At 65.0% G+C, this 57,671-nt stretch carries 45 protein-coding genes and 1 pseudogene (1 of these 46 running past the window's edge); 26 read left to right on the plus strand and 20 right to left on the minus strand.

Annotated elements, in window-relative coordinates:
- The coding region (locus tag GVY39_RS28175; RefSeq protein ID WP_159929941.1) for a non-ribosomal peptide synthetase at positions 1 to 3,834 on the plus strand (3,834 nt) is incomplete at its 5' end.
- A 17-nt stretch (positions 3,835 to 3,851) separates the two neighbouring features.
- Positions 3,852 to 4,697: a methionyl-tRNA formyltransferase gene (locus GVY39_RS28180; protein ID WP_201295382.1), complete on the plus strand. Its 846-nt coding sequence runs from the start codon at positions 3,852 to 3,854 to the stop codon at positions 4,695 to 4,697.
- A 24-nt stretch (positions 4,698 to 4,721) separates the two neighbouring features.
- Here GVY39_RS28180 and GVY39_RS28185 read toward each other — a convergent pair whose 3' ends face one another.
- Positions 4,722 to 5,738, minus strand: coding sequence for an aspartyl/asparaginyl beta-hydroxylase domain-containing protein (locus tag GVY39_RS28185; RefSeq protein ID WP_159929939.1), 1,017 nt, complete (start codon positions 5,736 to 5,738; stop codon positions 4,722 to 4,724).
- A gap of 322 nt (positions 5,739 to 6,060) precedes the next feature.
- On the opposite strand from GVY39_RS28185, the gene GVY39_RS28190 reads away from it, so the two are divergent.
- The 3 genes from GVY39_RS28190 to GVY39_RS28200 are packed head-to-tail and all read left to right on the plus strand — an operon-like array spanning position 6,061 to position 10,021.
- The gene (locus GVY39_RS28190) at positions 6,061 to 7,512 is read left to right on the plus strand and encodes an FAD-binding oxidoreductase (RefSeq protein ID WP_201295381.1); all 1,452 of its coding nucleotides are present in this window, start codon (positions 6,061 to 6,063) and stop codon (positions 7,510 to 7,512) included.
- 29 nt (positions 7,513 to 7,541) lie between these two features.
- Entirely contained in the window at positions 7,542 to 8,600 is a 1,059-nt protein-coding gene (locus GVY39_RS28195) for an amino acid--tRNA ligase-related protein (RefSeq protein WP_159929937.1), read from the plus strand.
- 53 nt (positions 8,601 to 8,653) lie between these two features.
- A complete protein-coding gene (locus GVY39_RS28200) occupies positions 8,654 to 10,021 on the plus strand; it encodes a hypothetical protein (protein ID WP_159929935.1) in 1,368 nt (455 codons plus the stop codon).
- Positions 10,022 to 10,498: 477 nt separating this feature from the next.
- On the opposite strand, the gene GVY39_RS28205 is transcribed toward GVY39_RS28200, so the two are convergent.
- On the minus strand, positions 10,499 to 10,714 hold the full coding sequence (locus GVY39_RS28205) for a hypothetical protein (protein WP_159929933.1): 216 nt from the start codon (positions 10,712 to 10,714) through the stop codon (positions 10,499 to 10,501).
- A gap of 804 nt (positions 10,715 to 11,518) precedes the next feature.
- Here GVY39_RS28205 and GVY39_RS28210 point away from each other — a divergent pair.
- Entirely contained in the window at positions 11,519 to 13,183 is a 1,665-nt protein-coding gene (locus GVY39_RS28210; protein WP_159929931.1) for a hypothetical protein, read from the plus strand.
- A 497-nt stretch (positions 13,184 to 13,680) separates the two neighbouring features.
- Here GVY39_RS28210 and GVY39_RS28215 read toward each other — a convergent pair whose 3' ends face one another.
- Positions 13,681 to 14,577, minus strand: coding sequence for a helix-turn-helix domain-containing protein (locus tag GVY39_RS28215; RefSeq protein ID WP_159929929.1), 897 nt, complete (start codon positions 14,575 to 14,577; stop codon positions 13,681 to 13,683).
- A 1,339-nt stretch (positions 14,578 to 15,916) separates the two neighbouring features.
- Between GVY39_RS28215 and GVY39_RS28220 the strand changes: the two genes are divergently transcribed.
- The gene (locus GVY39_RS28220) at positions 15,917 to 17,449 is read left to right on the plus strand and encodes an amino acid permease (protein ID WP_159929927.1); all 1,533 of its coding nucleotides are present in this window, start codon (positions 15,917 to 15,919) and stop codon (positions 17,447 to 17,449) included.
- A 76-nt stretch (positions 17,450 to 17,525) separates the two neighbouring features.
- Entirely contained in the window at positions 17,526 to 18,863 is a 1,338-nt protein-coding gene (locus GVY39_RS28225) for an FAD-binding oxidoreductase (protein ID WP_159929953.1), read from the plus strand.
- A 17-nt stretch (positions 18,864 to 18,880) separates the two neighbouring features.
- Here the strand turns inward: GVY39_RS28225 and GVY39_RS28230 are convergent, their stop codons facing one another.
- Together GVY39_RS28230 and GVY39_RS28235 are read right to left on the minus strand one after the other, a co-directional pair.
- Positions 18,881 to 19,138 carry a hypothetical protein gene (locus GVY39_RS28230; RefSeq protein WP_159929925.1) on the minus strand — a complete coding sequence of 86 codons (258 nt, stop codon included), beginning with the start codon at positions 19,136 to 19,138 and terminating at the stop codon, positions 18,881 to 18,883.
- Positions 19,135 to 19,596 carry a hypothetical protein gene (locus GVY39_RS28235; RefSeq protein WP_159929923.1) on the minus strand — a complete coding sequence of 154 codons (462 nt, stop codon included), beginning with the start codon at positions 19,594 to 19,596 and terminating at the stop codon, positions 19,135 to 19,137. Before GVY39_RS28235 ends, GVY39_RS28230 begins: the two co-directional genes overlap by 4 nt.
- A 750-nt stretch (positions 19,597 to 20,346) precedes the next feature.
- Here GVY39_RS28235 and GVY39_RS28240 point away from each other — a divergent pair.
- The 3 genes from GVY39_RS28240 (at position 20,347) to GVY39_RS28250 (ending at position 24,713) form a co-directional block, all read left to right on the plus strand.
- Positions 20,347 to 21,393, plus strand: coding sequence for an alpha/beta hydrolase family protein (locus GVY39_RS28240; RefSeq protein WP_159929921.1), 1,047 nt, complete (start codon positions 20,347 to 20,349; stop codon positions 21,391 to 21,393).
- 388 nt (positions 21,394 to 21,781) lie between these two features.
- The gene (locus tag GVY39_RS28245) at positions 21,782 to 23,239 is read left to right on the plus strand and encodes an aminotransferase class V-fold PLP-dependent enzyme (protein ID WP_159929919.1); all 1,458 of its coding nucleotides are present in this window, start codon (positions 21,782 to 21,784) and stop codon (positions 23,237 to 23,239) included.
- 376 nt (positions 23,240 to 23,615) lie between these two features.
- Complete coding sequence (locus GVY39_RS28250) at positions 23,616 to 24,713, plus strand: hypothetical protein (RefSeq protein WP_159929917.1); 1,098 nt, start codon at positions 23,616 to 23,618, stop codon at positions 24,711 to 24,713.
- Between the two features lie 485 nt (positions 24,714 to 25,198).
- Here GVY39_RS28250 and GVY39_RS28255 read toward each other — a convergent pair whose 3' ends face one another.
- Positions 25,199 to 25,402, minus strand: a complete 204-nt coding sequence (locus GVY39_RS28255) for a hypothetical protein (RefSeq protein ID WP_159929915.1) — start codon at positions 25,400 to 25,402, stop codon at positions 25,199 to 25,201.
- Positions 25,403 to 26,217: 815 nt separating this feature from the next.
- On the opposite strand from GVY39_RS28255, the gene GVY39_RS28260 reads away from it, so the two are divergent.
- A complete protein-coding gene (locus GVY39_RS28260) occupies positions 26,218 to 26,607 on the plus strand; it encodes a hypothetical protein (RefSeq protein WP_159929913.1) in 390 nt (129 codons plus the stop codon).
- Positions 26,608 to 26,729: 122 nt separating this feature from the next.
- Positions 26,730 to 27,143, plus strand: coding sequence for a hypothetical protein (locus GVY39_RS28265; protein ID WP_159929911.1), 414 nt, complete (start codon positions 26,730 to 26,732; stop codon positions 27,141 to 27,143).
- Between the two features lie 261 nt (positions 27,144 to 27,404).
- Here GVY39_RS28265 and GVY39_RS28270 read toward each other — a convergent pair whose 3' ends face one another.
- Complete coding sequence (locus GVY39_RS28270; protein WP_236565719.1) at positions 27,405 to 28,079, minus strand: enoyl-CoA hydratase/isomerase family protein; 675 nt, start codon at positions 28,077 to 28,079, stop codon at positions 27,405 to 27,407.
- Positions 28,080 to 28,360: 281 nt separating this feature from the next.
- Here GVY39_RS28270 and GVY39_RS28275 point away from each other — a divergent pair, with 281 nt between their 5' ends.
- Positions 28,361 to 29,431 carry a glycerophosphodiester phosphodiesterase family protein gene (locus tag GVY39_RS28275; RefSeq protein WP_236565718.1) on the plus strand — a complete coding sequence of 357 codons (1,071 nt, stop codon included), beginning with the start codon at positions 28,361 to 28,363 and terminating at the stop codon, positions 29,429 to 29,431.
- Positions 29,432 to 29,573: 142 nt separating this feature from the next.
- Here GVY39_RS28275 and GVY39_RS28280 read toward each other — a convergent pair whose 3' ends face one another.
- Positions 29,574 to 30,269, minus strand: coding sequence for a type 1 glutamine amidotransferase domain-containing protein (locus GVY39_RS28280; RefSeq protein ID WP_159929907.1), 696 nt, complete (start codon positions 30,267 to 30,269; stop codon positions 29,574 to 29,576).
- 406 nt (positions 30,270 to 30,675) lie between these two features.
- Between GVY39_RS28280 and GVY39_RS28285 the strand changes: the two genes are divergently transcribed.
- Positions 30,676 to 31,350 carry a PAS and ANTAR domain-containing protein gene (locus GVY39_RS28285; protein WP_159929949.1) on the plus strand — a complete coding sequence of 225 codons (675 nt, stop codon included), beginning with the start codon at positions 30,676 to 30,678 and terminating at the stop codon, positions 31,348 to 31,350.
- Here the strand turns inward: GVY39_RS28285 and GVY39_RS28290 are convergent.
- The gene (locus tag GVY39_RS28290) at positions 31,347 to 31,667 is read right to left on the minus strand and encodes a hypothetical protein (protein ID WP_236565717.1); all 321 of its coding nucleotides are present in this window, start codon (positions 31,665 to 31,667) and stop codon (positions 31,347 to 31,349) included. The two genes, GVY39_RS28285 and GVY39_RS28290, sit on opposite strands and share 4 nt — an antisense overlap.
- A gap of 235 nt (positions 31,668 to 31,902) precedes the next feature.
- Between GVY39_RS28290 and GVY39_RS34080 the strand changes: the two genes are divergently transcribed.
- A complete protein-coding gene (locus GVY39_RS34080) occupies positions 31,903 to 32,082 on the plus strand; it encodes a hypothetical protein (RefSeq protein ID WP_201295380.1) in 180 nt (59 codons plus the stop codon).
- Here the strand turns inward: GVY39_RS34080 and GVY39_RS28300 are convergent.
- The 6 genes and pseudogenes from GVY39_RS28300 to GVY39_RS28325 all read right to left on the minus strand — a co-directional run bounded on the left by GVY39_RS28300 (position 32,072) and on the right by GVY39_RS28325 (position 40,249).
- On the minus strand, positions 32,072 to 32,464 hold the full coding sequence (locus GVY39_RS28300; protein WP_159929905.1) for a DoxX family protein: 393 nt from the start codon (positions 32,462 to 32,464) through the stop codon (positions 32,072 to 32,074). The genes GVY39_RS34080 and GVY39_RS28300 overlap by 11 nt on opposite strands.
- Before the next feature lie 317 nt (positions 32,465 to 32,781).
- Positions 32,782 to 34,119 (minus strand): cytochrome P450, encoded by a 1,338-nt coding sequence (locus tag GVY39_RS28305; protein ID WP_159929903.1) that lies wholly within the window; start codon positions 34,117 to 34,119, stop codon positions 32,782 to 32,784.
- A complete protein-coding gene (locus tag GVY39_RS34740) occupies positions 34,119 to 35,150 on the minus strand; it encodes a terpene synthase family protein (RefSeq protein WP_240679479.1) in 1,032 nt (343 codons plus the stop codon). Before GVY39_RS34740 ends, GVY39_RS28305 begins: the two co-directional genes overlap by 1 nt.
- 798 nt (positions 35,151 to 35,948) lie before the next feature.
- Positions 35,949 to 37,415 carry an amino acid permease gene (locus GVY39_RS28315; RefSeq protein ID WP_159929899.1) on the minus strand — a complete coding sequence of 489 codons (1,467 nt, stop codon included), beginning with the start codon at positions 37,413 to 37,415 and terminating at the stop codon, positions 35,949 to 35,951.
- Between the two features lie 508 nt (positions 37,416 to 37,923).
- Positions 37,924 to 39,399: pseudogene (locus GVY39_RS28320) on the minus strand (phospholipase D-like domain-containing protein); the annotation flags it as partial.
- Positions 39,400 to 39,517: 118 nt separating this feature from the next.
- Entirely contained in the window at positions 39,518 to 40,249 is a 732-nt protein-coding gene (locus tag GVY39_RS28325; protein WP_159929895.1) for an alpha/beta hydrolase, read from the minus strand.
- A gap of 500 nt (positions 40,250 to 40,749) precedes the next feature.
- Here GVY39_RS28325 and GVY39_RS28335 point away from each other — a divergent pair, with 500 nt between their 5' ends.
- The 3 genes from GVY39_RS28335 (at position 40,750) to GVY39_RS28345 (ending at position 43,691) form a co-directional block, all read left to right on the plus strand.
- A complete protein-coding gene (locus tag GVY39_RS28335) occupies positions 40,750 to 41,763 on the plus strand; it encodes a BtrH N-terminal domain-containing protein (protein WP_159929891.1) in 1,014 nt (337 codons plus the stop codon).
- A 182-nt stretch (positions 41,764 to 41,945) separates the two neighbouring features.
- Positions 41,946 to 42,602 carry a triacylglycerol lipase gene (locus GVY39_RS28340; protein WP_159929947.1) on the plus strand — a complete coding sequence of 219 codons (657 nt, stop codon included), beginning with the start codon at positions 41,946 to 41,948 and terminating at the stop codon, positions 42,600 to 42,602.
- 585 nt (positions 42,603 to 43,187) lie between these two features.
- Positions 43,188 to 43,691 (plus strand): DinB family protein, encoded by a 504-nt coding sequence (locus GVY39_RS28345; RefSeq protein ID WP_159929889.1) that lies wholly within the window; start codon positions 43,188 to 43,190, stop codon positions 43,689 to 43,691.
- 175 nt (positions 43,692 to 43,866) lie between these two features.
- On the opposite strand, the gene GVY39_RS28350 is transcribed toward GVY39_RS28345, so the two are convergent.
- On the minus strand, positions 43,867 to 45,114 hold the full coding sequence (locus GVY39_RS28350) for an MFS transporter (protein WP_159929887.1): 1,248 nt from the start codon (positions 45,112 to 45,114) through the stop codon (positions 43,867 to 43,869).
- A gap of 344 nt (positions 45,115 to 45,458) precedes the next feature.
- Between GVY39_RS28350 and GVY39_RS28355 the strand changes: the two genes are divergently transcribed.
- On the plus strand, positions 45,459 to 45,734 hold the full coding sequence (locus GVY39_RS28355; RefSeq protein ID WP_159929945.1) for a GlsB/YeaQ/YmgE family stress response membrane protein: 276 nt from the start codon (positions 45,459 to 45,461) through the stop codon (positions 45,732 to 45,734).
- A gap of 517 nt (positions 45,735 to 46,251) precedes the next feature.
- On the plus strand, positions 46,252 to 46,677 hold the full coding sequence (locus tag GVY39_RS28360; protein WP_159929885.1) for a hypothetical protein: 426 nt from the start codon (positions 46,252 to 46,254) through the stop codon (positions 46,675 to 46,677).
- A gap of 209 nt (positions 46,678 to 46,886) precedes the next feature.
- Here GVY39_RS28360 and GVY39_RS28365 read toward each other — a convergent pair whose 3' ends face one another.
- The 3 genes from GVY39_RS28365 to GVY39_RS28375 form a co-directional block, all read right to left on the minus strand.
- Positions 46,887 to 47,216 (minus strand): hypothetical protein, encoded by a 330-nt coding sequence (locus GVY39_RS28365; protein ID WP_159929883.1) that lies wholly within the window; start codon positions 47,214 to 47,216, stop codon positions 46,887 to 46,889.
- A 507-nt stretch (positions 47,217 to 47,723) separates the two neighbouring features.
- Positions 47,724 to 48,248 (minus strand): hypothetical protein, encoded by a 525-nt coding sequence (locus tag GVY39_RS28370; RefSeq protein WP_159989369.1) that lies wholly within the window; start codon positions 48,246 to 48,248, stop codon positions 47,724 to 47,726.
- Between the two features lie 3 nt (positions 48,249 to 48,251).
- A complete protein-coding gene (locus GVY39_RS28375; RefSeq protein ID WP_236565716.1) occupies positions 48,252 to 49,448 on the minus strand; it encodes a phosphotransferase in 1,197 nt (398 codons plus the stop codon).
- Positions 49,449 to 49,639: 191 nt separating this feature from the next.
- Here GVY39_RS28375 and GVY39_RS28380 point away from each other — a divergent pair, with 191 nt between their 5' ends.
- Positions 49,640 to 52,447, plus strand: a complete 2,808-nt coding sequence (locus GVY39_RS28380; RefSeq protein WP_159929879.1) for an AAA family ATPase — start codon at positions 49,640 to 49,642, stop codon at positions 52,445 to 52,447.
- Positions 52,448 to 52,463: 16 nt separating this feature from the next.
- Here GVY39_RS28380 and GVY39_RS28385 read toward each other — a convergent pair whose 3' ends face one another.
- Complete coding sequence (locus GVY39_RS28385; protein WP_159929877.1) at positions 52,464 to 53,402, minus strand: NAD-dependent epimerase/dehydratase family protein; 939 nt, start codon at positions 53,400 to 53,402, stop codon at positions 52,464 to 52,466.
- A gap of 147 nt (positions 53,403 to 53,549) precedes the next feature.
- Here GVY39_RS28385 and GVY39_RS28390 point away from each other — a divergent pair, with 147 nt between their 5' ends.
- The 4 genes from GVY39_RS28390 to GVY39_RS28405 form a co-directional block, all read left to right on the plus strand.
- Positions 53,550 to 54,236, plus strand: coding sequence for a TetR/AcrR family transcriptional regulator (locus GVY39_RS28390; protein WP_159929875.1), 687 nt, complete (start codon positions 53,550 to 53,552; stop codon positions 54,234 to 54,236).
- 170 nt (positions 54,237 to 54,406) lie between these two features.
- Positions 54,407 to 56,071: a sulfatase-like hydrolase/transferase gene (locus GVY39_RS28395; RefSeq protein ID WP_159929873.1), complete on the plus strand. Its 1,665-nt coding sequence runs from the start codon at positions 54,407 to 54,409 to the stop codon at positions 56,069 to 56,071.
- A 213-nt stretch (positions 56,072 to 56,284) separates the two neighbouring features.
- Positions 56,285 to 57,334: an LLM class flavin-dependent oxidoreductase gene (locus tag GVY39_RS28400; RefSeq protein ID WP_159929871.1), complete on the plus strand. Its 1,050-nt coding sequence runs from the start codon at positions 56,285 to 56,287 to the stop codon at positions 57,332 to 57,334.
- Positions 57,335 to 57,353: 19 nt separating this feature from the next.
- Positions 57,354 to 57,671 carry the 5' end (the start) of an NtaA/DmoA family FMN-dependent monooxygenase gene (locus GVY39_RS28405; protein ID WP_159929869.1) on the plus strand. 1,047 nt of this gene lie beyond the right edge of the window, so the window shows 318 of its 1,365 coding nt (coding positions 1-318); it begins with the start codon at positions 57,354 to 57,356; its stop codon lies beyond the right edge, outside the window.

The raw sequence follows: 57,671 nt of genomic DNA on the forward strand, positions 1-57,671 counted from the left end.
CGGTTGTATCGGACGGGTGATCTGGTGCGGTGGAATCGTTCGGGGGAGTTGGAGTTTTGTGGCCGGGTCGATGATCAGGTGAAGATCCGGGGGTTCCGGGTCGAACCCGGCGAGGTCGAGGCGGTACTGGCCGCGTATCCGGCGGTGGTGCAGGCGGTGGTGGTGGCGCGCGTGGACGGGCCGGGGGAGCATCGGTTGGTCGGGTATGTCGTGCTCGATTCCGCGTCTGGTGGTGTCGATGTGGCCGCGGTGCGCCGGTTCGTGGCGCGACGGTTGCCGGGGTTCATGGTCCCGGCGGTGATCGTGGTGCTCGAGGCGATGCCGTTGACGGTGAACGGGAAAGTCGATCGGCAAGCGTTGCCGGCACCGGAGTATCGGTCCGAAGTGGAGTATCGAGCGCCGGAAACGATCCCGCAGGAGGTGCTGGCGGGATTGTTCGCGCACGTCCTGGGCCTCGACCGGGTCGGGGTCGATGACGACTTCTTCGAACTGGGCGGCCACTCACTGTCGGCGACCCGGCTGGTCAGCCGAATCCGATCGGTGATGAAGGCCGAGGTTCCCGTCCGGCAGGTATTCGACACACCAACCGTCGCCGGGCTGTCAGCCAGTATCGATGGGCGGCTGCGGCTGCGTCCACCCCTTACCGCAGCGCCGCGTCCGGCGGTGGTGCCGCTGTCGTTCGCGCAGACCCGGTTGTGGTTTCTGCATCGGCTGGAGGGGCCGTCGGCGACCTACAACATCCCGATGGTGTGGTCGCTCACCGGCGCACTGAATGTCGAGGCTTTGCGAGTCGCGGTGATGGATGTGCTTGCTCGCCACGAGTCGTTGCGGACGGTGTTTCCCGAGGTGGACGGAGTGCCGCGACAGCGGGTTCTCGATGCCGGGGCTGTCGATGTCGGGTGGCATGTGGTGGACGCGACCGGCTGGGCCACCGAGCAGCTCTCGAACGCGCTTCTGCCGCTGGCCCGATATGAGTTCGATCTAGCCGCTGAGGCCCCCGTACGGGCAAATGTATTGCGGCGCAGCGAGAACGAGCACATCCTGGTTCTGCTCGTGCACCATATCGCCGCTGACGGATGGTCCTCGGTGCCGTTTATGCGGGACTTGGCCCGCGCCTACCGGTCACGTGTCGACCACCAGGCTCCCCAGTGGGCACCGCTGCCGGTCCAGTACATCGACTACACCCTGTGGCAACTGGCGCTGTTGGGATCGGAGACGTGCCCCGACAGTGTGCTGTCGGAGCAGATCGCGTACTGGCGAACCGAGTTGGCCGGGGCGCCGCAATGCCTGAATCTGCCCACCGACCGACCGCGACCACGGGTCGTCTCCTATCGAGGGGACACGACGACCTTCGTGATCGACCCGGCGCTGCAAACCGCGATCAGGCAGCTTGCGCGCCGGGAAGAAGTGACGGTGTCGATGGTATTGCAGTCGGCGTTGGTGGCGCTGCTACATCTGCGGGGGGCCGGTGACGACATCGTGGTCGGCTCCCCCATCGCCGGTCGCACCGACGAGGCAGCCGATGACCTGGTCGGTTTCTTCGTCAACATGTGGACGCTCCGCGCTGAGGTCACATCGCGGATGCCGTTCAAAGAACTGCTGACCCAGGTCAAGCGGAAAGCATTGGCGGCCTACGACAATCAGGACGCTCCATTCGAAGTCGTGATCGAAAAACTCAACCCGATCCGCTCCACCGCCCACCACCCGCTGTTCCAGACCATCCTGGTCTTCCAGAACAACACAGCCGCCGACATCGACTTGCCCGGCGTGACGGCGACCCGGATGCCGGTGGCAACCGGGGTGGCCCGGCTGGACCTGACCTTCACCATCGAGGAAACCCTCGATCACTGCGGCTGGCCCGCGACCATCGAATATGCCGAGGACTTGTTCGACCGAGCCACCGTCGACGGTCTTGCGACACAATTCGTGCGCGTACTCGAAAGCCTGGTCGCCGATGCGAGCGGGCCGGTCGGCGACGTCGAACTACTCGATGAACTCGACAACCGTCGATTGGATGCGTTCGGCAGCGGTGGCAAGCTCACCACCGCAGGCGGTGCATCGATCCCGGAGCTGTTCTCCGCACAGGTAGCACGTACCCCGGACGCCCGTGCGGTCGTATTCGAGTCGCGCTCGTGGACGTACTCGCAGCTGGACAACGAGGCGGGCCGTTTGGCGACTCGCCTCGTAGCCGCGGGCGTCACCGCGGGGTCCCGGGTGGCGCTACTGCTGCCGCGGTCGGCGCACACGGTCATCGCGATCATGGCGGTGCTGAAACTCGGTGCGGCATACGTGCCGATTGATGTGGCGTATCCGCACCGACGAATCCGCTTCGTGCTTCACGACGCGACACCCTCGGCGGTGATCACCACCAGCGACCTGATCGGTCGCACAAAGACCCTGTTACAGGAGATCGGAGCCCCTATCCCCACAGTGGATGCGACGGATCCGGCCATCGATACCCTCCCCAGCACTCCCCATACGAAACTGCCAGCCGAGCAGGTCGCGTACGTCATATACACCTCCGGCACCACCGGTACCCCCAAAGGGGTCGCGGTCACCCACGCGAACATATGTAAACTGTTCACCGCCTTCAGCGGTCGCATGGACTTCGGGTCCGGCCAGGTATGGACGTCGACTCACTCCTATGCTTTCGACTTCTCGGTATGGGAATTCTGGGGACCGTTGCTCCACGGCGGACGGCTGGTCATAGTTCCGGATGCCGTCGTGAAGTCCCCGCACGACCTTCTCCGGTTGCTCACCGAGGAACGGGTGACCGTCCTGAGCCAGACTCCCTCCGCATTCGACGCGTTACGGTCGGCGGCCGGAGCCCTGAGCGAAACGCTCGGGACGATCGTTTTCGGGGGTGAGGCGTTGACACCGCACCGATTGCGATCGTGGCTGGCCGCGCATCCCGAGGTGCGATTGATCAATATGTACGGCACCACAGAAACAACCGTGCACGCCTCGTTCCGGGAGGTCGGCCCAACCGACACCGGCTCCTCGGCCAGCCTCATCGGCATGCCCCTGGCCGGGCTGACGTTCCAGGTACTCGACGCTCGGCTGCGTCGTGTGCCGGTCGGAGTCGCCGGTGAGCTGTACGTGGGCGGTGCGGGTGTCGCTCAGGGATATTGGGCACGCCCCGGCCTGACAGCGAGCAGATTCATCGCAGACCATTTCAGTGGCTCCGGAAGGAGACTGTATCGGACGGGCGACCTGGCCCGTTGGACCCATTCCGGTGAACTCGAGTTCTTGGGACGAAACGATGATCAAATCAAGATCCGCGGGTTCCGCATCGAACCGGCTGAACTGCGATCGGCGCTGGGCTCGCACCCGGAGGTGGCACACGCGGCGGTAACAGTCCGCGAAGACCGGCCCGGAGACCGGCGGCTCATCGGATACGTGGTCCCCGTCGACGCCGTCCGTGGAGTCGACGAGGCCGCGCTGCGTCAGCACGTGGCAAGCCATGTCCCGAAATTCATGGTGCCCGCGGCGATCGTGGTGCTCGATGCGATGCCGCTGACGTTGAACGGCAAGGTGGACCAGCAGGCACTGCCCGCGCCGAGGTATCGGTCCAGCACGGAGTACCGCGCACCCGAAACGGCAACGCAGAAGGCGGTGGCGGACTTGTACGCCGAATTGCTCGGGCTCGAACGGGTCGGTGCCGACGACGACTTCTTCGGCTTGGGCGGCCACTCGTTGTCGGTGATGCGATTGACGGCGGCCATCCGAAGATCACTCGGTGTCGAGATCGCGGTTCGGACGATATTCGAAGCGGCTACCGTAGCCGAGTTGGCCGACGCGATCGAGCGCACTTCGCAGGAAGTGATCGCGTGACGGATCGCCTGCGAATCGTGATCGCTGCCCGCGGCGCCAAGGAGTTCTCGACGCTGCACAACGTCTGCGAACAGGCTGGGCACCTGCCGGTCGCTTATGTGTACAGCCGCTCACGAAAGCCCGCGGCAGCACCGTCACCAGATGTCGTCGGAGCCGTAGGCGAGATGCTTCAGGCTGCCCCGCCAGGAATGGACTTCCTGCTTCCCGGAACCGCTTCGGGTCTAGCCGACATACTTACCGGCTATCGATCCGATCTTCTCCTGGTATGCGGCTTCAACTGGCGCATACCATCTTCGGTCCTGCGAATCCCGACGCACGGAGCTCTCAATATCCATCCTTCGATGCTGCCCAAGTACCGCGGACCGGAACCCATCCAGTGGGCGATCCGCCGCGGCGACACCGAATTCGGGATAACGCTGCACCGGATGGACGACGGCTTCGATACCGGCAACGTAATCGTACAACAAGACGGCATACCGATCGACGACGAACCGACCCCTGAGCTCCTGTGGCATCGGATGGAGCCGGTGATACGGGAACTGCTGCCGCAGGGCCTCGATCGAGTGGCGGGCGGCGACCTCGGCGAACCCCAAGACGAGACCCGAGCGTCCTATGCCGGGCCTATGGAACCAGAGTTTCTACGCATCGACTGGGGGCGCAACGCGCGCGAGATACACAACCAGGTTCGAACGTTTCGGGCGATGCGGGCCGGGTCCGGCCCGATCGCTCAGGTGGGCGATCGCTGGCTGAAAGTACTACGCACGAGGACCACACCGGGCACCGGCATGCAAGTTCACTGCGCGGACGGACCGCTGTGGATCATCGAGCATGCAGCAGTCCCACCGCCGGGCAACGACGAATGATGCCTGCCGTGCCCTCATCGACGGTCAGTGGTCCGAATCGGCCTGATCGAAGATCCTCGACGTCCGCCGGTCATGGCCGAAACGGCTTTCCAAGACGATCGAACCATCGTCTACGACGACGGTTCGTTGATCACTCCAACCGGAAAACCGGAACCTGCTGTCCCCCACCGGGGTCATCGCGAGCACGGTGCCATTTACGGTCTTCATGTAGACGTTGCGATCGGAATAGTGCAGTTCGACAGACAACTTCGGCTCCGAAGTTCCCAGAGGCGCGTCGTCGGTGAAGTTGAGAAACGATCTGGGGATAGCAAACTTGCGCGGATGCGCCCATGGCCTGCAATCCGCGCAAGCCAAGCCGAAAGAGTTGAACAGCGCACCATGATCTTCGAACGACTGACGAAATCGGGCCGGAAACAGCTGAACCAGATCAGACGTCATGAGCGCATCGATGACGAGGTGCACACGCACTTCCGCACCTCTGTTCTCAACACGATGAAGCCGACTGAAATCGCCGTACCACAGTTCCCCGGGCGCCCAGCAGTAGCGAACACCGTCAAGGACAAGAATAGCGTCCGGGTTCGTCAGCACAGGAATGTGCAGCCGACAGAAGCCCCGGCGCACATCATATTTGGGGTCACAATGCTCATCCGAGGACGCGCCGGGGCCGAGAGCCATCAGTCGCACGGAATTGAATGGCACCGGAATGGCTGAGACGACCTCCCGCATACAGGGCAGTCGACTCCACCAAATCGTGGGCGCATATCCCTTGTCCTCCGGACCGCCTGGATCCGTACGATCTGCGTCCCCACCGATGCTCCAGAGCGGGAGTACCCTCCACTCGAGCTCGGTGGGTGGGCTCGTGGTGCCCAATTCACTTTCACCGTCGAGCCCGAGGACATGGGTTCGCTGTTTCTGCCAGGAGACAACAGAGACCGAGGAAAGCTCTTCCGCCAGTCGCGCCGCGTCCATACGGCAGGCAAGTTCGGCAGCGGCAGGCATTTGAGAAGAAGCTTCAGGATATGCCGAAGGAAGAGCAGTCATCGGGTAGCCTCGCAAAAAAGTGTGGCACAGCGGTGGCCAGCCCCGAGAGGGGGCTCCCGCTCTGTCCGGTCGAAGAATGAGCGTCGTACTACTGCCCGATCAGCATAACGGATTCCCACCGCATGGACAGTGTCACTTCAGCCTTCTCGGTCACTTCAGCCTTCCCGCCGTCGCTGCGGCGGCGAGATCCTCTCGTCAGGACGCGATTTCGGCGTCGCACTGTCACTCGATCTGCGACACTGAGCGATTCGAGTCTCGCTACAGTGCCGCTGCGCCACCCACGGTCAGCACCGACACTCCCACGGACTGGGAAGCTACGACTTTGACAGCGGCGCAGAATGAACGCGAGGATGACGGAAAGGCCAGTGCGCGAACGACGGGTGGATATTTGACGCACCAATCGGCATTGGATATGCCGGCGCTTCGATCACTGATGGGCGACCGGTTAATATCCCCCGACGACAGACAATACGACGCATTCCGTCGAGTATGGAATGGAATGCACGACCGCCATCCAGTGCTGATCGCGCGATGCCGCGACACGGCGGATGTGGCGGCTGTAATCCGGTTCGCTCGTGCGGCGGGCCATTCGGTGACCGTGCGCGGTGGTGGCCACAACGTTGCCGGTAGCGCGGTAGCCGATCATGCGGTCATGATCGACCTTTCGCTGATGACCGCGGTGACCGTCGATCCGGCCTCCCGAACAGCGACCGCGGCGGGCGGCTGCCTGCTGCGGGACGTGGACGCCGCGACCATTCCTCATGGGCTTGCCTGCCCGGCCGGCGTCGTATCGCACACCGGCTTGGCCGGGCTCGCGTTGGGTGGCGGCTACGGCTGGCTGGCTCGAAAATGGGGTCTGACCTGTGACCACATCCTGCGAGCCGAGGTCGTGCTCGCCGATGGATCGATTGTGGAAGCGGATGATGTCACACATCCCGACCTGCTGTGGGCACTTCGAGGCGGCGGCGGAAACTTCGGAATCGTCACCCGGTTCACTCTCCGGCTCCGCCGAGTCGGCCCAGTGGCGTATCGATCCGGTGTCCATGCGATGGACACCGCGAGTGCAGCGCTGGAGGCATACCGAGAGTTCGCTGAGCGGCAGCCGCCGGACCTCCACACGGTCGGCGCTTTGAAGATCGCGGGCACGCAAGATTGGCTGCCCCGAGAGCTACACGGAAAGCCGGCGTTGTTCCTCACCGCTATATGGCTCGGCGATTCGGCGCGAGCCGGCGAAATGATCGCCCCACTGTTCGCGGCCTCGTCGCCCTCCGCAGTTTTGAACCAGGTCTTGACACATGCGGAACTGCAAGCACTAGGCGACTACGGGGAACCTCACGGAAACCGGTACTTCACGAAGTCGTGCTATCTTTCCGAATTAACCTCAGCATCTGTGCACGAAGCCATCGAGGCCGCGGCGGAAATCACGTCGCCCCTGTCTTGCATAGACTTCGAATTCCTGCGCGGGGCAATACTCGACGTACCCGAGCAAACGTCCGCCTTTCCGGCACGGCAGGCGCCGTACATATTCACCGCCTCAGCTCAGTGGACCGACTCCCGTACGGACGAGGAGCACGTGGACTGGGCACGCCGGAGCATGGCGCGGCTTGCCCCCTGGAGCTCCGGCGGAGCCTACGTGAACTACCTACAGGATGAGGTCGGAATCAACGTTGCCGAACATTACGGAAGAGACCGATATCGGAAACTATCCGAAGTCAAGTCGCGCTACGACCCGGACAACATATTTCATCACAACCACAACATAGCCCCTGCATAGCCATCGGTTCGCGATAGAAAGGTAGTTCGGTGACCTCAACCGGCTCGGCGGCGATTACGGTCGCTCCCCCACCCGCTCGCGACAGCAACAATCCCGACACACTCATCGAATATCTGAGATCTCCTTGGTATCATCTGATCGCCGAGCTGCACGACATCATTTTCACCGAGACTGCCCGTTATGCAGGATCACAGGGACTCAAGAACTTGTTCCTGCCCATGACCACCCGAACGGTCACCTGCCCCTCCGCGTCGGGCAGCGACTCCGAGCCGGTTGCGGTGACGGTCGGCGGCGTCGACACATACTTGCCCGACTCCATACAATTCGCACTGGAATACGGCTGCCGACTCGCACCTGATGGCTGTTACACGATCTTGCCGTCGTTTCGTACCGAACAGCCGGACGAGACGCATCTCAGCCAATACACACATAGCGAGGCGGAACTACCCGGCGATCTGGACAGCCTTATTCGATACGTCACCGGCTATGCGAAGGCACTGGCGGCCGCCATCCTCGATCGAGTGGGAGACCGTTTGATCCAGGCACGAGGCGACGTCTCCCACCTGGTCAGGATGACCGACCGCGTCGAGGGCTTCGACCAGCTCACCTTCGATGAAGCGGCCGCGGTGGTCGCCGATGTACAGGGTGCTGTGAGCGGCAGCGAAGGTTCCCGAACCCTTACCCGCATCGGTGAGCGTCTACTGATGGAACGTGTATCCGAGTTCGTCTGGGTTCATCACTTCGACAGTTCGACGGTGCCCTTCTACCACGCCTTCGGTGATGAGAACGGCTCGACGGCCAAGTGCGCTGATCTCTATTTCGGAATGGGCGAAGTGTTCGGGTCGGGCGAACGGCATACCGAAGCTGAGGAGTTGCGCAAGTCCATGGCGCTACACAGCGTCAACGAAGCCGACTACGCATGGTACCTCCGCATGAAAGCGGAACTTCCGATGTTGACATCGGGATTCGGCATGGGGGTCGACCGGTTCCTCATGTGGGTGCTCAACCATCACGACATCCGCGATATGCCGTTGATCTCTCGCATCGATGAGCCGCAGTCCTGGCCATCGGCCATTGTCCGACCCTAGCCGCGTGCGAACACCGTTTCTGAACATCGGCTCATGTTGAATACGGAGAGTGCGTGGGTATCGTCAATGAATTGCAGGCCGAATGGGATCGGGCACTGCTGGGAACGCCTCGGGATCAGGAACGCAGCACACGCCAAGCGGCGGAATTGGACCTCGCGCTGGCATCCGGTGAGTATCGCTCACCTACGGGCCCTGTACCGTTGAGGCCGGTTCTCCTACCTTCGGCGAAGGTACATGAATTGACGAGCATGTCTCGTAGATTGCTCCGCCTGATCGAGTCTATTTGCACCGAGCGAGCGAAAACACCGACGGAGTTGGCCGAATTGCTCGGCTACCGACGCCCTCCAGCGTCGATGTTGACAGACGATCCGAAATGGAACGCGACCGCGCTGGATATGGCCCGGCCGGACATCATCATCAGCGGTGGCATCCCCCGCTTCGTCGAATACAACATCACGAGCGGCATCGCCGGACCGGAACAAATGACCAGACAGAACCGGTTCTTCATGAACAAACTCAAGGCTATGCGCCGCGACATTGCCGCAAAATTCGTTGTGCCCGATACATTCACGGCTCGCCGCGAAGTCGTCATGAAAGCCGCACGAGCGTACGACATATCGAATCCCCGGGTGTGCTTGCTCGGCTGGAGCGACGAAGGACTCGGTTCCAGGGACTATTTCTCGGAAACAATCGACGATTTCAACGGTCATGGCATATCCTGCGGTTTCGCCATTCCCGACCAGCTGGACTCCTCCCCTACCGCGCTTACGCATCGGGGTCAGCGGATAGATATCGCTTATCGCACTTTCGCGTACACACACGAAGGCGCGAAGCAAGTGAAATGGGACATCGGTCCGCTGCGCCACGCCATGGAGGCCGGTACTGCGGTCACCCTGGCACCAGAGTTGGCGGATCTGTACTCCAGTAAGAAGATCTTGGCATGGCTGAGCGAATCTGCGGACTCGCTGCCCACAGCAGACCGCGTGTTCGTAGAGACGCATATTCCATGGACTCGAGTGGTCGCGGACCTGAACGTATCCTGGCGCGGCCGCTCTCTCGATCTACTTTCTCTGCTCACCAGCGAGCAAGACAGGTTCATACTGAAACCGCATGATCAACTCGGCGGACGAGGGGTAGTCGTAGGGCAAGCGACTACTGCCGCCGAATGGCACGATGCGGTGACCTCGGCGGCAACCCACGGAGGGTATGTCGTGCAGGAGTTCTGGTCACCCGACCCTATCGAGATACCAGTACACAGGCCATCCACCGGGAGCACAGAGCTGGTGCGCGCGGCGTCTGTCGTCAGTCCGATCCTGTTCGGCGGGAATCTTGGGGGTTTACTCGTGCGACATACCGATTCACCGGCGACCTCGATCGTGAATATCGCTACCGGAGTGGACAATACAGCTTGGTATGCCTAGCGTTCACGACGTGTAGTGCGCTCCGAACCGCGACATTCGCAGGGCTGGTCGAATCTCTCGTCGCTGCCCGAACGAAGCTTCCGTACCGATGCGGGGCTACGCCGCCGAAGATTCGGTCGACGGCAGGACCACGAAGGGTCTCGCGTTCAGTCAGGTACGTCTCGGTGAAGCGAAACCCCGAGAAGGTCGAGGAACTCGTTGAGGTGGTCGATCAGGTGGTCTTCGCCTACGAAGAACGACCCGCCGGTGGGGTTGTCTTCGGGAACGAAGCTTGAACACGACCGCCCCCGAGGCCTGGGTGCGCGGGCGGAACGAACTTCGGTGAACACTTCGACGAGCCGGATTCGTCCGGTGGCGCGAGGATGCGATTCGTTGTGCGCTCAGCTTTCGCTCGGCTGGTTCGGCAGTGGAAGCGCCACTGCCGAACTCGGCGCCGGTTGCACGCGGCCTATTCGGCTGAGCCGGCTTCACGGCTGCTCATCGAACGGCCGTGCCGCCTCCGCCTGACAGGCTGCTGATCGCGCAGACCAGCGCCACGAACGGGTCGGTGATACCACCACAGCTCCCTGCGACCGACACGGCCGGTGTGGGCGCCTGCGGTTCGAGCGGCAACGGCGCCGCGGCGGCCGCCCCAGCACCGGTCAGGGTTGCGGCACCGATCACGGCGGCGGCAAATCCACGTACTGCGAACATTCCAACTCCTCGTGTATCGGGTAGACGGCCGAACCTGATCGGCAAGCCCTCACCACGCATGACCCGAATTGTGTTGCCCTCGAATCGGGGGTCCCTATGGTTTTGGTCGAGCTGTATCGGTCGTCGTTGGTCGCGCCGTCGTGGCGTTCGGTCGCCCCGAGCCGCATCCCAGACGGTCAGGTCGTCGTAATCGCACGGAACCTCGGTCGGCCCGCGCTACCCCGACGGGCCCTAGTTCAAATCTGTTCTATACATCGATCGGGAATACTGATAATCACTATTGTTCAGATCGATAAGTATTCGAGCTCTGGGTCGTCGTGAATCAGCTTGCTGAGGGTGCCCGGATAGCCGCGCTCTCTTCGAAGAGTGTCCGCGGCTATGCGCAGGGCATTTGCTTCGGCACCGACAACTGCCCTGGGGGCTGATTTTTGTGGGACCTGCAGTGCTGGTAGGTCCTCCGCGGGAGGAGAGGAGGTGTGTAGTGCAGTTCCGGGCATGCTGTCCGGCGACCATCACTCGGCAGGTCGTGAAACCCCGAGGTTGTGCCGCTCGTTGGCGGCATCTTCGATACTGCACTCGAGAGACATTCTCGGGGCCGAACGCGCTATGGGACGGATCAGCCTGCTGAGCTGATTCGACCAGGACCCAGGTCGCCGGCGGGGCGATCCGTACCGTGCGCGCAAGTGCGTGGCATACATTCGTCCGGCTGCCATGTGAGACCGCCGACCATTACTTGGACGAGCCGGATCAGGAGTCCGTAAGTCCACTCCGCGTGTGTCCCATTGATCTCGGAAAGGTGCCACATTGGCTATCGAGATACCGAGCGAGGTCGCATTCTTCCTCAATCTGATCGGTATTCCCTATCCGGATGTCAATGAGGACGATGTTCGCGCGCTCGGCCGCCATGTGCTCGACTTCGCAGAAAGTGTGCGGTCCACACATGAGTCGGCAACCGGAGTTATCACTGATATGGGTTCAGTCTATTCCGGTGATTCCTACGAGGCGCTGGTCGCGTCGTGGGGCCGGATGAGCGCCTCGCATATGGCCGACCTCGATGCGGCGTGCAAGGTGGTGGCCGGTGCGCTGGACATCGCGGCCGATGTGATCACGGCGGTGAAGGTCGTGGTGCTGGCTGAATTAGCCGCGCTCGCGGCGAGTTACGCGTTCGTTTTGGCCACCCCGGGCGCAGCGGCGTTCAGCATCGCGATTCGGGATGTCGCTCGCAGGCTGTGCAACGGCCTGGAAGAGATGTTGATTGCCTACCTCGCCGCGGAAGTGATCGACAAGGCTATCGAGCCTCTGGAAGACACCATCGACCGATTGCTCAAGAGAACGGTACGCGACGTTCTGGATGTGCCTGCACCACCGAGCAGTTCAGCTGTCCAGCCGTTGTACATCGAACCCGACGAGGTGTCGCGCTTCGCCGACATCCTCGACAAGCACGCCGACGACATCCTGCGACATGCGACAGACTTCGCCGGTAAGGTGGCGACGTTGGATTTCACCGTAGCCGGCGGCCCACCGGACAATGCTGACGATCTCACCCTCTCCCCGCAGCGGGATACCGTGACGGCGCCTGCGGGACCGTATCAGCCTGGTGCCGGTCCCGACATGCATTCGTTCCCCAGGTCGGCGGATTCACCGCGAGCGACGAACGACCCTCCACCAGTAGCTGTTTCGGGGTCAGGCGCGGATCGAGATCGACCGGTAGCGGCCGGATCGGCCGACCGACCGCCGTCTATCAGCGGGGAAATGGGATCAGCGGCTACATCGGCAGGGGGCGCCCACGAACGGGGCCAAGCGATCGCCCAGGATGTCCCCGCAGCGGCACAGCCGAGCGTGACCACCGCGGGCGAAGTCGGCGCGAACCGCACTGACACAATCGACAACTCCGCCCGGAACGGGAACGGGCGAATGCCCGAGGCAGCCGAGGCGTCGGTTGCGGATTCCGGTCCACGTATCCAGCCCGCAGAAGCGGACCGCGAGCACGCGGCAACGCCCACCCCTGCCCCGTCGGATAGTCGGCAGCACAGTGGCCATCCTGCGCCACCCGACATGCAAGGCGGGCCGCATCCGTCGTCACCATTCAGGGCCGACAACAACGTCGCAGCGTCGAGCACCCCGTGGATGCGTGCTCCCGCTCAGGCGCCGATGCAGCCCGCAGCTCCCTCGGGTACACCAGCACGGAAAGCGGCACCCACAACTGTTGCCGGTCCGGCCACCAGAGGCAAGGCCGGCGAAACACCGTGGTCGAAGAAGGCGAGCAAGACCGGAGCAGGCAAACGAGATGCGATGAAGAAAGTGGTCGCACCGACGCTGGGACCGCCCCCGGTACGGCGTCCCGACAAGGCGACCGCAAAGAATGAGGAAAAGGGCGTGGACACCGTCGGTGAGACCGGGATCGCGCTTTCCGATTCGGTTCTCCCCGCAGGCAAGAACATCGTTACTCCACCCACCCGGAATCCATAGCGGCCGATCAACACGTCTGCCGCCGCCCAACGCTCGTCGCTCGCGCCCTGCCTGCTCAGGGAGTGACCGCGCTCGCAGGAAAACGGTTACTCTTCCCTCGGCGACCGCGGCGCGTGGGGTCCTGTTCGGGGCGCCCTCACCCGCGCCTCCGGTAAGAAGATCATCACGCCACTCGATCGCACACATCACATGCCCGGTAGTACGGGTGGTGTCACTTCGGTATGAGGCGTGGTCGTGCCGAACAGTTCGCCGATGTCGATGATGGCGTGTTCGACATTGGTGTGCATGCGCCGCAACAGCTCGGTCGGACTCCTCGCCTGGGAAGACCGCGTCGCTACCAACCCCAGCCTCGAGTACACCCCCCGCACTCTCCGACAGCCGCGCGAAGCGCCATCCGTCTCGGCGCGCAGCCCGAATCGACGGCCTCGTCAGACTATCCGAGTGCTATCCGTGCCCGGAGACCTCTTCGGCAGCAGGGTGCCATGCGGCTACCTGGTTCAGCACCGAGTGGGAAACTCGTACCTCTCGATACTCCTAGGAGCGCTTCCCTGCTCAGATGAACGCGCTGGCCTTCTGAATTCGTTTTGGAAGTGCATCAGGTACGCGGACGGTGTGATTCCGAAAAATTCGCGGAAATCGCGGGTAAGGTGAGATTGATCCGCGTAACCACAATCAGCGGCGATCTCGTGAAGCGGAGAGAGCGGATTTTCACGGAGTAGATGACGAGCTCGATCGAAGCGAATGATGCGCGCAGCCGTTTTAGGTGACAGACCTACTTGTTGAGCGAATCGCGTGATCAGATGTTTGTGACTCCAGCCCACTTCTTTGGCAATCCGTCCGATCGGCATCGCCCCTCCGCTGTCCACCAGCATTGCCCATGCTCTGCCCACCCCCGGTAAGAATTCCGGACCGTGCTCCGCGCGGTCGAGCAGGAATTTGTCGAGGATGTCGAAGCGTGCGGCCCAGGTCTGCTCTCCGCGAATTCTGTCCGCCAATTCTCGGCCTCGTGATCCGACGAGATCATAAAGGTCGACTATACATTCCCTCGATGCGGCGCCGACGTCAGGGCCTAGCAGCGAATAAGCACCCGAAGGGTTCAGCCACAGTTCCAGATAGGACGAAGCGCAGAAAAGGTCGAGTAGAAGAGGTGCGGCCTTCGGGCCCCTCAAAAAACTACATGGGCGGCAGTCTGTCTCATCCAACCTGATCACGATCTGCACTGCTGTGGTGGCGGGCAGGAGGATGGGGAACTTGTGAGATTTTCCGCTTCCGGAGTGACCTGCGTACTTACGGCTGATCATCGTGGTCAACCGGGGATGCGGCGTACTTACGGCCTGAGGAATGCGGAACTCCTCCGGTTCGCCCCGATGCAGGGCCTTCGTTTTCGAAGTCACCAGACACATGTCACGCCGGCCTCGGCGCGTACGCGAGCCACATCGAGGCCGGGCTCGCGGCAGAGCCGGAACGAATGACATCGCCGCACGTCTGGATGATCACCATGTCCGATCCGACAGTCCCTGTAATGCGGACCGACGGCAAGATATTCACCTGATTCGCGCACTTTCGCCGAACGCGGCCGACATTGACACTTCTCCGAATCGGACTCAATAACCCATTCCTGCGTAACCGGTATTGCCACAATTGAGAACAGCGGATCAATCGACATGACCTCGCTCATGAATGCTCACAGCTACCCGCCGGTAGCGCTAGGATTATTTTCACCAGTTCGAGAGAGTAGAACAAATTTAACCATACTGGATGATATGGTTCGAGCTGGACCAGCTCGGCTGACCGACACGCTTTCGCGTCGATGTAGCCGCGGGGTGCCGAATTTCGAACTACAACTCGATCGCGAGTGCGTTCTTCGTCTTCAGCGCTCTGCCGAAAGTAGAAAAAGATTCGAATCGTGTGGCGTACGTCACTACCCCAATCGGCGGCCCACGATCCACTCGTACATCTGTCGCTTGACGCATACATCTCAGCTCCTGTGCGATGGGAGGTCTCGGCCCCAGTACCTCCGGCCTTACGCGATTCACAATCGTCGTATAGGTAGCCCGTCGTCATAGGGAGTCGATATCCGTCTACCTAGAAGCAGCGCCGACTTGTCCACCCACTGCCCTGACGGCGTGCGCCCGCGAAGTCTCCTGGCTACTCCGGGCCGAATCCGCCGTCCGCGGTGCACACTGCACGCTCTCGCCCGAGAGGAGGGGCGGATCACTCGAGCGACAATGCCGCAACCCGCCCGAAGGCTGTGCGGTTGGTTGCAGACCATCGCGACGACTACGCCGGTGGAGGGCGGCGATCAGGGCGGTTTCGTCGCCGATTCGGGAATGACGCAGGAACACTGCGCAGGTGGATCCGGCAATCGGCCGTCGAGGGGTAGAACTGAGGAACTTCGGCCGAGGCAGAGCGGATCATCCGGTAAAACGCAAGATCGCCGACCTCAGCGGATGATCGAGAACTTCTCGGCGGCAACAGTTTTCGTTAAAGTCCTGCCGCGGTCGATGCCCGCCAGGCTCGTCGCCGGTAGCCGGCCCGATAGTTTGTGGTCGCATCTTTCGGCGCTGATCGCAGCGGTGGGTGCGCGGGCAGCGGCAAGGTGTGTGGCGCGAGTCCCAGGCATCACGTGGCGACAGGGACGATTCGGGCGTTTCATGCGCCGTGCTGAGTGTACCGTTGTGCGACGGTACATTGACTAGCGGAATCACTGCCAAAACTGTGGAGAGGCTCTTTATGGCGACGACTCGGCTCGGCGTAGCGGGCCCTGCGGATGCGCTGCAAGCGGAGGACGTCGGCTACCACAAGACGTTGCGTCCCCGTCAGCTGCAGATGATCGCCATCGGTGGTGCCATCGGTACCGGTCTGTTCCTCGGGTCGGCCGGTCGGCTGCACACGGCCGGGCCCGGATTGTTCCTGGTGTACGCGGTCTGCGGGGTATTCGTATTCTTCATCCTGCGGGCACTCGGCGAACTCGTGCTCCATCGTCCTTCCTCAGGGTCGTTCGTCTCCTACGCCCGCGAGTTCTATGGCGAGAAGCTTGCCTTCGGCGTCGGCTGGATGTACTTCTTCCACTGGTGCATGAGCGGGATCGTCGACATCACTGCCATCGCGACCTACGTGCACTATTGGGGTGTATTCGAGGTCATCCCGCAATGGTCGATCGCGCTGGTGGCGCTGGCGCTCGTGGTGAGCATCAATCTGGTTTCGGTGCGCTGGTTCGGTGAGCTGGAGTTCTGGGCGGCGATGATCAAGGTCGCGGCGTTGGCGATGTTCCTGATCATCGGCACGATTTTCCTCGCGAGCCGCTCATCCCTCCAGGGCCGGCCGACAGGTTTCGCAGTCATCGCCGATCACGGTGGGTTGTTCCCCACCGGACTGTTGCCGCTGGTGACAGTCACCACGGGCGTCGTGTTCGCGTACTCCGCAGTCGAATTGGTCGGCACGGCCGCAGGGGAAGCGGAGAACCCGGCCAAAATCATGCCGCGCGCGATCAACTCGGTCATCGCACGGATCGCCGTGTTCTATGTCGGCTCCCTCGTACTGCTGGGGCTCTTGCTGCCCTACACCGCCTTTGTGCCCGGAACGAGTCCGTTCGTCACCTTCTTCTCCAAGCTGGGTGTCCAAGGCGCGGATTCGATCATGAATCTGGTGGTGCTCACCGCGGCGTTCTCCAGTCTGAACGCCGGCCTCTATTCCACCGGGCGCATCCTGCGGTCGATGTCGGTGAACGGCAGTGCGCCGTCGGCGGCCTCGCGTATGTCCCGCGGCGGCGTGCCCTACGTCGGCATTCTCGCGACCGGAGCGATCGCGCTGATCGGTGTCGGGCTCAACGCGGCGGTGCCGGAGAAGGCCTACGAGATCGTGCTGAACATGTCGGCCCTCGGTACGCTGTCGTCTTGGGCGGCCATCGTGCTCTGCCAGTTGCGCCTGTGGTATTGGTGGCGGCAGGGGCGGGTCGAGCGCCCATCGTTCCGGTTGGTGGGTGCGCCGTACACGAGCATCGCGACGCTGCTGTTCCTCGTCACAGTAGTCGCGTTGATGGCCTTCAGTGAAGACGAGGTGCAGCGCGGAGCGGTGATCGCCGCCGGGCTGATCATGATTCCGGCGCTGATCTGCGGGTGGTTTCTGACCCGTGGGCGGGTGCTGCGCATCGCTCGGGAACGCGAGGGCGTCACCGGGCAGTTCCCGGTCCACGCCGAGCGGTCGTCGTACGTCTCCGCGGACAGTGACGCCGACCTCGTTCACGACGAATCCGAGAAGGAGTAATCCGGCATTGACCATAGATATCGTCGCCGAACTCGCCGAAATCGTCGGCCCAGCGCATGTTCTCACCGACCCCGACATGACGGCCCGCTACGTCACCGACTGGACGGGTCGCTGGAACGGCACGACCACGGCAGTGGTTCGACCTGCTGATACCGAGCAAGTTTCCCACGTGATACGGGTGTGCCGACGCGCAGGCATCGGAGTCGTCCCGCAGGGCGGCAACACCGGACTCGTAGGTGGTTCGATTCCGCTGCACGGGGAGATCGTCCTGAGCCTCGCTCGCCTGGACTCCATCACCGCGGTGGACCCCATCGGTCACACCATCGCCGCCGGTGCCGGGGTCACCGTCGCCCGGGCGCAAGCGGCCGCGCGCGAGGCGGGGCTCATCTTCGGCGTCGACCTCGCCTCGCGCGACTCGGCGACCCTGGGCGGGATCGTCGCGACGAACGCGGGCGGTGTGCGCGTGATCAAGTACGGCGATACCCGCGCCCAACTGCTCGGAATCGAAGCGGTGATCTCCGACGGCAGCGTGCTCACCCGGTGGAAGACCTTCACCAAGGACAACGTGGGCTATCACTTGCCGAGCCTGCTGGCGGGCTCGGAGGGAACGCTCGCGGTCGTCACCCGCGTGCTGATGAAATTGCGCGTGCCGCCACCCCATATCCAACTCGCGATGGCCGGAGTGCCGACCATCGGATCGGCGCTCGAGTTGCTGGATGCCCTGCGCCGCTCCGGCCTGACCGTCGAAGCCGCCGAGCTGATGACCGATGCCGGTATACGTCTGGTCCGCCGTCACCGCAACCTCCGCCCGCCCCTGGTAACCGATACGCCGTTTCTCTTGCTGGCCGAGGTGTCCGGACCGGCGGATGCCGAAACGATGATGCTCGAGACCTTCGAAGGTGCCGGTGATCTCATCATCGATGCCACCATCGAGCACGGGTCGCGCCTGTGGGGCTATCGGGAAGGCCACACGGAATCGATCAACGCTTCCTCGACGACACCGCCGGTCAAACTGGACATCACCACACCGCTCGCCGAGCTGGAATCCTTCGTCGCCGACCTCACCCGCGTCATCGCCTCGGAGTTCCCCGACGTGCGATTGATCTTCTTCGGCCACGTCGCCGATGGCAACGTGCACGTCAATCTCCTGGATGTCGATCCCGAGCGGACCCGGGAGATTACCGGCGTCGTCTTCGAACTGGTCGCCGCCCACGACGGAAGCATCAGCGCCGAGCACGGCATCGGCAGATCCAAAGCGGCATGGATGCACCTGGCCCGCTCCACCGTGGACGTCGAAGTGATGAAGGCCATCCGGCACAGTATCGACCCATCATTGATCCTCAATCCGCACATCCTGCCGGCAGCGCGACCGGCCGGCGCCAGTCGTGTAGCGGGCGATGCCACGCCCCGCTGACAACAGGGCTTGCTCGGTCAGCGTCGTCGATTGGGGGGCGGGTCCGGGAACATGGAGAGGTTCTCGTAGTCGATGGGTTTGTAGTCGATCGAGTCGTCGAGGGGCTCGCTGTGTTCCCAGCGTGTGATCTCTGCATTCCAGCTGGCGTATCTGGGGTCTTCAGGCCCTATGGCGACCGAGCCGTCGATCCTGGCGCCGTCGGGTTCTCGAGTGGAGTAGCGCAGCAGGATGCGTCCGTCGTCGAGGCGGCGGGCCAGAGGATGTCTGTCGCTCATGTCGAGATCCCTATCCGTGCTTCGAAGGCCTGGTAATAGTCCGTGAGGTGACGGCCTGCGGCGACCGAGTCGAAGAATCCTGGTTGCTCGGTGCTGTCGTGGAACCAGCCGAAACCGTGTGCGAACAGCTCCTCCTCCCCGACTCCCCCGGGTTGTGCGAAATAAGCGGCGGCCTCTGAGCTTTCGTGAGGTATGCGAGGAAGGACGTTGGCGTAGACCTCCGCGAACGCCGGCCCTTGGCTCGGCATGCCGAAGGCATGGTCCACTGCGTGACCGAACTCGTGCAGCGCGATATCACTCTCGTAGGGCTGGGCCGCGAGTAATGCCCGATGATCTACGTCGTACGCCCCACCCACATCGTTCCAGGTCGTGCCTTGCGGCCAACCTTCTGGCGTTCCACCACGCGTTGCCACGGACCATTCTGGATGCCCGAGCGTCAACAAGCTGCCATCACCCACCCAAATTCCACCGTGCGGTCTTTCTCTCATGTGGGCCGCAACAGTACGGTGCAACTTCTCCGGCACAGCTGTCAACGACCGCGCGTACGCCTGGGCCAGGACGGAACCGTTCGTGTGATAACGATCCCCGTATATGTCTCTCAAGAACTCGTCTGCCGGATTCGTCCGCTTCACCCTCTTGGGGAGCATCGGGGCGGGCGGTGTCGGGCCAGGATGTGGCCCTCGATCGCCGGAAAACGCGGCCGCGATTTCCTTGGCATTCGACTCGTCGCCAGCACGTAGCGTCGAAGCTGTGGCCTGAAGACCTTCCGCAGCACGGCCCGGTAGAGCGGCCCGCACTTGCGCAACCCTCTTCGCGAGGGGGATCAACTCGTCGCGGAGATTCGCCCACGCCTTATCAACCGGTTTCCCCATCACCGCACGACCGATCAAACGATTTACCAACCATCTGGATAAAAACATGCCTACCGGTCGGTCTACTTCCCACTCTTGGGAAGGGCACTTCACCAGGTCGCCTGGGATACGCACAGGAAACCGGGCTTCCCATCGGTTCTGCGCGGTCCGGGTGAGGCTGGTGACATACCCCGGATAAGCGTTTTCCGCCAGCCTTGCGGCTCCCTCATTACGCTCGTGGCGGACGTCGCCGATCCACCACTGGGAGGAATCACAATCTCGCCACGGTTTACTAGGCGTGTGGATAATGTTGTTGGCACGCTCGCGGCTCGGGCTGGTTTGGGACGGCACTCACCGATGCGGTGGGTTGCCGAGGTTGTTGTGCTCGCGATGGTGGTGTCGGGGATTGTGGCGATGGCGCCGGGGGTGGCTGTGGCCGAGCCCGCGACGTCCGGGGCGGACACCGGGTCAGCGGAGAGTTACCAAGCCCCCGCGGAGAGCTCGGGGATCGCAGCCCGGCCGGTCATCGACCGGATCGAGCCGATCACCGATCGGTGGCTGCGCGTGTTCGTGACCTCGCCCGCGATGAACCGGGTCGTGCAGGTGCAGGTACTGCTGCCCGCGGACCGTAACCGTGCGCGACCCACCCTGTACATGCTCGACGGCCGTGGCGCTCCCGAGAACGCCAGCAGCTGGACAGAACACGGTCATGCCGTGGAGTTCTTCGCCGACAAGAACCTGAACGTCGTGCTCACGACCGGCGGTCCGGCCAACCTCTACACCGACTGGCAGCGCCGCGACCCTGTGCTGGGCACCAACAAGTGGGAAACCTTCCTCACCCGCGAACTACCTCCACTGATCGACGCCCGCTTCGAGGGCAACGGCCGCAACGGCATCCAGGGCGTTTCGATGGGCGCCGAAGCAGCGATGATGCTCACCTTCCGTACACCGGGGCTGTACTCAGTCGTCGCGGCCCACAGCGGCTGCTACACCGTCGCCTCCGGCACCGGTCAAGCCCAGGCCCGCTCGATCGTCAAAACCTATGGTGGCAATCCGGACAACATGTTCGGCCCACCCACCGACCCGGACTGGCTGGCCCACGACACCATGACTCACGCGCAAGCCCTGCGCGGCACCAGGATCTACCTTTCCAGTGGCAACGGAGTTCCCGGCGAACACGATGTACCCGGCCGGGTCGAGCTTCCCGACGCCATCACCATCGGAGGTCCTCTCGAAGCCGGAGCCTACGAATGTGCTCACGCCCTTGCCACCCGGCTCACACAACTACAGATCCCGGCGACAGTGAACCTGCGATTCACCGGCACCCACTCCTGGCCGTACTGGGCCGACGAACTGTCACGCTCCTGGCCCACCATCACCGAAGCGCTCCACCACAACCGTTGACACCTCGATACACAGGCAGTCGACTATCGGCGGCGCAGACCTCTCCAGCCACCCCTGCCGGCGGTCGCAGCCAGGGAGCAAGTAGGAGGACCCGAAGCCGCCGAGCCCGCCCCGGTTGGCAGCGACTGCCAATGGTGCCGATGTCGTCCTCGGTTGCCTGGCAGTCGGCACGGCTGGCAAGGCAAGTCTCTTCCGATGCTGCTCGGAGAGGGGCTTACCCGTCCAGACCGCGCGCCTGTTGCACGGAAGCGACGAATCGAGCTTGCCGCTGCTGGGACGTAACGCGGTGGACAGCCCGCCACGGCCGGTAGGGTCGCTTGTCTGCCGGTATCGGGTGCTCGACCACGTGGCAGGCAATCAATTTCGACGACGGACATGTGGACCGAGGATGACCGCTACACAACCCGGGGGTGTGAACCTCCAAACATTCTTGCGCTCGTACCCCGCGTACCAGGGCACACGACATCTCGATCGCGTCCGCGCCGAAGACTTCCGTCGACTCGATGAGCAGGGCCTGATCTATCTGGACTACACGGGAAGCGGCCTCCCCAGCCGATCTCAGCTTCGCGCGTATCAGCGCGCCATGGGCGAGGAGATCTGGGGAAATCCGCACTCCGCCAGCCTTCCGTCCCGGCGATCCACCGAGGCGATCCGGCATGCTCGCCAGGCGACACTGCGATTCGTGAACGCCGATCCCGAGGAGTACTCGGTGATCTTCACGGCGAATGCCACGGGCGCTCTGCGGCTTGTCGGCGAGTCGTTTCCGTTCCAGCCAGGAGCCCGTCTGGCGTTGCTACGCGACAATCACAACTCCGTGCTCGGAATCCGCGAATACGCCCGCGCACGGGGAGCAACAACGGAAACCATTGTCCTCCGACCAGATCTTCGCGCCGAGCTGTCCGCCGTGCTGGACGCATTGAACCGCACCGGGACGGCGCCGTCGTTGTTTGCGTATCCAGCGCAGAGCAACTTCTCCGGTGTTCAACATCCACTCGACTGGATATCCGATGCTCACGCCCGTGGCTGGCGGGTACTTCTCGACGCTGCCGCGTACGTGGCGATATCGGATCTGGATCTCAGCCGGCACAAACCCGACTTCGTCCCGTTGTCCTACTACAAGATCTTCGGCTGGCCGACGGGGCTTGGATGTCTGATCGCCAAGAACGACGCGCTTGCACAACTGCGACGTCCCTGGTTCTCCGGCGGCACGGTCGTCGCCTCGAGTGCACTGGGTGGCTGGCACGCCAGCGCCCTACCCCCGGACAACTTCGAGGACGGGACGCCCGATTTCCTCGGTGCACTCGGTGTGTCGATCGGACTGGACTACGTACAACAGACTCTCGATCGCGAATCGGTCAGAACACGAGTCCGGTGCTTGATGAAATTCCTGCTCGATGAGATGTCGACGCTCCGCCACAGCAATGGCTTGCCTGTCTGCGCGCTGTACGGCCCCACCGAAACCCGAGGGAGGGGCCCGACGATCGCGTTCAACCTGCTGGATATGAGCGGCGACATCGTCGATGAACGGATGGCCGAAGACCGCGCGGTACAGCATGGGATCGCGTTGCGCGCCGGGTGTTTCTGCAACCCCGGCGTCGGCGAGACGATATTCGAACTCCAGCCCGCAGATTTGATTCGAGTAGGGACGATGCGGGTGGGCTTGCGTACGATCGACGATTACCGACGAGCCATCGGTCTACCCACCGGCGGTGCATTGCGCGTCTCGCTCGGCCCGGTCAGCAGCTTCGAAGACATCCTCGGATTCCATCGCTATCTTCGGTCGTGGCGTGATCACCGCACTGCTGACCATAATCTCGGGACGCTTGCGGATCGAGAACGGTGCTGACGCTTGCGGTCGATGACGGTGCCGGCACGCCACCGGAGCCGGAGGATCAGTGTCGCTCGGGGCATCGGGCCGCGGCGTGCGCTCCGGCCGGTAGGCGGCCGCACGCGCACGATGCTCCCACCGGTGCTGGGCGTCATCGAGCCGACGGGCGCGCCGACCACGCGCTCTACAGCTCGGCGAGACGCTGATCATCGGGTCACAGCTTGCGGGTCGAGGTCGTTATCAAGCCAACAGACGCGTTCGCCCAGTCCAGCATTCCCAGCAGTGGCGAATTTCCGGCAATCGAACGGCCTATCGTGCTGGGTAGCCCCCGAATCGTGGCCTCGAGCGGGGCGCGCGACTGATCCGTTGGTGAGAACTACGTGTTGGACAGGCGATGACCCGACTCGTGCACTTCGTGGGCAGCTTGCCCGCACCATTGATGACCGATGACCGTGGCGTGCTGGAATGGTTCGTCCGGCACAGCGGGGGCCACATGCTCACCGGAGTGCCGCGAGATCTGGATCCCAACTGGGTTGTGGAGTACCTGCGCGATCGGGCGAAGTACAGCGACGTTTTCGAAGTGGTGCGCAGCGGTGACTTCGCCGACTACGCCGACATGCGCGTCTATGGGATTCGCCGAGGTGTCACCCTCGAACCCCGGCACGTCGCAATGGACCGCGTCGACCGCATCGGCGCCGCCGTCACCGCTTTCCGTGCGATGCGGACTCGGCACCCGGAACTCGTCGACACGAGGTTGCAGGTGAGTCAACCGAATCCGCTGGACCTGGCGATGTTCGTGTTCGGCGGCGCGGCGGTGGCCGACGGACTTCCCGTCGGGCGCGCTCTACGCCACCTCAGGACGGTGACTCCGGCGCTGCGAAACCTGCCGGTTTTCGTCGAGGCCGTACTGGCCGAAATGGCCCGGCTGCAAGCCGATCACGGTGACGTGATCACCTGGCAGGTGGAGTCGCCGATCGCTCAGCTAGCACTGGTGAAGGCGGCGCGGTTGGGTGTGCAGACTCTGGTCGGTCGTCTGGTCGCGCAACAGTTGGCAGGCTTTCTCGCAGGGGCGCATGATATCGGCGCACAGACCGTGCTGCATCTTTGCTACGGCGACTATCGGCACAAAGAGCTTCTCGCCCCACGAAGTCTTGCGCCGGCGGTGAATCTGTTGAATGTGGTCGCACGACTCCTACGTGCTCGCGCGGTACCATTACCACCCGCGCACATCCCCTGTGCGTACGGCGCCCATCCGGCTCCGGTGGACCCGGCGTTCTACCGATCGCTGCGGCGGCTGGACCGGGACTGGCGCGTCATCGCCGGGGTTGTGTCGTCGGCGGGGGCGGAGGACAGTATCCGGAGCCTGGAATTGTTCGAAGCAGGTGCGGGCCGCACCGCATACGGTGTAGCGACAGCATGCGGCCTCGGCCGGTGCACCGTCGAGGAGGCCGAGCGGGCCGCCGCAGCCACCGTGGCGACCGCCCAGGGGTGAAAGGGACCCGGCACGATCACGAGTTCGCTTGCGCACTGGTCCGACCTCGTCTGGTGTCCTGCGTGTTCGCCCAGTCGATCAGGTTCCGGACCGAGACTCGAGTGGAATCGGCTACTTGGCAGCCACCAGAGTCATGCTGCCCGCGCACCCGGCCATCGCGTCGGTGCACACCTTCACTGAACCCAGCTGCTGTGTAAGCGGCGAGCAGGAACCGGCAACCGAGCTTCGACGCTCCCTTCTGAATGTGGCTTGGCACACAATTCGTGATCGACCCAGGGGAGACTTGGTGAATCGCGGCGAGTGCACAGCCGTTATCGACGCCGGTTGGCCGACACTGCGGTCACCGGCCGCGAGGTTCCAGCTCGACCCCGTCGCCGCCAACGACGGGGTCGTACCCGACTACATCCACGCCGACAACGGCGGCCTGCTGACCAGGAAACCGGTGTCGGAGCCGCTGATCGAACCCAACGGCCGCGTCGTGCCGGTCAGCCGCCAGCCGAGCGGACCCACAGTTCCCAGGGGCCGAACCTTTTGTAGACGCAGTCGGGGTAAGTGTCGGAGCTGCGGTAACGTTCCCCGGCCGCCAGGCACTCTTGCTGGGTCTCGTATTCGCCGATCCACACTCCCTCGGCGGTGGCGTTGCCCGCCGCCAATCCGAGAACAACCATCGCTGCGGCAGCCGCTGCCATTGGTTTCCATGCCGTTCGCATCCTGAAGATCCTGCCGGGGCCAACGCGGTGGCACTATTCCCAATGCCGGGAGGCGAAAAGGTTCTCGCGCCGCGACGCTTACGCCGCCCGCGGGGCGTGCCCGGGTCCGCCGGGTAGATCCTCGTGAAGGGTTAGGTGCAACGCGCATCGATGTACCGGACCGGGAGCGATGAACGCGGGGTCCAGTCGTTGCGCGAAGCTGAGGTTGTCACGGCGCCAGCAATCGGTGCACACCGGCTTGTCCATGTGGTCCTCCTCAGGTCTCACGGCGCGAGGCCTCGAGGCTTGAATTCCCTTCAGCGTCCGACATTGAACACCCGCATCTCTCGGCTCGCCGGAAGCCGCCGGATCGTTACCACCCGGCGGCGTGGCGGGTCGGCTTGGATGGCGCGGGCAGGCATGAGCGTGTATGGCGCAAGCTCGCGGCGAAGGCGGGCTAGAGGTTCGACGGGTGTCCGTGTTGCGGCAGCTGCCGGTAGGTAGTGGTCTGAGAGTTTCGGATGTGGGTTGTCTACCTATGCGAGGACGGTTGGAGGTGTCGGCGGGTACGGGTGCCGGTGGGCAGGATTCCATCGGGTGGTCGATGCCCGTCGGGGACGATAGCGACCCTGTGGTGCACAGCGCAGTGGAGCCGATCGGGCAACGACGCCCAGCGGGTCGCGGTCGTCGATCGGATACGTGGTGTCCCGGGTGCCGGGCCCCGGCTTTGCGGGCGAGGCTGCGGCGAACATATCCATTCGGCCGGTGGAGGCGGGTGCCTTCCGGTGGTCGTCGATGCAGAACTGGTTCCTATGATGACTGCACTGCTCCCCCTTGCCTACGGGTATCTACGCGATGACCTGATCGTCGACCGCGACCGCGACCTTGGCGAGGACACGTTGCGCGCCGCCGCCAGGTCGCTGGGCTACGAGCTGGCCGCCGTGTTCCACGAACCGCCGCCGCAGGGCGGATTGCTTCCACCGGCGTTCGCCGATCTGATCCAGGAATGCCGCCGCGCCGCGGCGCACGTGGTGATCACTTTGCAGGGACACCTGTCGAACATGGCGATGTCGAGGATGGTTCTGCAGGAGGTCCTGCACGTACGCGCCGAAGCCGTCGTCCACGAAGTCGCGCACCGAACCTCACAAGAGGTTCACTTCCTCTCACCTCGATCCGGGCTACCGATCCGATACTTGCTCACCTGAGGCGACGCCCGCGTAGAACGATCGACCACCCGCGTGCGTCGGCGGGACTGCTCGGGGGGCCAGCCCTGCGCGATCCTCTCCCGGATAGCGTTGAACGCAGGTGGTGAAACACAAGGAGTTCGATGGGTGCGCGCATCGGGGAATACACGCTACAGCGGCAGAAGGGCGGTATCTGCTACTTCGGGCATGCGCGGGTCCAGCTGGTCGCCGGTGACCAGGACGTCATCTGGTCGGTTGCGCCAGACGATCACACGTCACTCCAGCCTCGACACGATGCCGAGCTGATGGAAGCGGTGCTGGCCGGAGCGCAGGCAGGTCTCGAGTTCGTGCGCTCCCTCGCGCCGGCATCTTGCCAGGGGCGGGTAGAGATCGTGCACGCCCGGCTGCAGCTCACGGACATCGAGAAGAGTGCTGTCCACGCTGCGGCCGCGCTCGCGGTGGGGCAGGCGTTCGATGTGGCGGACCGGCTGGAACTCGCCTTCGAGGACGGATGGATCGTGAAGGTGCGACCTGCGGGCCCGAGCCGGTACCCATAGCGGGGTTCGTGCCGAGCCACCCTACTCGCCGAGCGAGGAGGCCAACCGAACTAAACGTTACGCGTGCTCACGTGGGTGCGGGTTCGCAGTTCACCCCATCGCTGCCCGAGTCGTGTGAACACGGCTCCATTTGTGCGGTGTCGCGGTACATCGGCGGCCAGACCGACCTAGCCCGGGTTCTCCGGTGTTCATCGGGCAGGGAGCACACCTCGGGCCCGCGAACTACGAGGTGGTGACGTCCTCCACGGCGTCGATCAGCTTTCAGCGCAACGCGGTGGCCGTATCGATGCGATCGCCGGTCAGCATCATCCACGCCGCGCGCCAGCGCCCGACGCGGCGCGGGATGCTGACGGTACCTCCGGCCCCCGGCACCAACCCCGTCTCGATCTCGGGCAGCCGGAAGAACGTCGCAGGGGTGGCGACCAACCTCCCGGCGAAGGCCGCCATCTCGATGCCCGCCCCGATACACCCTCCCTGGACATGCGCCGAGACCCGGTCGCGCAGCCGGTCGATGATGCGCCACGGCGCGCGTTCCAGGCGCACCAGATACGCGGCCACCACGTCGACGGCGGTTCCGAACTCGTCGAGATCGCCACCGCTGCAGAACACCGGCCCGTTACCGCGCAGCAGCACCCGGTCGATGCCGGGATCGAGTTCGGCGAGCCGGACGGCCTCCAGAAGCTCTTCACGCAGGCGGAAACTCAGCGCATTGCGGCGCTCCGGATGGTCGAGCACCACCGACAGCAGTTCGCCGTCGCGGTCGACGCGCACCAGCGGCCGGTCGGGAGGGACCACCGGCTTCGGCCCGCCCCGCGCGGCGAGCCACCGCCGGAACTCGCTGCCGGCGAGCAGCATCGAGTAGACCGCGGCCTCGGCGCCCAGTCCGGCCGCCGTATCCGGCACCGTCGTCTGCCGCAACAGACGGCCCAGCGCCACGCTGGCACGCGGGTTCCGCCACACCGCCGATCGGCGCCACGATCGACGAGGACCCGTGGCCCGCGGTCGCCGACTGGGTGCGCGGCCACCGGGGCGCCGAACTCGCCGATCGCGCGGAACTACTCGGCGTCGCGGCAGCGCCGGTCCGACCCGGCGAGCACGCGTACTGCCCCGCACCGTCGACGCCGAGGCCGGTCGAAGGACTCCTGGTCGTCGACTTCAGCGCCGCCCGTTCACAGCTTCTTCACCCGGGTGTGGCCGCCCGACGGCACGATGGAGCGATGCAGCGGATGTGTGCGGTGAGCGCGACGGCAGCGGTGCTGGCAGCTGGTGTCTTGACGGCGGGCGCGGGTCCGGGCGTGGCCGGTGGTCCGGCCGGGTTCGATCTGCAAGCCCATCGGGGCGGGTTGGGGTTGGTGGCGGAGAATACGCTGCCCGCGTTCGCGAACGCGTTGGAACTCGGGGTGAGCACGCTGGAGTTGGACGTGCAGATCACCGCGGACGGATACACGGTGGTCACCCACGATCGCGATCCCAGTCCGGCGAAGTGCGTGGACACGGCGCCTGCCGTTCCGGGCGACCCGGAGTTCCCCTATGTTCCGGGGACCACCTACATCAGGGATCTGACCTTGGCGCAGGTGCGGACGATCGATTGCGGTTCGGTGCCGTCCGCCGATCACCCCGAGCAGCGCAGGGCGCCGGGGGCGCGAATGCCGTTGCTGGCGGAGGTGTTCGACCTGGTGCGCGCGTATCGCGCCGATGAGGTGATGCTGAACATCGAAGCCAAGGTCGAAGCGGGCGCCCCCGAGCAGACCGCGCCGCGCGAGCAGTTCGCCGACGTCGTGGTGGCGGAGATCCGCCGAGCGGAAATCGAGCGACAGGTCACCATCCAGAGCTTCGACTTCGGCACGCTCATGCTCCTGCGACAGGTGGCGCCCGATCTACCGATCATCGCGTTGACCGACGGTCAGCCGAAGTTGCAGGCCGGAGAGCCCGGCGGCTCGCCGTGGCTGGGCGGGATGGATATCGATGACTTCCCCGGATCGCTGCAAGAGAAATACGTCGCGGCGGCGGCATCCCTCGGCGCCGCCGCGGTGTCGCCGGTGCACGGCACTCCCCAGAACGGCACTGTCACCAGCCCCGCCTATCAGCCGTTCACCACGATCGAACTCGTCCGCGCCGCCCACCGCCACGGCATGCGCGTGGCGCCTTGGACGGTCGACGACCGTGCCACCATGGCCGCCCTGCTGGACATCGGCGTTGACGGCCTCATCACCAACCGGCCCGACGTCCTGCGCACCCTTCTGTCCGACCGCGGGTACCGGCTGCCGCCGGATTATCACCGTCCCTGAGGCAGCGATACCGCCGCCGCGCGTGCACGATGTTCCGGAACCGCGCGCAGCGATGCCGTCGTCCGTCGCGCGCCGAATACCCAGCGGACGAGGCGGCCGGAGCCGGCGTCGAGGCTCTCGCCGGGCCGCCCGGGAGCCCCTGTCAGACCAGCGTTTTCAGCAATTCGTCTGCCACACCCGCCGAGGACGCCGGGTTCTGGCCGGTGATCAGATTGCGGTCCACCACCACGTTCGGATTCCACGGATCGCCCTCGCGGAAGTCGGCCCCGATGGCGACGAGCCGATCCTGCAACAACCATTCGGCCTTCTCCGCGAGACCCGCCTGCCTCTCTTCGGCATTGGTGAAGCCCGTCAGCGCATAACCCGCGAACGCGTTCGACCCGTCCGCACCGGTGGCGGCGAGCAGAGCCGCGGGCGCATGGCACACCACAGCCAGCGGCTTGCCCGAGCCCAGGGCGGAGGTGAGCAGCCGACCGGAGTCGGCGTCGTCCGCCAGATCTTCCATCGGCCCGTGACCGCCCGGGTAGAACACCGCCGCGTAATCGGCGAGGTTCACCTGCGCCAAGTCGAGGGGGTTGTTCAGCTCGGTGCTGGTGCGGATCACCTCCGCTCGATGGTCGGCGGTCTCCTGGCCGCCGTTGGCATCGGGAGCGAGGCTGCCGTTGTCCACACTCGGTACGACTCCGCCCGGGGTGGCCACCACGATCTCGTGGCCCGCGCCCTTCAGTTTCTCGAACGGCACCACGAATTCTTCGGCCCAGAAGCCGGTCGGGTGCTTGCTTCCGTCGGCCAGAGTCCAGTGGTCGGCTCCGGTCATCACAAAAAGGATCTTCGACATCGCCTGTTGTCTCCATCGTCCGGAACCCGCTGAGCCGGGTTCGGTCATCGAGTCCTGTCGCGCCGGTCGGAGTGCTGCCGGAATCAACCCGCACGCCGGGATTCCTCAGCGACGACACTATCGACGCTAGCCTTGCGGATCCATCGGATACCAATAAGATCGCCGATTTCAGACATCGAATCACCGATGGGTTACCAGGCGTGAACGCTGCATCGACGTCACGCGCAGCGTCCCGTTCGAAGCCGTCGAACGCCAGTTCGGCACCATTCCCGTTTCACCTTTGCCACGTGTCCGATGACACGGAGCCCCCGACTCGTTGCCCGTCCGGAAAGTTACGAGCCACACACCGCGTTCCTCCCCACCTGACCTGGGCTTGCATTCGGGCCATACTGGACCGGTGACAGAGATGGGTCAGTGCGAGCAGGAGACTGCGCGCAAGATGCTCGGCGGTTGCCCCGATATCGGCAGCTTTCGCTTCTGGTTCGCCGACCAGCGGTGGGAATGGTCCGACGACGCCGCCGCGATCTACGGGTACGCGCCGGGAGAGGTCGAGCCTTCCACCGAACTTCTGCAAAGCCACCAGCACCCCGACGACCGCAAGCGGGTCGCCGCGGCGCTGGCCGATGCCACCGCGACCGGTACGCCGTTCTGCAGCCGGCACCGGATCATCGATACCGAGGGGCAGACCCATGATGTGATCGTCATCGGTGACCAGCTGTTCGACGAGCAGGGCGCCGTGGCCGGCTCCACCGGTTACTTCCTCGATGTCACCGATACGCTCGAGGGCAATCTCCAGGAAGCCCTGGACGACCTGTTGCCCGATGTGATCGAATCCCGCGCCGTGATCGAACAGGCCAAAGGGATCGTGATGTTCGTCTACGGCGTCAAGGCCGATCACGCGTTCCGGGTGCTGCGCTGGCGCTCACAGGACACCAACATCAAGATCCGCACGCTGGCCGAGCAGCTCGTCACCGACGTCGTCGCGATGGGCGGTGCGCTGGTTCAGCAGCGCACCCGCTTCGACCATCTCCTGCTGACCATCCACGACCGCGTCGCGCCCGCTGAACCCGTCGTGGACTAGCGAAATCGCGCGACCGATCCGCTCGCCGTAGCCGCCGAGCGGATCATTCCTTCGGTTCGCATCAGGAACTCACCGAGATAGCTGTCGTGCGGGACTCCAGGGCGCAACCGAGTGGTCGGGTTGTCACCCAGGTACAGATCGGTGATCGTCGGCTCGTTCGACAGTGCGTCGACGAGTTCGCGCCGTTCGGTCATCGCGGTGAGAACCAGCGAATCGCGCAGCGGGGCGACGCCGTCGGTGGGTGACCACGGCCCGGCCCACACGCCGGCCGACCAACTGCTGACTCGCGCCAACGGCGCGATGGTCACCGCCACCATGCACGACGATCCCCGAACTGCGCGCAGGGCACGCGACGCAGCCGACATCCTCCTGGCGGCAGCCCGAACGCCACGGCGGATAGGCGGCATCATCGATCGGACGAACCGACACCGGTGACCCCCTCCAGCTGCCGCGCCGCGTTCGGGAGACACCACCGTGGTGATCGCAGACGGCCATATGTCAAGCCGACGAGCGTGCCCATGGCTGGTTCCATATGCGGCGCTGACGAGGGGCATGGACGCCGTGTTTCAGAGCGCCGTCGTCGAGGCGAGCCGCGGGAGCCGCTGGCTGTGCACCGAACGTGGACCGCCGCCGTGGCAGCGCTACTTCGTCACCCCGCACACAGCAGTCGGCGTCGGCACCGCCGAACCACATGGCGCGACCCGCTGGAGGCTCACCCGAATCAGCCGGTGAACGACTCGGGGCTGAAGCGGCCCCAGGCCACGAAGGCGGCCGCAGCGAGGTAGACGAAGTTCAGCGCGACGTATTTGTCCTGGCCGTAGCGGGCGTGGGTGATCATCGCGCCGATCATCAACAGGATCCAGCACACGGCTGTCACCGGCACCATCACCGGTGCGATATCGAGCACGGCTGGCAGGATCAGGCCGGCCGCGGCCAGGATTTCGAGGCCGCCCAGGGTTCTGACGAATCCGGCGCTGGCGTGCTCGGTCCATCCCCCGCCGGACTTTCTGCCCAGCTCGTCCAGCTTGTCTTTGGGCGTGAACGCCTTGGTGGCGCCACCGAAGAAGGAGAGGGTGGCAAGCAGCCCGGCGACGATCCAGAGGGCGAGGTTCATGAGATTCTCCTTCAGGTGCAGGCGAGTCGGGCTCTGCCTCTCGATCCGGCCTGGCCGTTTGTCGCCGACGGGCTGCCGGACGGTGCCGTTCGCGGCATCCTGTGCCGACTTCCCGATGATGTGACTGGTCACGCATCAGACACCGCCGGCCACGGGCGTGTGACACCACGCCGGCGTGACGTGCGCCACCGCTCGCGCTGCCTCTTGCGAAGGCGGAACCTCATTCATGCCCGCTTCCCGCCTCGACTCCCACGCCCGCCCAGCCAGTAGGTGTGCCCCTGGGATCTCGCCACCGTTGCGAGTCCGCAGGGCTGGGATCATGGTCGGCGAGGTTGGACGATCATGGGCAGAGCATTGGGGCGAGGCACTTCAGCGATGACCTGTCGGACCGAATGTCCTTCGGCGAGGTGTAGCCGCCAACGGCGGGCGACAGTGGCCATTATGATGTGCAATTCGGTCCAGGCGAAGGTATCGCCGATGCATCGGTGGTGCCCGGCGCCGAACGGATTGAACGTTCGCGGTGGCAGGTATGCGGCACGATCGGGCAGCCAACGATCCGGGTCGAACCGTGTTGGCTCCAGGTATATGCCGGGGTCTCTGTGAAGCGCGTAGGGACTATAGGCGATTTCGGTACCCGGTGGAATGCGCAGTCCGCCGAGGACGGTTTGGGTTATCGCGCGCCGAGTGAACACGAGAACCGGGTGAAGGCGCAGTATCTCGTTCAGGATCCGGCCTGAATATTCGAGCTCGGTGATGATGGACTTACTGATCGGCGATTCCCCGATGACTGTGTCGATCTCGGCGTGCAGCCGCTGTTCGACCTCGGGGTGATCGGCCAGCGCGTGGAATGCCCAGGCCAACGTGATGGCAGGGGTCTCGGTCCCGGCGATCAGCAGCGAAATGACTTCATCGCACACCTGCGTATCCGACATCGCTTCCCCGGTGTCCGCATCCCGCGCCGCCAGCAACATCGCCAGCAAGTCCCCGCGGTCCTGATCCCAGCGACGGCGGGCCACGATCAACTCCTCGACCACCTGGCGCAGCCGCGCCGCGGCGGTGTCGAAGCGCCTGTTCGAGGGTATCGGCCAACGGTCCAGATACTTTGGAGTGACCATCCGGGATGCGATGCCTCTCATGATGATCGGGACGTGTTGTTCCACTTCGGCAATGCTCGTCGAGTCGAGATCGGCGGAGAACAGCGCGTCTGCCACGATGCGAAGGGTCAACTCGTGCATCACCCGATCGATCGCGATCTGTTGGCCCGGTCTCCAGGAGGCGACGAGAGCGTCGGTATGGCGTCGCATTGCTTCGGTGTAGTCGGCGATCCGCTGCTGGTGGAATGCTGGTTGTACGAGTCGTCGCCGCTGCCGGTGCAGCGCGCCCTCGGACGTGGCCAGCCCGTCGCCGAACAACGTGCGGGCCCGCTCGTAGATTCGGCCCCTTGCCAGGCTGTCGGATCGTGGGATCAACGCCTCTCGAACCAGTTCCGGTGTCGTCAACATGTACACCGGCCAGTTGCCCAGGTCGATGCGGACGATATCGCCAACCGCGCGCAGCGATTCGACAAAGTAGAAGGGATCGCGTAGCAACGCCGCTAGATGGCCGAGTACAGGTAGGCGGCCCGGCGCGGCGGGAACCGATCTCAGGTCGTCCATCACGACTCGGCCCGGTCGGGTGGGGTGATGAGATCGTCGAACGTTCCGCGGATCCGCGGACGATCCAGGTCGTAGCGGCGGGTTCGGTGGACCCATACCAGATTTGCATGTATGTAGCGACGTAAGGCCCAGGCCAGCTGAATGCTGTGGTCTGCGGCTTCGGGCGGCAGATCGAGCCGGCGAGCAAGTTCGGGTAGCCGGCCCTGGAGCTCCACAAGCAGCTGCTGGCGCTGTTCGGCACGCTCCAACACTCGCTCTATCGCCCCGTCGAGGCCGCAGTTCTCGGTGGCCGCGACCACCCGAACCATATTGCAGGTTTGGCCGTCGGCAATGTCCTTCTCCAATCCGTAGACATCGTTGTGCCACGCAGTGACGTCGGCGAAACACAAAACGAGTTCCCGGAACAGAAAACTGTTCCACAACATGTCGGGGATCCGCAGCGAGCAGACCACCGCGAGAACGTCGGCTTGAAAAATCATCGCGATGGTGTGGCGGCGCATGGTAAGAAATGTCGCCAAGTCCGGGACGCGACCAGCAGCATGGTAGGTGTTCTGAAGCATCACCGCCTCCATGTAGTCCACGAAGTGCTCGGCGATCCGCTGCCTACCGTGACAGGATAGTCCAGCGACGAGGCGGGGCCAGAAGTCTGCGAGACCGGCGAGTACCGGATTGGGCAACCCTCCGTCAGGAGGTCCGCCGTCTACGATCGCACGTACGGCACGCACGACCCCGGCCACCCGGCCCGCCCGCTCGCCCCAGTCGTAGTTGTCGTACTGGTCGTCGGCAAGTGAGCCCCAGCAGAACCACATCAAGCCGAGAACGAGATGCTCATAGTCCACATCCGGAGTGGCGAGCCCGTGATATAGCCCGAACTCGAACGAGCGCAGATGCGCTTCCTGCTCCGGTGTGACAAGGAAACCGACCCGCCACAGCCATGCGATCGTCGCATCTTCCGCTTGTCCAGCAGCGGGATTTACCGGGCCTCCCGCACAGAACCCCGGTATCAGAGCCGATGTATCGATCCGAGGCACGAGCCGCCCTTACCTTGTATGCTCGCGAAATACTGACTACGCGGCAAATCGCGGTCCCTCAGTGGAGTGGCTCACCACCGGAGGACTATCTATGTCCAGCTACTGCCGGACACACGGCTCAGGCTAGTCACCCGACAGGGAGGCAACTACGCGACGATTCGCAATTACGGCAGGGTAGCTGCCGATGACGCTAACCCTTGGCAACGTCAGCTGGCTTCCCATTGCTGGGATGTCCCCATGATTTCGTCAAGCGACCGTTCGGGTGCCCGCGATTCCTGGCGGCCTCGCGGCATGTTGCCATCCGGACTCTGCATGGAACGGTTGCCGCAAGGTCGGGTGTCGAAAGTGGTGGGCGGGTGCGATTTCGGTTGACGTCCCGACCGGTAAAGCGCCGTCGCAATCGACGCGGTGAGCCGTGAGCGGGTCGATGTGCTGCCCGACCGCAGGCCCGAGCCTGTTGCGGCGCGGCCGCACGCTGGTCCGCGAGCTCGCCCAGCCCATGCCCGAGCGGGGCGGCAGTGACCTCGACTGCTGGATCAAGCAGCGTTCGAGGCCGGGGAGCGACCACGTCGCCGCGGTCGCAGGCTGGATCCCGATCTCCAGCAACGGCCCCGTCAGGTCGACGACGGTGCGTTCGACCAGCGCCGCGTTCCCCATTGTCGCTACGGAATCGTCTACGGCTTGTGTCGACGCTCGACGTTCGAGGCGATCCGATCGGAGGACGGACCGGATCGATCGCGCTTCACTCGGCGGTTTCGCCAGTGGTCCCGAGCAAGCTGCGGTCTCAGCTCGTGCTCGTCAGCCGACGGCTGGAACCGGCAACGGGCCGGTGACTTCCTGTCGCTGCTGCGCAATGGTGGATACCCGTCTGCGAGCGAGGAACCATCCACTGATCAGCAACGGGACCATGACCACTGCGGTGGCGATCACCGAAAGCCGCTGCAGTTCGTCATCACTGAGGGCCATCAGCACCACCACCGCCGCCAGGAACATCAGCGTCGCCACGCTTGTGTAGGGCGCACCGATCATTCGGTACTTCGGACGTTCCGTCCTGCCGCTGCGCGACCAGCGCCACAACTGCAACTGGCAGACCACGATCGCCGCCCAGGTGGAGATGGTGCCCAGAGCTGACATGTTCAGCACGATCTCGAAGACTTTCTCCGGCACCACTACATTGAGTCCGACACCGATCAGTGCGATGGCGCCGGTGGCGAGAATACCGACATAGGGCACACCACCTTTGGACATGCGAGAGGCCACCGCCGGTGCGCTGCCGTTCATCGACATCGAGCGCAGGATCCGGCCGGTCGAGTACAGACCGGCGTTCAGGCTGGAGAACGCCGCGGTCAACACCACCAGGTTCATGATCGAATCGGCGCCTCCGACGCCGAGCCGGGAGAAGAAGGTGACAAACGGGCTCTCGCCGGCTTTGTACGCCGTGTAGGGCAACAGTAGTCCGAGCAATACCAGCGAACCGACATAGAACAGCGCGATACGGGCGATGACCGAATTGATGGCTCGGGGCATGATTTTTTCCGGATTCTCCGTCTCTCCGGCCGCGGTGCCGACCAATTCCACTGCGGCGTACGCGAACACAACGCCCGTGGTGACGGTAATCAGTGGCAGCAAACCGGTGGGGAGCAACCCGCCATGATCGGCGATCACGCTTACGCCGGTGCGCTCCCCGTTCACCGTGTGCCGGCCGGCCAGGAAGATCGTGCCGACGACCAGGAAAGTGACCAGCGTGACGACCTTGATCAGCGCCGCCCAGAACTCCACTTCACCGAACCACCGCACCGAAATCAGGTTGACCCCGACCACCACGATCAGCGCCGCCAGCGCGATCACCCACTGCGGAACCACTTCGAACGTCCCCCAGAAATGGACATAGGTGGCGATCGCGGTGATGTCCACGATCCCGGTCATCGACCACTGAAAGAACGACATCCACCCCACCACGAAAGCCAGTTTCTCACCATAGAACTCGCGGGCGTACGAGACGAACGATCCCGAGGAAGGGCGATACAGCACCAACTCCCCCAATGCCCGCAGGATGAAGAACACGAACACCCCGCAGACGGCGTACACCACGAACAGCCCGGGACCCGCGCTGACCAAACGGCCTCCCGAGCCGAGAAACAGGCCGGTACCTATGGCACCACCGATCGCGATCATCTGCAGCTGCCTCGGGCGCAGCGACTTGTGGTAGCCCGTGTCGTCGGCATGCGGCGTATCCGCGGGCATCGGGGATCGAACTGCTGCCATAGCGGGAAACCTCTCACGTGACGCCGATCATATCAATACACAACGTATCGTCAATCAACGGTACGTTCAATAGCGGAAAGATCGACGGCGCATCGGCAGCGGGTCGGGATAGACCGCCGCACAGCGCATCCGAACGCGGAGAGGCCACTGGCAGGGCCGCAAGCACCGTTGGCAATCCACAGTCCCAGGTTCAGCGCCGCCGCGCCTTCGGGCGCCGGTGCGTCGGCGGCCGTTGATCGGGGTGGCGGAACTACGGTGTGCGCGGGACGACCGGCAGGATGACATGCGAGGGTCGCACCGTGTCATGGAAAATCGTCTGTTGGGCGGTTCGCATGGTGATGGCGGCCTGGGCTGGTTCGCCGGTGTTCATCACCGGTTCGAGCCTCTACGTCGACGGCGGCCTGAACCAGGTCTGATTTCCCTGGCGCCACAACCGGTGCGGATAGCGGCGTGATAGTGCAGTGGCACAACGTGTGGCTCGTCCGGTCACTCCAGCATTCGAGGTGCGCACTGCCACCGCTGTCTTCAGCCTGCGGATACCCCGGCTCAGCAATGGGTTGGCCCACAGGCTCGGTGGCGTGTGTTCGGGATCCATCAGTTCGTTCTCCGCCAAGGGGCTGTCCTCGTCCTCGACGGTCTCCGGCTCGAACCGCACGAGGGTCCGGCCGTCACCGCGCAACGTCTCGACGGTGCGCAGGAGCGACGACGTCTCAGCGAGTGTGGCGTCGAACTTCGCGGGTTCGGCATCGAGATGTTCGCAGATCAGCTGGCGCCGGATACCGCGGATGGTTTCCCGCAGCAGCTCACCGTCCGCGGTGGCAGGGGTGACCTCGACAGCCAGGTCGCATTCGGTGTCGAATCCCATCGAACGGTTGTTGAGGTTCGACGATCCCACCCGCAGCAGCCGATCGTCCATTACCAGCACCTTGGCGTGGACGTAGATCGGCGCGCCGGCCTCGGTGACCGGGTAGTAGACGCCGAACCGGTTCTCGGTATCGGCCTTCCACAACAGATGCAGTAAGCGGCGGCGGGCCCCATCCATCGCCTGTTGCTCGAGCCAGCCGTCGGCGTGGCGCGGCAGCACCAGCACGATCTCCGGACCGTTCGGCTCGCGCAGCCGCGCGGCGATCGCCTCGGCGAGGGTGCGCGAGGCCAGGTACTGGCTCTCGATGTACAGCGACCGCGTGGCGCCCGCGATCGCCGCCAGATACAACGCCTCGACCTCCCGCACTTCGGCGCGGTCGGCGAGCTCGGGGAAGGTCCGCGCGATCCCCACATCCACCGACCGCATCGTCGGCTCCAGCCCCTCCGGCCACGGCGTGTCACCGGCGATCTCCTCGACGGCGGCCAATTGCTGTCCCGTCGCCGCCTTCCATCGGGCCCGGGCCAATTCACCGATCGCCCTGGCCGCGTCGCCGTCGACGGCAGTGGTCGCGTCGTGCCATGGTCCGTATCGGTTACCGTTCGGCTCGGTTCGATAATGGTTGTCGTCCCGATGGTCGCTGGTGTCCCAGCGATCGACGGTCATGTCGATACCACCGCAGAACGCGAGCGCGTCGTCGATCACTACGATCTTCTGATGGTGCGCCGAACCGATGGGGTGCGCGCCATCCATTTCCAGGTGCAAGCGCCGGTCGGTCATCCAATTGACGACGAAGATCGGTGTCATTCCACGGCTGATCGCCGCGAACGCACCGACATTCCACTTCAGCAGGTAGATGTCGAGTTCCGGCCGCTGTTTCGGCAGCCACGACAGGAATCTACCCAGCCGATTGGGCCCTTCGAGGGTCTTTTCCTCGGGTTCGAACTTGATCCGGGTATCGAAGTCCCAGCCGATCAGCACGATGCGCCTGCGGGCCTGCAACATCGCGGACTTGGCATGGCGGAAATAGTCCGCCGCATCGACAATGCACGCCAGTCGATCGGCCCGTGCGATCTGCCAGCAAGTTTCGCCAGGGGTGAGGATTTGTTGCTCGTCGCTCATGTGTAGCAGTTCTCTCCTCCGGCCGGACACCCGTCCCGCAGGTGAACGATTCACAGTACTGTGAGCGGCGTCGTGGCCGACAGCTCCTATCGTCTGCTGCCGGCCTGACGGGCCGGCCTTACTTCAGGTGCCGGGCGAAGAACCGGTTCGCCTCGTCGCCCGCGAACTGCGGGACGCCGGCGTGCCCGCCCATATTGGCATGCAGCGTTTTCTCCGGCGAGCCGAAGGCGTCGAACAGGTCCAGCGCCATTCGCCGGTCGTTGCCTTCGTCGTCCCACTGCAGCAGGACATGCAGCGGAATGGTGACCTGCCGGGCCTCCTCGAACATGATGCGGGGCACGAAACTCCCGGCGAACAGAACGGCGGCCGCGACGCGCGGCTCGACCACCGCCAACCGGACGCCGATGGAGATCACCCCTCCCGAGTACCCGACCGGGCCGCCGATCTCCGGCAGCGCAAGAAGGACGTCCAGGGCGGCCCGCCATTCCGGAACCGCCTTTTCGACCAGCGGCAGGACGAGCCGGCGGACGATCTCGTCGTCGACCGGCGCACCGGCCTCCAGTGCCCGGCGCAGGTCGGCGCGGGCTTGCTCGGCGGCGGCCGAACGGGGCCGGTCACCGCTGCCGGGGAGCTCGATGGTGGCCGCGGCGAAGCCCTCCGCCGCGGCGTGCCGGGCCCGGGCCACCAGCCGGGGGTACATCATGCGCAGTCCGCCGGGGTGGCCGATGAGGATCAACGGCGCCGGTGCGGACGCGGATCCGGGCGTCCACAGGATGCCGGGGATCTCGCCGAGGGTGAATTCGCGTTCGAGGACGCCGTCATCGAGACGCTTTTGGGAAGTGAAGTGCACGGTCGTGCCTTTCGGGAGTGCTGTCGAGCGGCGCTCCCGGACGACCTATCGCCCGACCGTGACCCCAGAGGGGAGCACCCATGTCGATACTGCGTTCACGGGTACCACCTCCTCGTTCTCTGGCACGGCCGCCGGAACGGTAGCAGTGGTCGGGATGGTCCGCCAACGGGTTTTCGCGAAGGTTCCGTGCACTCTGATGAGCGAGAGACTGGGTGCGCTAGTGGGTAGCCGTGGCGTCGGCTCTACGCGCATCAACGAAGTCGAGCATGTCCGATGGTGACGAATGTGGACGCGGTCCCGGCACAGTGGGGAGTAGATGGGACCTCAGGCCAATGGGTACGGCGTTGGACTCTCCCCCGATGGGAGAGTCCAAGATGACGACAGGGCTCCCTTCGCCGCATCCCACGGGCGCCGTAGGTGAGGCGTATCTCGTCGAGCCGGCAGCGGCACCGCGAGAGGAACTGAGGACCCGGCTGACCGTCCCCCTCCAGGAAAGCAGCATGACCACGGTAATCGACATCGAAACCCGCAGCGGCCAGCACTGCGAGACAACAGCTCTGGGAGTGCTGCTGCGCCACCAGGCACTCGACCTGCCCGAGCCTATGCTCTTCGGCCTCGGCTCCGGCTTGTCCTTCGTCTACTGGGACAGCAAAGCCATGGGCTTCCCCTTCCTCGGGGGGCGGGTCAAACCTCTCGACCTCACCAGAAACCTGGCCACCGGACTCGGGCTGGAACTCTCGGTCCAGGAAACCACCTCCCCTCGCAGAGCCTGGGAGAACGTGGTCGCCCCCATCGACGCCGGCCATCCCGTCGGACTGCAGCTCGACAGCTACTACCTGGACTACTTCGGGTCGAAGGTGCACTTCGGTGGTCATGTCGTCGCTATGTACGGCTACGACGACCGCGACGCCTACCTGGTGGACACCGACCAGCAAGGCGGCACGGTATCAACCAGCCGGGCCAGCCTCGCCCAGGCCAGGGCCGCCCGCGGCCCGATGACCGCCAAGCACCGGTCCTTCACCCTCACCGCTGCGCGGAATCCGCTCTCCCCGCGGAGTCGGATCATTCCCGCGATCACCGCCTGCGCCGACGCCTTCCTCAACCCGCCCATCGCCAACCTCGGCCACCGAGGCATCGAGAAGGCCGGCAAGCTGGTGCGCACATGGCTCGAGCGGACCGACCACCCGCAGCGGGACCTACCGCAGGCCGCCCTCTTGATGGAGAAGGCAGGCACCGGCGGCGCCCTGTTCCGCAACTTCTACCGCGACTTCCTCGCCGAATGCGCCCAAACGCTCGACAGCCGCCACCTGCGCACCGGCCACGGGCTCTACACCGAGGCCGCCACCCTCTGGACGGAAGTCGCCGCATTGATCACCCGAGCCGGTGTATCCGGCAACGCGCAGTGCCTCGTACAGGCGGGCACCATTCTCTGCGATCTTTCACGCATAGAACGCGAGGCCATGCAGGCGCTGAGCCGTCTGGGGGATCAAGCTCCGAACGCGATTCAGCCCTGATGCCCGGTACGCTCAGGCACCGTCTCTGCGGAATGCCGTGATAGACCAGACGTAAGGTGAATTCCCAACGTTTCACAAGCCCCCGGCTGAGCCCTCCAGGCGCTACCTTCTGTCTGCTCGCAGTGCAGCGAGCAGATCGGAGTCAATTCGTGCACATCACATCGATCACGCGCCGCGTCGGGATGGCCGCAATCACCCTGGCCGCCACGGCTACCACTTCACTCGGCATCGCCACGCCACAGGCCGCCGCGGCGCCGGCGCGGGATCCGATCCTTTTCGTCCACGGATGGCAGGGATCGGCGTCGAACTGGAATTACATGTGGGGCCGATTCCTGGACGCGGGATACTCCGCGGATGAGATGGCACGATTCAGCTACGACACCACCCAGTCGAACAAGGACATCGCGCTGGAGGTGAAAGCGCAGGTCGATGCGCTGCGCGCGAGAACCGGTGCTGCCGAAGTCGATATCATCACGCACTCGATGGGCGGCCTCAACAGCCGCTGGTACCTGAAGAAACTCGACGGCCTGAACTTCGTCGACGACTGGGTCTCCATCGCCGGCCCCAATCACGGCACAGACGTCGCCAACGGATGCCTCGACGTCTCCTGCGCGGAGATGCGGCCCGGCTCAGCCTTCCTGGCTGAACTCAACAGCACCGACGAAACCCCCGGCCGGGTGAACTACGGCACCTGGTGGTCACCGTGCGACGAGATCATCAACCCCGATCAGAGCACCATTCTCAGCGGTGCCACCAACACACAGACGCTGTGCATCGGCCATACCGCGCTGCTGTCGTCGTCGACGGTTTTCGAGGGCGTGCGCGACTTCGTGAAGTAGTAGGCTGAGCCTCAGCCCGGCCCCGTCTCACATCCGCGAGGCGGGGCCGAATCTTTGGCCCGGTCCTCAGCAACGGCACCCCGACCCGCCACGGTCACCTCGATTGCCTTGTTTCGAGCGGTCAGGTTCTCGCGTTCCGGCGGCTTACCCTGTTGGAGGGCTGGTGGCAGGCAGAGCCGTTGGCATCTGTCGACGGCAGCGGTAGATGCTCAGGCTGGTCTCGGAATTCGACGCCTGAACACAAGCCTGTCGATGACCCGTTCGACCTCGCTGGCGCCCTCTACCCGACAAGGCTGCCGTCGTCGACATGCAGCCCGGATCGAGACTCTGCGATATGCTGGCCCCGGGCAGCGCCTCCTGACAGGCCTGGGCTGCGGTGTCGACGTCGGCCCGCCTCGCCGCCTCCGTGCGCAATCCGCGCGACTTGCGGATCGCATGCCCTTCTTCTTCCCGGTCGTTTTCTGACACACCGGACGTTTGGGTTCCTCTCCCGAGATCGATCGCCGCATCACCGCCTTGTGTCATTCGGCCCGCCCGATACATCCGCACGACCCTCGACTACACACCGGAATGGAGTGAAAACTCATGAGCACCAACACAATTACCCACGGCACCGAGCGAGCGGTCATCGAGAACATGCTCGACCGCAACCGCGAAGCACTCATCGAGACCGCACGCGGCCTGTCCGAGGCCGATGCCCGCCGACGACTCGTCGCGTCGCTGACGACACCGATCTCGTTGATCAAGCATGCCGCTGCCGCCGAACGGATCTGGTTTCAACGGTTCTGGGCAGGACTCGACGAATCCGAATGCGATGGATACTCGCGCCGCGACGAGGGCACCTTCGCCGTCGCCGACGACGAGTCACTGGCACAGGTAATCGCCGAATTCGAGCGCGCAAGCCAACGATCACGTGTGATCGCGTCCCGCTTCGACCTCGACGACACCAAGGACAATCCCCGCGAGGGAAAGGTCAGCATGCGATGGACGCTGCTGGCAATGATCCAAGAGTTCGCCAGGCACGCAGGTCACGGCGACATCCTCCGCGAACAGATCGACAAGTCCCCACTGTCTCAGCCGAACTCGTGAAACTTCGGCACTACCGAGCAGATGTTCGGTGAACCCGGCTCGGCCTGATAGATCACCAGTTGCCGACCGGGCTTGTCCGGCACATCGAACGCTTGGAACGTCAAGTCGTTGTGAGCGATCGCCCGGGCCTCCCCACCGACTGCCGCCTGACGGTTCCGTGACGAATCGTGGAGCCTCATGTAGGACTTCGGGTGGGTTCTCGATCTCGGTGTGGCGCATGGTCGCGTCGAGGGAGCAGTAGTGGTGTTGCCAGGATGAGCAGACCGGCGAGGGTGATTGCGGTGCGGGGGCCGGTGAATCCGGCGAGCACGCCGAACAGGGCGGTCGTGGCGGCGATGCTCGTTTTGGTGGCGATCGACCACGCGGACAGGGTGCGGGCGACCAGGTCGGTGGGGATCTGGTGGAGCCGGATGGTGGCCGAAACCGGGTTGAACACGCCGCAGCAGGTGATCAGCCCGAGCTCGACAGCCGTGACGAGTACGAGGCCCGCAGTTCCGGGCCCGACGAATGCCAGCCCGACCAGCCAGCATGCGCGCAGCGAACCGGCGGTGAGCAGGACCGTGTGTTGTCCGTACCGTGCGACGAGCGGGCGGGCCAGGCGTGAGCCGATCAAGCCGCCGATGCAGGGTGCGGCGAACGCGAGGCCGTACTGCCATGGCGCGAATCCGAGCTGTCCGAGCAGAAGAACCGCCATGAGCGGCGTGGTCGCCATGATCAAGCCGTTGACGATCAGCACGTTGCACAACAGTGGGCGCAGCACCGGGTGGGTCAGGATATGGCGCCAGCCTTCGAGCAGGTCGGCGGCCCTCAGCCGGTGTCCGTCGATCCGGGCCGGGGGCGGCTTCTCCGGTCCGCCGATGGCGCGGATTCCCACGGCCGAGAGCAGGAAGCTGACCGCATTGGCGATCACGGTCACCACCGGGCCGAACAGTCCGACCATCGCCCCGCCGAGCGGCGGTCCGAGCATGGAGGCGGTCCAGGTGGTCGCCTCGAATCGCCCGTTGGCCACCAGCAGGTTCTCCTGACGGACAAGCGCTTTCAGATACGCCCCACTTGCCGCGGTGAAGGTGATGTCGGCAGCGCTGACAACGACCGACACGATCAAGAGTTGAGCGAAGCCGAGCCGGCCGAGTGCATACGTGGCAGGCACGCTCAGCAACAGCGCGAACCGAAGCAGATCCATCGCCACCATCACCGGCCGCTTGCGATGAAACTCCACCCAAGGGCCGAGTGGCAACGCGACCACCACCCCCACCGCCAGCCCCGCAGCCGCCAATCCGGACACCGCGCTCGGCCCGGCATCCAGCACCCGGATCGCGATCAGCGAAAATGCGTCGAACGCGAGCCACGTGCCGAGTGTGCTCACCGCATACGCCCCCCACAACCACTCGAACTGTCGCCCCAGCGACGGCCTACTCGCCATATCCGCGCCAGCTCCATCCGATCCGTACATCCCCGGTGTAGACCATCGACATCGAAGCGAACGGCGGCAACACGGTCAAACAACCGTGGCCCGACGAACCACAACCGGACGTTGTGCGGCCAGGTAAGAAATCCTGCCGAAGTGACAGCTATGCCACCTCGTCACACCGAAGCGGTCTCCCTCTGTTGCTCCAGTGAACCGAGGCAGCGACGGCAGCACCCGCGCCGGCCGGGCTGCTCCCTCTGCAAGACAACACGATTGACGGCGGGCGGCCGGGGTATGGCGAGGACAGGCGGCTCGCTCGATCAGCGTGCGGGCTCGAACTCGATGAATCGGAGAATATGATGCTCGGTCTCGGAATCCTCGGTTGGATCATCATCGGCGGTTTGGCGGGCTGGATCGCCAGCAAGATCATGAAAACTGATGCTCAGCAGGGCATTCTGCTCAACATCGTCGTGGGTGTTATCGGTGGTTTGCTCGGCGGCTTCCTGCTGAAGGTCCTGGGAGTCGACGTCGAGGGCGGCGGACTGTGGTTCAGCTTGTTCACCTGCCTCGGTGGCGCGGTTCTCCTGCTGTTCTTGGTCGGCTTGGTGACCGGCCGTCGCCGCGCACTGCGCTGACACCCCGATCGGCGGCACAGGCGCCCAACGCGCACGGCGACCTGTCTCTCCTCGTCGATCTCGGTGCAGATCAGCGCGTTGTCCGACATCGCACCGCACATACGAACGGCCCGAACCTTTTTGAAGGTTCGGGCCGTTACGTCGGTCGACATACTGGCGAGCGAAGACCGCACATCGCGGTCGCGTCGGTGGAATTCGATCGCGGTTGTCGCCAGTGCGCCACGGATGCGCAAGAGGGATCGGCGAGGAAGACGGAGAATGCGATGTCGCGGCCGAGTTCGCGCTCGATGAGGGTGTGCAGGCCGCTGAGCAGGAACGGTTTGCCCGGCCCGTCGGCACCGCGCCTGGGCGGAGAGGGGCGGTCAGGCAATTCTTCGATGTGCCCACACATCTCCCACGGTGCCACTGCACCACCATGCGTTCGCCCGGCACGGCTGAGGCATCGAAACCGGATAGCGCCGCCTCGCCGTCATCGAGTCCCTGCCTCGGCGGCCGAGCCGGAGGGCAGACTGGGAACGTGGTCGTTTATCAGGCCGATTCGCCGACATGGGCGATCGGCATCGCGAAGGCACTGGAGGACTACCTGCTTGCAGCGGCCGCCTTGCCGCCACCTGACGAGCAACCGGTCGTCCCCCATCAGCCCACAGGCTGGTACGCGCCCACCCCCGGCGGCCCGCCGAGCGGCCGAACACCGTGGATCCACCTGACCGCGATCTCGATCGCCTGTTTCGGCGAGACCATCGTCTTGTCCTTCCGGTGGAAACCGGACTCATCAGAAGGCGCCTCGACCTACCTGCTGCCTATGACCACCGTGCGCGCAGACCCGACTACCGGATCCGATGCCTTCATCACCCGCCTCGACTTCTTTCTCGACACCCAGTGGCGTGAGCGCCGCGTCTTCACGATCGGAGGCGAGACGCGGTTGGTGTCGATGCCACCGTAGTGTTCGGCGCTCGTGGCCGAAGGCGCGGCGAAAGTTCGAGGCTGGGCTTCCGGCGTGAACACGGCGCAATGGTGACTGGCATTGGTTCTGCCTCGACAGTGCCGGCGAACAGACAGTGCCGGACCGTCCCATCGGGGGGTGGCGCTAGCCGAGCAGTTCTAGGGCATGGGTTCGACGACTGCTTCGATTCGACACAAGACCCGCTTCGGTCACCGGGTGCTCGGGGCGCACGGATTCGGAAGTGCCGAGCCGGTGGCCAGATCGCAGATGCCGCTGGTCAAGATTTGGAGAGGGGCGGCGGCCAAGAGCACGAGAATCCCGATGACGTTGCCCTGCTGGAGAAACAGCAGCCCCGTGCGCACCGCCGACGATCCGTGGTCCACCGCCGACGAGCCGGTTCCGGTTCCGGTTGCGATAGCGGTCCCCGGCGCGGGTGGCGGGGAGGTGTCGACCGGCTGGGCCGCCGCACCGGCCGGGGTGACGACGAGGGCCGCCGCCGCGACCGAAGCGGCGGCCAGGCGAAAGGGGGTACGCATCATCGCGCTCCTAGGTCTTAGAATGACGATTAACATAATAGCGGCAATCGGGCATCAACGCATGTACATCACGGAGGATTGGTCTGCGTCGGCCGACAACGCACTCCCCTGGGTGCAGCCTAGAAGCGTCCCTGAACTGGCGTATAGAGCTAGCATCGCAGATCGAAGGTGACATACCGCAGCAAGCGGACCATCGCAGCAACCACCAAGCGCCGGAGTCGCTCAGTTTCTCGAATCGATAGTCACTTGATGCGATGATTCGTAGATATCCCCTCCGACGCGCACCTAAGTGGCTAACGACCCCGACGCCCGCCAGGTGGCGGTCCGGCATCGAACTCGATCTCTTCGGAACGCTCACCGCAGCTGCGATGCCCACAGTCGGCTGGGACCGGCACCTGATCTGTCGACCTCGCGCGAGTTCGCCCACTCACCAGGTCGAGAGCACCGCGGCAGCGCGTGTTCGCACCCCACCGGCATTGCGGCCAGAAGCTTCCGATCAGCGAGACACGGTTACGCCATGCGCACTGCGGCACCAACCGGACAGGGGCGTACATCCCGCGCAGCACCGGTTCGCTCGGACTTTCCGTTCGCCGCGAGGTGGATGATTCGCTGCGCCGCCGGTCCCGCTACCGCCCGGGTGTGGGAGGACTTGTGCCAACCGAAAGGCATCAGGTGGACTCGTTCGCCGCGTTCCTCGAGCCGTTCGGTGATTTCCACCAGGACGTCCAGGGTGTCTGCCAGTGCCGAAAGCACGTCTACGTCGGTGGCGGCGCTCATGAGGTCCCCGGACATCGGAAGATGCGCGACGCCGTCGATGACGACAGGCCCCGCGTCGGTCTCCGCGACAATGCGCTGCACAGTCCGCACGGCCGCGCCGGCCAGGACGAGGTCTCCGTGAGCCACGCCGACAGTCACGCGTAGGCAATCGTGGAAGTACCTGTGGACGCCGATCGCCGAGGCCGTATCGACCGCGCACGGGCCCTTGGCCGTCACCGTGTATTCGAAAAGACTGCAGCGAGTACTGATGATCTGCACGGCTTACCCCTCTTCCAGTGCTTTCACGGCATCGAGGTCGAGCACCGCGTGAGCGGTGCGGTCGATGATGCCGAGGCAGATCTCGTCCGGTTGATATTTCGGCTGAATGGCGCTGTGACCCATCGTCGCCAGCCAGATGAAATACGGGTACAGCGCCTGCTGCCGGTAGGCCAGCCACGCCGTGTCGAAATTGGGCGCCGGTGCGCCGCGGTCGGCGAGGCGGTCGAGATACACGGCCAGCAGCTCCCGTTCCCAGTCCCGCCGGTCGTTCACCGCGAGACCCGAGCCCATCACGTAGGCGACGTCATACGCCCAGCTGCCCCGCAGGACGACTTGCCAGTCGGTGAATCCCATGCGACCGTCTGAGGTGATGTAGGTGTTGCCGATGTGGCTGTCGCCGTGCAAGAAGGTCTGCGCACCGGTGCTGGCGATCTCCAGGGATCGCTGTAGTGCCTGATACAGCCGGTCGTGGTCGTCGGTCAGCGTTTTCGGCAGCACCGCCGCTGCCCGCCGGGCTCCGACCTGTGCACGTTTCGACATGCCGATCAACCGGTCGAGATTCGCGAAGTGCGCCTGCGGCGGCTTGAGCCACCGGTGCCGCCGCAGTCCGGCGTCGTTCCAGTAGCGGGCGTGCCAGGTCGCCATCGTGCACAACAGATCCTCCATCTGAGTGCGGTCGATCGGTGTCTGCGGTGTGCAGAAGGTGGCCCCTTTGGTGCTGACGATGTCTTCGAGCAACGAGATCGTCCGGCCCGACCGATGGTCGACAGCGCTGTGATAGCCGAGCGGGGCTTCGATGTCCAAGTCCGGCCGCAAGTGGGTGAAGAAGCCGGGCTCGCCGCCGATGATTCCGGCCAGGTCCAGGGTGAGACGCTGTTTGAAGTCCGAGGTGGTCTTCGCGAACAACTGCTCCGGCAGTCCCGCCGCCTGACCTACGGCGTTGTAGGTCACGCCGAGTTTCCAACGGGTAGAGGTGCCTGCGCTCACGTCCTGTGTCTCGAACGATGTGACGGCTGCGCCCGGGTGGCCGGCGCACAGCACGGCGGTCAACCATTCGGCTGTTACCTCACGGCCGGTCACCGGGACGTCGTCGGCGGTCCGGGCCCGCCGCCGTGTCACCGACTCCTTGGCGAGGTGACCACCTATGCGGACGATTCCCCGCATCACCTCCGATACGGGAGTGGAAGCACTGGACGCCAACGGATGTCTCCTCTGCTCGCTGGATTCGACTGCTGCACCTGCCCGAATCGCGCGCCGGGCATGCTCCAGGGACGGTATGGCAGCCGGGGGCCGGGAACATCCGTCGAACCGCGCAGAAATATCCGTACGATCTGCCGTCGGCGCCCGGCAGCTCGACCGGCCGGTCACTCGGGCTGCTTAAGCTCACCTGCATGCAGAAGTCCCTCGCGACGGTCTTCCTCGGTCGTGATGCCGAGATCGAGAACCTGGCGGCACTCGCGCGCCGGGTGGCGGCAGGGCAGGGAGCCGTGGTGCTCGTGGAGGGCGAGCCGGGCATCGGCAAGACCTCGCTGCTCGAGGCCGCCGGTATCCGCTTCACGGAAGCGGGCCTGCACGTTCGCGTCACCGCCGCCGTGGAACTGCAACGGGACGTGCCGTTCGCCGCGGTGCGCTCCTGGCTGGAGCCCGACGACACCACGCCCGGCGGTCCGGATCCGAGCCGCCCGTTGCTGCACAGCGGGGATCGCGCGGGCGACGCCGCGGCGACCCAGGAGTTCGCCGTCACCGAGCGGATCCTGGATCGCGTCGATGCTTGGTGCGCCGTCACTCCGGTCGCATTGATCGTGGACGACGTCCATTGGGCGGACACGTCGAGCCTGTCGGTACTGCAGCGGCTCTGCACCCTCATCGACGCATTACCGCTGCTACTGGTGCTCGCGGCCCGCCCGCTGCCGCCGGGCGCCGCGTTCGCCGCCCTGTCGGCCGAACTCGATCGACGGCAGGCCCCGGCGATCCGGCTCGGCGCACTGCCCGATTCGGCCGCGGCGGCGCTCGTGCGACATCTAGTCGGAGCTCCCCCTGGCCCGGGCTTATCGCGAATCGTGGCCGACGCGGGAGGAAATCCGCTTCACATCACCGAAGTGGTGGCCGCCTTGGCGCGCGCGAAAGCGATCACAGTAGTCGCCGAAGTCGCCGCTCCGGCGGTACCGGACGCCGACGAAGTGCCATCCGCCTCGCTGTCGGAGGCGATCACCCAGCGGCTCGAGCTCCTGTCCCGCCCCACGCGGGACCTGCTGCCGATGGCCGCTGTCATGGGACCCGTCATCGACGTCGGGGAACTGGCGGCGGTGCTGGACAGCCCGCTCCTGCACGTCTGGACGGCGGTTACCGAGGCGGCGGACGGCGGCCTGCTCACACGAGTGGATTCCGAATTGGTATTCCGCCACGACCTCGTGCGCGACGTGCTGGCAGGTCGGCTACCCGCTTCGCTGCGCACGAATCTGCTGCGCAGGGCTGGGCAGGTGCTGCAAGCGACCGGAGCGCCGATCGAACGAGTCGCGTACTACCTGTCGACGGGTGGCCACGAACTGGACAAGACAAGCCTCGACTGGCTGGTAGCCGTGGCAGGCAAGCTGATCGTGCGGGCGCCCGAGCTCGCGGTGCAGTTGCTGGGTCGCGCGGCGACCAAACCGGATCTGGACGGCGGTTCGCGGTCGGTGCTGACCCGCTGGCATGCCCGGGCACTGCTGTGGAACGGACGCGCCGCCGAGGCCGAATCCGTGGTGCGCACCGCACTGCGCACTCGGCCGGAGCACGACCACGATGTCGAACTGACGTGGCTGCTCGTCCAAGTCTGCCAATCCCACGGCCGGTTGGCCGAAGCCGTCGCAGTCGCCGAGACCGCCCTGTCCACGATGGATGTCGACGCCGAGGACGCGGGCCGACTTCTGGGCATGTCCGCACTGGACAATTTCTTCCTCGAGCGGTTCGAGGCGGCCGAGGAAGCCGGTCGGCGGGCCGCGGCAACGGGGCAAAGCACTGGTAACCCGCTCGCCACCGGATACGGGCTCATGGCCATGGGTGCGGTGCGCTACACCCGGGGCTACCTCGACGAGGCACTGGATCTGAGTACCCGGATCCTCGCCGTCTTCGAGGACGGGACCGGGTCGGACCAATTCGATCCGTACGTGTTGTACGCGCACTGCCTGATCGAACTAGATCGCCTCGCCGACGCCGAACAGACGCTGAAGACGGCGATCGGGCACAACCGCAGGATGCACGGCGTCTACCTCGCCGCCAATCTGCTCGCCAAGGCGCGACTGTATCTGCTCGACGGTCGCTGGGACGACGCGCTGGCCGAGTGCACGGCGAGCATCGAAGCGCCCGATGTCCTCGGGTACGCGCCCGTCGCACACAGTCTGGCGGCACTGATCGGCATCCACCGCGGCACCTTCCTGCCCGACCCCGACGGCATCCCCGCACCTGACGATCGTTTGGGCAGCACCGGGTACGCGCAGCTCCACCCCTGGGTCAAGGCGCTGACGCTCGAAGCCCGCGGCCACCCCGAGTCGGCGCTGGAACTGCTCGTCAGCACCCAGCAGCGGCTGGCCGATGGCCTGAGCGCGTCCACCCTGCACTACATCTACCCGGATATCGCTCGGCTGGCCGCGGACGTCGGTGACAAGCAGGCGGCTCGGGCGGTGGTAGCCGAAGCGGACGAACTGCTGGCACGGCAGAAGACCGCCGGCCGAACCGGGACGGCCCTGCTGTGCCGCGCTCTGGCGGACGACGATCCCGAGACCCTGTTCGCGGCCGCCGACGCGTTCCGGCAGTCCGGGTGGCCGCTGCACGAAGCCCAGGCACACGAGAACGCCGCGGTGCTGTTCGCTGCTTCGGGACGAGAAGCAGAGGCCCGCGGCGCGCTGGATACGGCGGTGGGGCTCTACGGACGCCTCGGCGCCTCGTGGGACAGCGCCCGTGCGGCCGCACGGGTGCGACCGCACGGTATTCGACTGGGCGTCCGCGGTCCGCGCAACCGGCCCAAAGCCGGTTGGGCGGCGCTCACGGATACCGAGCGCAAGGTCGCCGCGCTGGTGACCGAGGGCTACTCCAATTCCGATATAGCAGCGCAGATGTTCTTGTCCCGCCGCACTATTCAGTCCCACGTGTCGAATATCCTGGCCAAACTCGACCTACGCTCACGGCGCGAGATCGTCTCGGCGATGCCGCGTCTGCGGTGATTTCGGCACCCACCGCTCAATCGACTGACGCGATGTCCTTCCGAAGGACGGCGATCGTGGCGCGCAGGGACTCCACGGTGGGTGTCGGTTCGATGCCGAAGGCCGCGTTCGCGGCGGAGGAGTCGATGACGAACGGCCGATCGAACTGGTAGCGCGTCTCGCGCATCTCACGTGCGTCGGGATCGAAAAGTCCTGCGGCCCAGAGCATGGCGGCAGGCATCCGGCCTACGCGCGCGGGTGGCGCGTCCGCGACCGTCGCCGCGAGTGCGGCCAGTTCGCGGATGGAGAGAGGCGGTGCGGTCGGCGTGTGCCATGCTCGGCCCCAGGCGTTTTCGTCGTCGGCGACCGCGACCAGGGTCCGCGCGGTGTCGACGACATCGGTCCAGCTGTGCGCGGCGTCCGGATCAGCGGGGAACAATACCCGGCGACCGGCGAGCACGGCGGGCAGCGCCACCATGGTGAACGCCGATTTCGCTCCCGCGCCGAGGTAGTCCGAGCCGCGCACTTCGGCGGCGCGAACGCGGCCCGCCTGATGCGCGGCCAGCGCCCCGGCCGATATCTCCGCGCGAACCCGCCCCTTCACGCTGTTGGGGCGCAGCGGTTGCCGCTCGCCGATCGGGCCGTCGACCTGCCCATACCCGTACAGGTTTCCGACGCTGAGCAGCCCGGCTCCGGTCGCCTCGGCCGCGTGGAGCGCCGCATCGGCCAGGGGCGGGAAATCACTCGCCCAACGGTGGTAGGCGGGTTGGGCGCACTGGAAAACGACCTTCGCACCCACACAGTGCGGAATCAGCGCCGCGGCGTCGGTAGCGTCCGCGGCCACGCGCTCGATCGAGGAATGGTCCGGGCCGAGACCGCGCCGGGTGATCACGCGCACCCGCTCACCGCGTGCGGCGAGCAGTTCTGCGGTGGCCGACCCGACCGGTCCCGCTCCGATCACGACGTACAGCGACATGGCAACCATCCTGTCTAGCGTTCCGAATCGAGAACACTGTTCTCTACTGCCCAGAAGACTAATGTGAGCGCCAATCCAAGTCAAGAACAGCGTTCACTCTTGCATCAGCCATTCTCCGATCGGTGACTTGTTCTCTATACTGGGGGCATGTCCGCCCCGTCCCTGCGCGCCCGTGTCCGCTCCGAGATGACCGAGGAGATCAAGGCGGCCGCGCGCAGACGACTGGCGGCCGACGGCGCGAACCTCTCCCTGCGCGGGGTAGCGCGCGATCTCGGTATCGTCGCGTCCGCGCTCTACCGCTACTTCCCCAGCCGGGACGATCTGCTGACCGCCTTGATCATGGACGCCTATCAGGCACTCGCGACCTCGGCGGAAGCCGCCGAAGCCGAATTGCCCGCCACCGATCTGCGGGGCCGCTGGCTTGCGGTGTGCTCCTCCGTGCGGGATTGGGCGCTGACACATCCGGCTGAGTACGGGCTGCTCTACGGCAGCCCGGTGCCCGGTTACGAGGCACCGGAGGACACGGTGGCGCCCGCCGCGGCCGTCGTCTTCCGGCTCGTCGCCATCGCCCAGGAGGGAACGAAACAGCTCACGCCCCCGCCGCTTGCGACTCCGCTACCCGCATCGGTGCGCGCCGACCTGCGTCGCCTGATCGTGCAACAGTCCTCCGAACTCGACGAGGAAGTGCTCGACCGCGTCTTCGCCGGTTGGACCCATCTGTTCGGTCTGCTCGATTTCGAGATCTTCGGCCGTTTGGACAAACTCATCGACGCCCGCGCCGACTACTTCACCCACCACATGAACCTGATGGCCGACCTGGTGGGCCTGCCCTGACATCGGCTCACGCGTGAGCGTGGGCCCGAACAGGTCACCGGCGAATACACGGCAACGGCGTGTCCGCCCTGGAGTCGAACAACGGGGCCGCCGAGCGACGCTACGGTGACAGCACCGAGATTCTCCGCGTTCCATTCGACCGACGACCATGACTCATTCGTGGAGGAACATTGCCGAGCTCGTTCACTCGCAGGGGATTCCTTACCAGCGCGGCCACTTCGGCGACGGCCGCGGCCGCCGTTTCGGCAGGGGCCGCCCCGGGCAGAGCACGGGCGGACACCGATCCGGACAAGCCGAACATCCTGGTGATCATCGTGGACGAGATGCGGACACCCGTGTGGTTTCCCGATCAACAGGCGTTGGACTCCCTCTTGCCGAACATCGCTCGAATCCGCCAGGGCGGCGTATCGTTCGAGAATCATTACACTGCGGCCAACGATTGCACGCCCGCTCGTGGCTGCCTGCTGACCGGCCTGTACGCGCAGCAGACCGGGGTCATGGTCGTGTCGGAGTCGACCTTGTCACCGCTGTTCCCGACGTGGGGGTCGATATTGCGCGACCACGGTTACGACACCACCTACTGGGGCAAGTGGCATCTCGGCAGCTATTCCGATCGCACGCCGGGCGCGCTGGAAGCCTACGGTTTCCGCGGCGGCACCTATCCCTCCCCGAACGGCGCGCCCGGTCAAGGGCTGCAAGCGGATCCGAAGATCGTCGACCAATTCGCCGACTGGTTCCACAACGACTCCGGCGACGCGCCCTGGTGCACGACGGTGTCGCTGGTCAATCCGCACGACATCCAGTGGTGGCCGCGCTGGACCCGTCGCGATCAATTCAACGCCGATATCCCCCGGTGGATGAACGAGCTGCCACCCAACTTCGAGTCCCTCGAGCAACTGTCGCGCAAGCCCCGCCTGCAGACGGCGTTGGTCGAGGTCTCGGCGGTGGCGTTCGGGGCGGCGCCCTACGGGACGCCGGAAGCTGTGCATGCCTGGATCGAGATGCGCAATCTGTATCTGTGGGCTCAGCAGCAAGTCGACATCCAGATCGGCCGCGTGCTCGACACTCTGCACTCGCGCCCCGACGTGGCCGCCAATACCGTCGTCGTCTTCACCTCCGACCACGGCGATTACGCCGGTTCGCACGGCCTGCACGGCAAAGGTGGGGCCGCCTACGACGAGGCGCTGCGGGTTCCGCTGTACGTCCACGACCCACGCGGCTACCTGAGCCCGGTCGAAGGCACGGGCACCAGGGACCAGCTCACCTCCAGTGTCGATTTCACTCCCCTGCTGCTCACCATCGGCACCGGCGGCGACGAATGGCGCGGCGACGGACGCTACGAACATCTCAGCGGGCGGCTCGACCTCGCCGCCGTCTGCCGCAATGCGGCTGCCCCGGGCCGTCCCTGGGTCGCGCACACCACGGACGAGGCCTCCATCGAAGAGGCCGCGATCCTGTTCAACCAGAACGCCCCCGGCCACGTGGCGATGGTGCGCACCGCCGAGGCGAAGTTCGCGTCGTATTCGCATTGGGTGCACGGGCAGATCCAGATCGATCCGGCGGCCGAGCAAGAATTCGAGCTCTACGACTACAGCACCGACGGTGGACGCCTCGAACTCGACAACCAGGCCGCTACCGGCAATCCGTTGCGCGCGGACATGGAGTCGCTGCTCGACAACATCATCCGCACCGAGATCCAACAGCCGCTACCGCCGTATCTGCGGGCCGCCCAAGAGGAAGGCATCGGCGACTACATCTCGGCGCAGACGAACATCTTGATCAAAGCCGAACGGATCGGCCACGCCCTGCTGGATGCCGTGCCCAGGCCGTCCTGATCGGGCGCTGCCACTCCGATAGCCCCGTGCGGCGGTAGCGGGCTCCGTTCGACACCCTTCGAATCATCACGACGCAAACCGTCGCGCCCTCCCGCCGCCGCCGCGCATGCTCGGAGCGGGTGCGCCGTCGGTGGCCCGAGCCGGATCGTGCCCGGTTCGGGCCGCCGATACCGGCGGCCGCGCCATGGTCTGCGGGACGAAAGAGGGTGTCGAATGGGTGTTTTCGCGCTCGGCGTAGAACTCGACGGTGAGGGGTTCCACCCCGAGGCGTGGCGGCGAGCCGCGCACACACCGGACCGCCTGCTCACCCCGGACACCGTGCGCGGGCGGGTGGCCGCCGCCGAGAACGCCGGATTCACCCTGGCCACCTTCGCCGACTCGATCCTGCCGGAGCAGGCGATACCCGGTCGCATCGACGCGGTGACCCGCGCATCGTTCGTGGCTGCGACGACCAGCACGATCGGACTGGTCCCCACCGTGGCCACCACCTACGCCGAACCGTTCCACACCGCATCACAGGTGGCGTCGCTGGACTATGCCTCGCGCGGGCGGGCCGGTTGGATCGCCGAGCGCGTCGACGACCAGCGCGCCGCCGCTGCCTGGGGGCGCCAGCCGGTAGTAGGAGACGTGAATCTTGCGCGCGAGCAGGAGGATTCGATCGAAGTCGCGCGCCGCCTGTGGGACTCCTGGGAGGACGACGCGGTGATCCGCGACTACGTCAGCGGCCGATTCTTGGATCGGAACAAGTTGCACTACATCGACTTCCAGGGCGAGACCTTCTCCGTGAAAGGGCCGGCTATCGTGCCGCGCCCGCCCCAGGGCCAGCCCGTGGTGTTCGGCGCCGAAGGCTCGGTCGACGTCCGGTTCGTCGCCGCCGATTCCGTCGCGACGGCCGCCGAGGCGGCGGCCGCTGCACGCTCCGCCGGGGACCGGCTGATCTTCGCCGAGGTCGAAGTCACCCTGGATGCTGCCGGGGTCCCCGCCGTGCGACGATTCGGCGAAGCCACTCCCCGTTCGTCCGGCCGACTGGCATTCTCCGGTCCGGCCCCGGAGCTGACCGACCTGCTGACCGAGCTCAGCGCCCATCTCGACGGAGTGCGGCTGCACCTCGCGGTGATCGATGAGGACCTGCCCGTGCTCGCGCGCGAGGTGCTGCCCGCCTTGCTGCGCACCGGGGTCGCGCGCCGTCCGATCCCCGGTTCGACGCTGCGCGCCAACCTCGGGCTGACCCGCCCCGCCAACCGCTACGCGACCACGCGCTGATCCTCAGGAGATCGTTTCCGTGACCGACTTCCTGCGCCCCGACGCTCAGATCCACTTCGGCGTCTTCTTCCAGGGCGTGAACCACACCACGATCTGGTCAGACCCCTCCAGCGGCTCGCAGATCGATTTCGAGACCTTCCGCCGGGTCGCGCAGACCGCCGAGCGCGGCCTGTTCGACGCGTTCTTCCTCGGTGAGGGCCTGCGGCTGCGCGAGCAGGACGGCGCGATCCTGGAACTGGACATCGCGGGTCGCCCCGACGCGATCACCCAGCTCGCCGCGCTGGCGGGCATCACCCGGCACATCGGCCTGGTCGCCACGCAGAACACCACCTACAAC

This window comes from Nocardia sp. CY15, from assembly GCF_009829295.1.
In the GTDB taxonomy this organism is placed as follows: domain Bacteria; phylum Actinomycetota; class Actinomycetes; order Mycobacteriales; family Mycobacteriaceae; genus Nocardia; species Nocardia sputi.

What these genes read in the sequence shown, in the direction of transcription:
- GVY39_RS28185 (WP_159929939.1), bottom strand. Translation starts at nt 5,738, where the DNA reads ATGACTGCTCTTCCTTCGGCATATCCTGAAGCTTCTTCTCAAATGCCT.
- GVY39_RS28205 (WP_159929933.1), bottom strand. Translation starts at nt 10,714, where the DNA reads ATGTTCGCAGTACGTGGATTTGCCGCCGCCGTGATCGGTGCCGCAACC.
- GVY39_RS28220 (WP_159929927.1), top strand. Translation starts at nt 15,917, where the DNA reads ATGGCGACGACTCGGCTCGGCGTAGCGGGCCCTGCGGATGCGCTGCAA.
- GVY39_RS28225 (WP_159929953.1), top strand. Translation starts at nt 17,526, where the DNA reads ATGACGGCCCGCTACGTCACCGACTGGACGGGTCGCTGGAACGGCACG.
- GVY39_RS28230 (WP_159929925.1), bottom strand. Translation starts at nt 19,138, where the DNA reads ATGAGCGACAGACATCCTCTGGCCCGCCGCCTCGACGACGGACGCATC.
- GVY39_RS28240 (WP_159929921.1), top strand. Translation starts at nt 20,347, where the DNA reads ATGCGGTGGGTTGCCGAGGTTGTTGTGCTCGCGATGGTGGTGTCGGGG.
- GVY39_RS28245 (WP_159929919.1), top strand. Translation starts at nt 21,782, where the DNA reads ATGACCGCTACACAACCCGGGGGTGTGAACCTCCAAACATTCTTGCGC.
- GVY39_RS28250 (WP_159929917.1), top strand. Translation starts at nt 23,616, where the DNA reads ATGACCCGACTCGTGCACTTCGTGGGCAGCTTGCCCGCACCATTGATG.
- GVY39_RS28255 (WP_159929915.1), bottom strand. Translation starts at nt 25,402, where the DNA reads ATGGCAGCGGCTGCCGCAGCGATGGTTGTTCTCGGATTGGCGGCGGGC.
- GVY39_RS28260 (WP_159929913.1), top strand. Translation starts at nt 26,218, where the DNA reads ATGACTGCACTGCTCCCCCTTGCCTACGGGTATCTACGCGATGACCTG.
- GVY39_RS28265 (WP_159929911.1), top strand. Translation starts at nt 26,730, where the DNA reads ATGGGTGCGCGCATCGGGGAATACACGCTACAGCGGCAGAAGGGCGGT.
- GVY39_RS28275 (WP_236565718.1), top strand. Translation starts at nt 28,361, where the DNA reads ATGCAGCGGATGTGTGCGGTGAGCGCGACGGCAGCGGTGCTGGCAGCT.
- GVY39_RS28280 (WP_159929907.1), bottom strand. Translation starts at nt 30,269, where the DNA reads ATGTCGAAGATCCTTTTTGTGATGACCGGAGCCGACCACTGGACTCTG.
- GVY39_RS28285 (WP_159929949.1), top strand. Translation starts at nt 30,676, where the DNA reads ATGGGTCAGTGCGAGCAGGAGACTGCGCGCAAGATGCTCGGCGGTTGC.
- GVY39_RS28290 (WP_236565717.1), bottom strand. Translation starts at nt 31,667, where the DNA reads ATGGTGGCGGTGACCATCGCGCCGTTGGCGCGAGTCAGCAGTTGGTCG.
- GVY39_RS34080 (WP_201295380.1), top strand. Translation starts at nt 31,903, where the DNA reads ATGGACGCCGTGTTTCAGAGCGCCGTCGTCGAGGCGAGCCGCGGGAGC.
- GVY39_RS28300 (WP_159929905.1), bottom strand. Translation starts at nt 32,464, where the DNA reads ATGAACCTCGCCCTCTGGATCGTCGCCGGGCTGCTTGCCACCCTCTCC.
- GVY39_RS28305 (WP_159929903.1), bottom strand. Translation starts at nt 34,119, where the DNA reads ATGGACGACCTGAGATCGGTTCCCGCCGCGCCGGGCCGCCTACCTGTA.
- GVY39_RS28315 (WP_159929899.1), bottom strand. Translation starts at nt 37,415, where the DNA reads ATGGCAGCAGTTCGATCCCCGATGCCCGCGGATACGCCGCATGCCGAC.
- GVY39_RS28335 (WP_159929891.1), top strand. Translation starts at nt 40,750, where the DNA reads ATGACCACGGTAATCGACATCGAAACCCGCAGCGGCCAGCACTGCGAG.
- GVY39_RS28340 (WP_159929947.1), top strand. Translation starts at nt 41,946, where the DNA reads ATGGCCGCAATCACCCTGGCCGCCACGGCTACCACTTCACTCGGCATC.
- GVY39_RS28345 (WP_159929889.1), top strand. Translation starts at nt 43,188, where the DNA reads ATGAGCACCAACACAATTACCCACGGCACCGAGCGAGCGGTCATCGAG.
- GVY39_RS28350 (WP_159929887.1), bottom strand. Translation starts at nt 45,114, where the DNA reads ATGGCGAGTAGGCCGTCGCTGGGGCGACAGTTCGAGTGGTTGTGGGGG.
- GVY39_RS28355 (WP_159929945.1), top strand. Translation starts at nt 45,459, where the DNA reads ATGCTCGGTCTCGGAATCCTCGGTTGGATCATCATCGGCGGTTTGGCG.
- GVY39_RS28365 (WP_159929883.1), bottom strand. Translation starts at nt 47,216, where the DNA reads ATGATGCGTACCCCCTTTCGCCTGGCCGCCGCTTCGGTCGCGGCGGCG.
- GVY39_RS28380 (WP_159929879.1), top strand. Translation starts at nt 49,640, where the DNA reads ATGCAGAAGTCCCTCGCGACGGTCTTCCTCGGTCGTGATGCCGAGATC.
- GVY39_RS28385 (WP_159929877.1), bottom strand. Translation starts at nt 53,402, where the DNA reads ATGTCGCTGTACGTCGTGATCGGAGCGGGACCGGTCGGGTCGGCCACC.
- GVY39_RS28390 (WP_159929875.1), top strand. Translation starts at nt 53,550, where the DNA reads ATGTCCGCCCCGTCCCTGCGCGCCCGTGTCCGCTCCGAGATGACCGAG.
- GVY39_RS28400 (WP_159929871.1), top strand. Translation starts at nt 56,285, where the DNA reads ATGGGTGTTTTCGCGCTCGGCGTAGAACTCGACGGTGAGGGGTTCCAC.